52 protein-coding genes and 2 pseudogenes (2 of these 54 running past the window's edge) are annotated in these 55723 nt (G+C 67.0%); 19 read left to right on the top strand and 35 right to left on the bottom strand.

What is annotated here, in order from left to right; all coding sequences use genetic code 11:
• A protein-coding gene (locus tag ACZK3J_RS02415) for a chymotrypsin family serine protease (protein ID WP_478476380.1) crosses the window boundary here: on the top strand, window positions 1–1078 show its 3' portion. The gene continues 164 nt to the left of window position 1, outside the view; only the last 1078 of its 1242 coding nucleotides appear in the window; its start codon lies beyond the left edge, outside the window; its stop codon occupies window positions 1076–1078.
• 179 nt (window positions 1079–1257) lie between these two features.
• Here ACZK3J_RS02415 and dinB read toward each other — a convergent pair whose 3' ends face one another.
• Window positions 1258–2355, bottom strand: coding sequence for a DNA polymerase IV (gene dinB / locus ACZK3J_RS02410; RefSeq protein WP_478476379.1), 1098 nt, complete (start codon window positions 2353–2355; stop codon window positions 1258–1260).
• Between the two features lie 191 nt (window positions 2356–2546).
• Here dinB and fabA point away from each other — a divergent pair, with 191 nt between their 5' ends.
• The gene (fabA, locus tag ACZK3J_RS02405) at window positions 2547–3062 is read left to right on the top strand and encodes a 3-hydroxyacyl-[acyl-carrier-protein] dehydratase FabA (protein ID WP_005407930.1); all 516 of its coding nucleotides are present in this window, start codon (window positions 2547–2549) and stop codon (window positions 3060–3062) included.
• Window positions 3062–4270, top strand: a complete 1209-nt coding sequence (gene fabB, locus ACZK3J_RS02400; RefSeq protein WP_100437792.1) for a beta-ketoacyl-ACP synthase I — start codon at window positions 3062–3064, stop codon at window positions 4268–4270. Before fabA ends, fabB begins: the two co-directional genes overlap by 1 nt.
• Before the next feature lie 59 nt (window positions 4271–4329).
• On the opposite strand, the gene ACZK3J_RS02395 is transcribed toward fabB, so the two are convergent.
• The 4 genes from ACZK3J_RS02395 to ACZK3J_RS02380 all read right to left on the bottom strand — a co-directional run bounded on the left by ACZK3J_RS02395 (window position 4330) and on the right by ACZK3J_RS02380 (window position 8048).
• The gene (locus ACZK3J_RS02395) at window positions 4330–5235 is read right to left on the bottom strand and encodes an IS110 family transposase (protein WP_478476072.1); all 906 of its coding nucleotides are present in this window, start codon (window positions 5233–5235) and stop codon (window positions 4330–4332) included.
• A 370-nt stretch (window positions 5236–5605) separates the two neighbouring features.
• A complete protein-coding gene (locus ACZK3J_RS02390) occupies window positions 5606–6289 on the bottom strand; it encodes an HAD family hydrolase (protein ID WP_049398344.1) in 684 nt (227 codons plus the stop codon).
• Window positions 6286–6987, bottom strand: coding sequence for a pseudouridine synthase (locus ACZK3J_RS02385; protein WP_478476378.1), 702 nt, complete (start codon window positions 6985–6987; stop codon window positions 6286–6288). The genes ACZK3J_RS02390 and ACZK3J_RS02385 overlap by 4 nt, the downstream gene beginning before the upstream one ends.
• A complete protein-coding gene (locus tag ACZK3J_RS02380) occupies window positions 6984–8048 on the bottom strand; it encodes a class I SAM-dependent methyltransferase (protein ID WP_478476377.1) in 1065 nt (354 codons plus the stop codon). Before ACZK3J_RS02380 ends, ACZK3J_RS02385 begins: the two co-directional genes overlap by 4 nt.
• Window positions 8049–8204: 156 nt before the next feature.
• On the opposite strand from ACZK3J_RS02380, the gene ACZK3J_RS02375 reads away from it, so the two are divergent.
• A complete protein-coding gene (locus ACZK3J_RS02375) occupies window positions 8205–8468 on the top strand; it encodes a hypothetical protein (protein ID WP_005407925.1) in 264 nt (87 codons plus the stop codon).
• A gap of 160 nt (window positions 8469–8628) precedes the next feature.
• Here ACZK3J_RS02375 and ACZK3J_RS02370 read toward each other — a convergent pair whose 3' ends face one another.
• Both ACZK3J_RS02370 and ACZK3J_RS02365 read right to left on the bottom strand, forming a co-directional pair.
• The gene (locus ACZK3J_RS02370; RefSeq protein WP_032128738.1) at window positions 8629–8919 is read right to left on the bottom strand and encodes a DUF3247 family protein; all 291 of its coding nucleotides are present in this window, start codon (window positions 8917–8919) and stop codon (window positions 8629–8631) included.
• Between the two features lie 43 nt (window positions 8920–8962).
• Complete coding sequence (locus ACZK3J_RS02365) at window positions 8963–10951, bottom strand: hybrid sensor histidine kinase/response regulator (RefSeq protein ID WP_478476376.1); 1989 nt, start codon at window positions 10949–10951, stop codon at window positions 8963–8965.
• A 244-nt stretch (window positions 10952–11195) separates the two neighbouring features.
• On the opposite strand from ACZK3J_RS02365, the gene ACZK3J_RS02360 reads away from it, so the two are divergent.
• Window positions 11196–11759, top strand: coding sequence for a DUF3016 domain-containing protein (locus ACZK3J_RS02360; protein ID WP_478476375.1), 564 nt, complete (start codon window positions 11196–11198; stop codon window positions 11757–11759).
• 369 nt (window positions 11760–12128) lie between these two features.
• On the opposite strand, the gene alr is transcribed toward ACZK3J_RS02360, so the two are convergent.
• Window positions 12129–13199 (bottom strand): alanine racemase, encoded by a 1071-nt coding sequence (gene alr / locus ACZK3J_RS02355; protein ID WP_478476374.1) that lies wholly within the window; start codon window positions 13197–13199, stop codon window positions 12129–12131.
• Window positions 13178–14482 carry a D-amino acid dehydrogenase gene (locus tag ACZK3J_RS02350; protein ID WP_032128742.1) on the bottom strand — a complete coding sequence of 435 codons (1305 nt, stop codon included), beginning with the start codon at window positions 14480–14482 and terminating at the stop codon, window positions 13178–13180. Before ACZK3J_RS02350 ends, alr begins: the two co-directional genes overlap by 22 nt.
• A gap of 149 nt (window positions 14483–14631) precedes the next feature.
• Here ACZK3J_RS02350 and ACZK3J_RS02345 point away from each other — a divergent pair, with 149 nt between their 5' ends.
• Window positions 14632–15111, top strand: coding sequence for a winged helix-turn-helix transcriptional regulator (locus ACZK3J_RS02345; RefSeq protein WP_005407919.1), 480 nt, complete (start codon window positions 14632–14634; stop codon window positions 15109–15111).
• 56 nt (window positions 15112–15167) lie between these two features.
• Here ACZK3J_RS02345 and ACZK3J_RS02340 read toward each other — a convergent pair whose 3' ends face one another.
• The gene (locus ACZK3J_RS02340; protein ID WP_049424811.1) at window positions 15168–15353 is read right to left on the bottom strand and encodes a hypothetical protein; all 186 of its coding nucleotides are present in this window, start codon (window positions 15351–15353) and stop codon (window positions 15168–15170) included.
• A 144-nt stretch (window positions 15354–15497) separates the two neighbouring features.
• Window positions 15498–15875 carry a hypothetical protein gene (locus tag ACZK3J_RS02335; protein WP_049398340.1) on the bottom strand — a complete coding sequence of 126 codons (378 nt, stop codon included), beginning with the start codon at window positions 15873–15875 and terminating at the stop codon, window positions 15498–15500.
• A 140-nt stretch (window positions 15876–16015) separates the two neighbouring features.
• Between ACZK3J_RS02335 and msrB the strand changes: the two genes are divergently transcribed.
• From msrB to ACZK3J_RS02310, 5 genes are all read left to right on the top strand, one after another.
• Window positions 16016–16483 carry a peptide-methionine (R)-S-oxide reductase MsrB gene (gene msrB, locus ACZK3J_RS02330; RefSeq protein ID WP_005415117.1) on the top strand — a complete coding sequence of 156 codons (468 nt, stop codon included), beginning with the start codon at window positions 16016–16018 and terminating at the stop codon, window positions 16481–16483.
• 91 nt (window positions 16484–16574) lie between these two features.
• Window positions 16575–17429: a flagellar motor stator protein MotA gene (gene motA / locus ACZK3J_RS02325; RefSeq protein WP_032128746.1), complete on the top strand. Its 855-nt coding sequence runs from the start codon at window positions 16575–16577 to the stop codon at window positions 17427–17429.
• A gap of 3 nt (window positions 17430–17432) precedes the next feature.
• Window positions 17433–18371, top strand: a complete 939-nt coding sequence (gene motB / locus ACZK3J_RS02320) for a flagellar motor protein MotB (RefSeq protein WP_049398339.1) — start codon at window positions 17433–17435, stop codon at window positions 18369–18371.
• Between the two features lie 128 nt (window positions 18372–18499).
• Window positions 18500–18997 (top strand): hypothetical protein, encoded by a 498-nt coding sequence (locus tag ACZK3J_RS02315; protein WP_100437786.1) that lies wholly within the window; start codon window positions 18500–18502, stop codon window positions 18995–18997.
• A 13-nt stretch (window positions 18998–19010) separates the two neighbouring features.
• Window positions 19011–19286: a DUF4031 domain-containing protein gene (locus ACZK3J_RS02310; RefSeq protein WP_049398338.1), complete on the top strand. Its 276-nt coding sequence runs from the start codon at window positions 19011–19013 to the stop codon at window positions 19284–19286.
• Window positions 19287–19434: 148 nt separating this feature from the next.
• Here ACZK3J_RS02310 and ACZK3J_RS02305 read toward each other — a convergent pair whose 3' ends face one another.
• Window positions 19435–19977 carry a DUF6630 family protein gene (locus ACZK3J_RS02305; RefSeq protein WP_094000536.1) on the bottom strand — a complete coding sequence of 181 codons (543 nt, stop codon included), beginning with the start codon at window positions 19975–19977 and terminating at the stop codon, window positions 19435–19437.
• A 90-nt stretch (window positions 19978–20067) separates the two neighbouring features.
• Here ACZK3J_RS02305 and ACZK3J_RS02300 point away from each other — a divergent pair, with 90 nt between their 5' ends.
• Window positions 20068–20316 (top strand): DUF3297 family protein, encoded by a 249-nt coding sequence (locus ACZK3J_RS02300; RefSeq protein WP_049456360.1) that lies wholly within the window; start codon window positions 20068–20070, stop codon window positions 20314–20316.
• A gap of 81 nt (window positions 20317–20397) precedes the next feature.
• Here ACZK3J_RS02300 and ACZK3J_RS02295 read toward each other — a convergent pair whose 3' ends face one another.
• The 3 genes from ACZK3J_RS02295 to ACZK3J_RS02285 all read right to left on the bottom strand — a co-directional run bounded on the left by ACZK3J_RS02295 (window position 20398) and on the right by ACZK3J_RS02285 (window position 23395).
• The gene (locus tag ACZK3J_RS02295; RefSeq protein WP_032128751.1) at window positions 20398–22047 is read right to left on the bottom strand and encodes a Na+/H+ antiporter; all 1650 of its coding nucleotides are present in this window, start codon (window positions 22045–22047) and stop codon (window positions 20398–20400) included.
• 117 nt (window positions 22048–22164) lie between these two features.
• Window positions 22165–22953, bottom strand: coding sequence for a dioxygenase family protein (locus ACZK3J_RS02290; protein ID WP_049398336.1), 789 nt, complete (start codon window positions 22951–22953; stop codon window positions 22165–22167).
• A 31-nt stretch (window positions 22954–22984) separates the two neighbouring features.
• A complete protein-coding gene (locus ACZK3J_RS02285; RefSeq protein WP_132809054.1) occupies window positions 22985–23395 on the bottom strand; it encodes a DoxX family protein in 411 nt (136 codons plus the stop codon).
• A gap of 96 nt (window positions 23396–23491) precedes the next feature.
• On the opposite strand from ACZK3J_RS02285, the gene ACZK3J_RS02280 reads away from it, so the two are divergent.
• A complete protein-coding gene (locus ACZK3J_RS02280) occupies window positions 23492–24373 on the top strand; it encodes a LysR family transcriptional regulator (RefSeq protein WP_478476373.1) in 882 nt (293 codons plus the stop codon).
• 95 nt (window positions 24374–24468) lie between these two features.
• Here the strand turns inward: ACZK3J_RS02280 and ACZK3J_RS02275 are convergent.
• Window positions 24469–27532: pseudogene (locus ACZK3J_RS02275) on the bottom strand (bifunctional diguanylate cyclase/phosphodiesterase).
• Window positions 27533–27708: 176 nt separating this feature from the next.
• On the opposite strand from ACZK3J_RS02275, the gene ACZK3J_RS02270 reads away from it, so the two are divergent.
• Window positions 27709–29820, top strand: a complete 2112-nt coding sequence (locus ACZK3J_RS02270) for a M13 family metallopeptidase (protein WP_032128756.1) — start codon at window positions 27709–27711, stop codon at window positions 29818–29820.
• A gap of 243 nt (window positions 29821–30063) precedes the next feature.
• Here the strand turns inward: ACZK3J_RS02270 and ACZK3J_RS02265 are convergent, their stop codons facing one another.
• Both ACZK3J_RS02265 and ACZK3J_RS02260 read right to left on the bottom strand, forming a co-directional pair.
• Window positions 30064–31236 (bottom strand): MFS transporter, encoded by a 1173-nt coding sequence (locus tag ACZK3J_RS02265; protein WP_134952064.1) that lies wholly within the window; start codon window positions 31234–31236, stop codon window positions 30064–30066.
• Window positions 31233–32447, bottom strand: coding sequence for an MFS transporter (locus tag ACZK3J_RS02260; RefSeq protein ID WP_478476372.1), 1215 nt, complete (start codon window positions 32445–32447; stop codon window positions 31233–31235). The genes ACZK3J_RS02265 and ACZK3J_RS02260 overlap by 4 nt, the downstream gene beginning before the upstream one ends.
• Before the next feature lie 133 nt (window positions 32448–32580).
• Between ACZK3J_RS02260 and ACZK3J_RS02255 the strand changes: the two genes are divergently transcribed.
• Entirely contained in the window at window positions 32581–33168 is a 588-nt protein-coding gene (locus tag ACZK3J_RS02255) for a TetR/AcrR family transcriptional regulator (protein WP_134952257.1), read from the top strand.
• A gap of 228 nt (window positions 33169–33396) precedes the next feature.
• Here the strand turns inward: ACZK3J_RS02255 and ACZK3J_RS02250 are convergent, their stop codons facing one another.
• A complete protein-coding gene (locus ACZK3J_RS02250; RefSeq protein ID WP_049398330.1) occupies window positions 33397–34326 on the bottom strand; it encodes an oxygenase MpaB family protein in 930 nt (309 codons plus the stop codon).
• A gap of 309 nt (window positions 34327–34635) precedes the next feature.
• Here ACZK3J_RS02250 and ACZK3J_RS02245 point away from each other — a divergent pair, with 309 nt between their 5' ends.
• Window positions 34636–35250 carry a hypothetical protein gene (locus ACZK3J_RS02245; protein WP_478476371.1) on the top strand — a complete coding sequence of 205 codons (615 nt, stop codon included), beginning with the start codon at window positions 34636–34638 and terminating at the stop codon, window positions 35248–35250.
• A gap of 39 nt (window positions 35251–35289) precedes the next feature.
• Here ACZK3J_RS02245 and ACZK3J_RS02240 read toward each other — a convergent pair whose 3' ends face one another.
• The 13 genes and pseudogenes from ACZK3J_RS02240 to ACZK3J_RS02180 form a co-directional block, all read right to left on the bottom strand.
• A complete protein-coding gene (locus ACZK3J_RS02240) occupies window positions 35290–35634 on the bottom strand; it encodes a hypothetical protein (RefSeq protein ID WP_478476370.1) in 345 nt (114 codons plus the stop codon).
• Between the two features lie 18 nt (window positions 35635–35652).
• Window positions 35653–36423: a LytR/AlgR family response regulator transcription factor gene (locus tag ACZK3J_RS02235; protein ID WP_478476369.1), complete on the bottom strand. Its 771-nt coding sequence runs from the start codon at window positions 36421–36423 to the stop codon at window positions 35653–35655.
• Entirely contained in the window at window positions 36413–37672 is a 1260-nt protein-coding gene (locus ACZK3J_RS02230; RefSeq protein WP_049398329.1) for a sensor histidine kinase, read from the bottom strand. The genes ACZK3J_RS02235 and ACZK3J_RS02230 overlap by 11 nt, the downstream gene beginning before the upstream one ends.
• Window positions 37673–37884: 212 nt before the next feature.
• A complete protein-coding gene (locus ACZK3J_RS02225; protein WP_125892416.1) occupies window positions 37885–39534 on the bottom strand; it encodes a M28 family metallopeptidase in 1650 nt (549 codons plus the stop codon).
• Window positions 39535–40017: 483 nt separating this feature from the next.
• Window positions 40018–41664: a CsgG/HfaB family protein gene (locus tag ACZK3J_RS02220; protein WP_032128766.1), complete on the bottom strand. Its 1647-nt coding sequence runs from the start codon at window positions 41662–41664 to the stop codon at window positions 40018–40020.
• 16 nt (window positions 41665–41680) lie between these two features.
• Window positions 41681–42358, bottom strand: a complete 678-nt coding sequence (locus tag ACZK3J_RS02215; RefSeq protein ID WP_049398327.1) for a hypothetical protein — start codon at window positions 42356–42358, stop codon at window positions 41681–41683.
• Window positions 42359–42458: 100 nt separating this feature from the next.
• Window positions 42459–43559 carry a hypothetical protein gene (locus tag ACZK3J_RS02210; protein ID WP_019337987.1) on the bottom strand — a complete coding sequence of 367 codons (1101 nt, stop codon included), beginning with the start codon at window positions 43557–43559 and terminating at the stop codon, window positions 42459–42461.
• A complete protein-coding gene (locus ACZK3J_RS02205) occupies window positions 43550–44746 on the bottom strand; it encodes a hypothetical protein (RefSeq protein ID WP_478476368.1) in 1197 nt (398 codons plus the stop codon). The genes ACZK3J_RS02210 and ACZK3J_RS02205 overlap by 10 nt, the downstream gene beginning before the upstream one ends.
• 107 nt (window positions 44747–44853) lie before the next feature.
• On the bottom strand, window positions 44854–46116 hold the full coding sequence (locus ACZK3J_RS02200) for an RNA polymerase sigma factor (protein ID WP_478476367.1): 1263 nt from the start codon (window positions 46114–46116) through the stop codon (window positions 44854–44856).
• Window positions 46117–46161: 45 nt separating this feature from the next.
• Window positions 46162–46517 (bottom strand): annotated as a pseudogene (locus tag ACZK3J_RS02195) (DUF1428 domain-containing protein).
• Window positions 46518–46541: 24 nt separating this feature from the next.
• Entirely contained in the window at window positions 46542–46952 is a 411-nt protein-coding gene (locus ACZK3J_RS02190) for a VOC family protein (RefSeq protein ID WP_049418164.1), read from the bottom strand.
• A gap of 34 nt (window positions 46953–46986) precedes the next feature.
• The gene (locus ACZK3J_RS02185; protein WP_423167092.1) at window positions 46987–47409 is read right to left on the bottom strand and encodes a VOC family protein; all 423 of its coding nucleotides are present in this window, start codon (window positions 47407–47409) and stop codon (window positions 46987–46989) included.
• A gap of 67 nt (window positions 47410–47476) precedes the next feature.
• The gene (locus ACZK3J_RS02180) at window positions 47477–47890 is read right to left on the bottom strand and encodes a YciI family protein (protein ID WP_478476366.1); all 414 of its coding nucleotides are present in this window, start codon (window positions 47888–47890) and stop codon (window positions 47477–47479) included.
• A 711-nt stretch (window positions 47891–48601) separates the two neighbouring features.
• Here ACZK3J_RS02180 and ACZK3J_RS02175 point away from each other — a divergent pair.
• Entirely contained in the window at window positions 48602–49009 is a 408-nt protein-coding gene (locus ACZK3J_RS02175) for a YciI family protein (protein ID WP_004153945.1), read from the top strand.
• Here the strand turns inward: ACZK3J_RS02175 and ACZK3J_RS02170 are convergent.
• Window positions 48987–51068: a gluconolaconase gene (locus ACZK3J_RS02170; protein ID WP_478476365.1), complete on the bottom strand. Its 2082-nt coding sequence runs from the start codon at window positions 51066–51068 to the stop codon at window positions 48987–48989. The genes ACZK3J_RS02175 and ACZK3J_RS02170 overlap by 23 nt on opposite strands.
• Window positions 51069–51233: 165 nt before the next feature.
• Here ACZK3J_RS02170 and ACZK3J_RS02165 point away from each other — a divergent pair, with 165 nt between their 5' ends.
• Window positions 51234–52754 carry a tetratricopeptide repeat protein gene (locus tag ACZK3J_RS02165; RefSeq protein WP_478476364.1) on the top strand — a complete coding sequence of 507 codons (1521 nt, stop codon included), beginning with the start codon at window positions 51234–51236 and terminating at the stop codon, window positions 52752–52754.
• A gap of 48 nt (window positions 52755–52802) precedes the next feature.
• Here the strand turns inward: ACZK3J_RS02165 and ACZK3J_RS02160 are convergent, their stop codons facing one another.
• Both ACZK3J_RS02160 and cycA read right to left on the bottom strand, forming a co-directional pair.
• Window positions 52803–53579: a lytic transglycosylase domain-containing protein gene (locus ACZK3J_RS02160; protein WP_012479002.1), complete on the bottom strand. Its 777-nt coding sequence runs from the start codon at window positions 53577–53579 to the stop codon at window positions 52803–52805.
• A 218-nt stretch (window positions 53580–53797) separates the two neighbouring features.
• Window positions 53798–55171, bottom strand: coding sequence for a D-serine/D-alanine/glycine transporter (gene cycA / locus ACZK3J_RS02155; RefSeq protein ID WP_049399140.1), 1374 nt, complete (start codon window positions 55169–55171; stop codon window positions 53798–53800).
• A 228-nt stretch (window positions 55172–55399) separates the two neighbouring features.
• Here cycA and ACZK3J_RS02150 point away from each other — a divergent pair, with 228 nt between their 5' ends.
• Window positions 55400–55723, top strand: partial view of an EAL domain-containing protein gene (locus tag ACZK3J_RS02150; protein ID WP_478476363.1) — the 5' end (the start) only. Its footprint extends 1293 nt past the window's final position; the window shows 324 of its 1617 coding nt (coding positions 1–324); it begins with the start codon at window positions 55400–55402; its stop codon lies off the right edge, out of view.

Genomic DNA, 55723 nt, shown 5'->3' with positions numbered 1-55723 from the left:
TCGAATTGCGGCAGGGGAAGAGCTTGCGCGCATTCTGGAAGGAATGCCTGATCGCTTCGCTGGCAAGAGCTTCAGTGAGAACCCGATGATCGTGACGGTCCGCTTGACCGGGACTGAGCCAGTGCCATTCCGAACTGTGAGCACTGTCTATGGCACCATCACCTACCGCTTCACGGTCGGGGCAACTCACTCTCTGACGCAATTGAAGCAGATAGTTAAGTCAGGAAAGGTGGCAGAACTTTTCCCGGAGCATCAGGGAATCATGATCGACGGACAGCGCGGTGTGATTGTTGTGGAGCTGCCCAGCACAGATTTCGAAAAAATCTATGTCGACGAGGAAAAGAATGCGCGACGCATTCTATCCGCACCCATTGAACTAAAGAAGTCCTCAGGGCGTTCCAAGTTGCTGTCAGCGCCACAGACTCGTGCGGGTGGGAGAGCTGTTTCCAACAACTCTTACTGCACATTTGGATTTCGGGCCTATGATTCTGATGAAAAGCCCGGGTTGATTACTGCCGCACATTGCCTGCCAACCCTGCGGTACGAACCGATCCCGGGATCTGGCGACACTGCCACAGTCGTACTTGATGGAGATCCTGACCGACGACGCTTTGATGCAGGTCACGACGTGCAATGGCATCCCGTCCCCGCCTCGAGCGGTTTTGAAGCGTCTTGGATGGCCTTCACCAAATTGAATGGATTTAACACGATTGGCTACTTGGGAAAGGTCAGACCGGATCTACTGCGGGAAACTCTGGAAGGACTCCTGGTGCTCTGCCATGCGGGAACACGGACAGGCTACAGCTGCGGCACGCTCACCTCCGTGAACACAGAATCAAATACCTGCAATTCCCAAAGCTGCACGAGCGATTGGATTAGGGTGGAGGATCTAGCCGGCCCTTACGATTTGCTATGTGATGCAGGTGACAGCGGCGGACCTCTGGTTTCGGTAGATCTCGATGCTGTGGCGATAGTGACGTCTGCAAAGACCAATGGCAGCGAAATCGGAGATTGCGACTATCTGATAGGGATGTCTCTTGCGAAGGTTCACTCCGCCATAGGTGTGACTGTTCGTTGATCGCGAGAGAACCGTCACGCGCAGACCTGTACCAGCCATCATGGCTGAGCTGGGCTTGTCCTATTAAATGCCCTGGCAATCTTGTTCCGCAGGGCTTTCGAGAGATCTGCAACTGATTGAGCTGGGAGATTTGTACGGGCCCGTTTGACCGGCCAGAATCAAGGCCCTTCTTAGCCCTATCAATGATTGCCTGCGGACTCGTTCGATCCGTGCTCGAACAGTTCCCCCTGCACCACCGCCTCCTTTTCGCGGAAGCCGCCGAGCCCGACGCCGACCAGGCGGAAACGCGTCTCCGCCGGCAGGTCGACGCGGGCGCGCAGGGCCAGGGCGATGTCGCGCAGTTCTTCCATCGATTCCGGCGGGCGCTCCGGGGTGAAGCTGCGGGTGAGGATGCGGAACTGCGCGGTCTTCAGCTTCAGCACCACGGTGTGGCCGACGCGTTCGGTCTTGCGGGTGGCGTTCCAGGTCTTCTCCGCCAGCTGCACGATCGCCTCCCCCAGGTCTTCCAGCGGCAGATCCTCGGCGAAGGTGTCTTCGGAGGAAATCGACTGCACCTGCTGGTCCGGCTCCACCGGCCGCTCGTCGATGCCGCGTGCGCGGTTGTACAGGCTGCGGCCGAAACTTCCGAACGCCTCTTCCAGGTCGATCAGAGCCCACTGCCGCAGGTCGCCGCAGGTGACGATGCCGCGCGCGGCCAGCTTGCCTTCCATCACCTTGCCGACGCCGGGCACGCGGTTCACTGGCAATGGCAGCAGGAAGGCGTCCACCCGCTGCGGTGGAATCACGAACTGGCCGTCGGGCTTGCGCCAGTCCGAAGCGATCTTGGCCAGGAACTTGTTCGGCGCGATCCCGGCTGAAGCGGTCAGGTTCGTCTCCTCGCGGATCTCCGCACGGATGGTACGGGCGATGTCGGTGGCCAGTTCGATGCCACTCTTCGGCTCGGTCACGTCCAGATAGGCCTCGTCCAGCGACAGCGGCTCGACCAGGTCGGTATGGCGCAGGAAGATCGCGCGTACCTGTTGTGACACCGCCTTGTAACGCGCGAAGTCCGGCGGCACGAAGATCGCGTCCGGGCACAGGCGCTCGGCACGCACGGCAGGCATCGCCGAACGCACGCCGAACACGCGTGCCTCGTACGAGGCCGCGCACACCACCGAGCGCGCGCCGCGCCATGCCACAACCACCGGTTTGCCGCGCAGTGACGGATCGTCGCGCTGCTCCACCGACGCGTAGAACGCGTCCATGTCGACGTGGATGATCTTGCGCAGTCGGGTCATGTCAGGCGAAAAGGGCGGGGGCGTGCCGAACGGGCCACACGCCGAAGTATGGTCGTTGCACATCAACAGGATGCGCGTATTCCATTGAAAACACTACGGTTGCGTACGGTTGAAATGTTTGATCGGCGCAGTTTCCACGGGCATCCTCGAGCGCTTGTTTCCCTGTTTCCCCGCTTCCAGGATTGTGCTTCATGACCCGTCTCCACGCGTTCAACCGCGAACAGCTGCTGGCCAGCGCACGCGGTGAACTGTTCGGCACCGCCGCCGGCCGTTTGCCCAACGATCCGATGCTGATGTTCGACCGCATCACCGACATCCGCGAGGACGGCGGACCGCATGGCAAGGGCATGGTACGCGCCGAACTGGATATCCGCCCGGACCTGTGGTTCTTCGGCTGCCACTTCATCGGCGACCCGGTGATGCCCGGCTGCCTCGGCCTGGATGCCATGTGGCAGCTGACCGGCTTCTTCCTGACCTGGCTGGGCGCCCCCGGCAAGGGCCGCGCACTGGGCTGCGGCGAGGTGAAGTTCACCGGCCAGGTACTGCCGGAGGCCAAGCTGGTGCGCTACGAGATCGACATCAGCCGTGTCATCAACCGCAAGCTGGTGATGGCCCAGTCGGACGCCCGCATGTACGTGGATGACCGCGAAATCTACAGCGCGCGCGACCTGCGCGTCGGCCTGTTCACTGAAACCGGGAGCTTCTGATGCGTCGCGTCGTCATCACCGGCATGGGCATCACGTCCTGCCTCGGCAATGATCTGGATACCGTTTCGGCTGCGCTGCGCGAAGGGCGCTCGGGCATCACCGCCCTGGCCGACCACGCCGAAGCGGGCCTGCGCAGCCAGGTAGGCGGTCGCGTCGACCTCGACCTGGAGGCGCTGATCGACCGCAAGCAGAAGCGCTTCATGAGCGATGCGGCGGCCTTCGCCTACCTGTCCATGCGCGATGCGATCGCCGATGCCGGGCTCAGCCCCGAGCAGGTCAGCAACCTGCGCACCGGCCTGATCGCCGGTTCCGGCGGCGGCTCCAGCGAATGGCAGATCGGCGCAGTCGACCTGCTGCGCGAACGTGGTGTGCGCAAGGTCGGCCCGTACATGGTGCCGCGCACGATGTGCTCGACGGTCTCGGCCTGCCTGGCCACCGCCTACCAGATCAAGGGTGTCAGCTACTCGCTGTCGGCCGCCTGCGCGACCTCGGCGCACTGCATCGGCGCCGCCGCGGACATGATCCGCCATGGCGCGCAGGACATCATGTTCGCCGGTGGCGGTGAAGATCTGCACTGGTCGATGAGCGTGATGTTCGATGCGATGGGCGCGCTGTCGACCAGCTTCAACGAGACCCCGGCCAGCGCCTCGCGTCCATACGACAAGGACCGCGACGGCTTCGTCATCGCCGGTGGCGGCGGCATGCTGGTGCTGGAGGACTACGACCACGCCATTGCGCGCGGCGCGCACATCCATGCCGAGCTGATCGGTTACGGCGTGACGTCCGATGGCGCCGACATGGTCGCGCCGTCCGGTGAAGGCGCGGTGCGCTGCATGAAGATGGCGCTGCAGGGCGTCGATCGTCCGCTGGACTACCTCAACACCCACGGCACTTCCACGCCGCTGGGCGACGTCACCGAGCTCAATGCGATCCGCGAAGTGTTCGGCGATGCGGTGCCGCCGCTGTCCTCGACCAAGGCGCTGTCCGGCCATTCGCTCGGTGCGGCCAGCGTGCATGAGGCGATCTACTGCCTGCTGATGATGCGCGATGGCTTCGTTGCCGGTTCGGCCAACATCGGCGAACTGGACCCGAAGGTGGAAAGCTTCCCGATCCTGCGCGAGAGCCGCGAGCAGAAGCTGGATACCGTGATGTCCAACAGCTTTGGCTTCGGTGGCACCAACGCTGCGCTGGTGTTCGGCCGGGTGTGATGGGGCAGGTGTGCCGACCAACGGTCGGCACCCGTAGAGTCGAGATCCTATGTTCGTGGTCAAGCCTGCTGGAAGCAGGCTTGACCCACCTTCAGCATCGCCGGATCGAAGTCCCGGCCGCTTTTGAAGACACCCCAGGCGATCCTGGCCAGCTTTCTGGCCAGGATGTTGAAGACGGCGGTGCTGGGGTGACCGCGTTTTGACAGCTCGTCGTAGAGCGGTTGCCCCCGACGACACCGCTTGAGCCCCATGGCGGCCATGTAGAGCATCTGGCGCAGCACTGGCGCGCCCTGTTTGGACAGCCGACGCCGTCCCGTTCTTCCGCCAGACTCGTTAGGCCGGGGATCCAGGCCGGTGCAGGCGATCCACACGTTGGCGTTGGCCAACGGCCAGCGCGTCATGTAGTAAATCAGGTGAGCGGCGACGGCAGGGCCGACACCAGGGATGGTCAACAGGCGCTTGTAGAGCGTGCCATGCTCTCCATCGCGACCCAAGCGCTGCAGTTCGCTTTCCAGCTCGGACAGCGTCCCAGCCAGAGCGCAGAACAGATCTGACAGCTCCCCGGGGGCACTTTTGCTTACCCCGAAGGATTGCTCCAGGCGCGCGCGTGTCTTTACCAGCGTCTGCCGCTTGCGCAGCAAATCGTGCATCTGCTGCTGCTCGTCGGTACGCGGTACGTATTCACGCAGGCGATCGTTCTCCTTCTTCACGTACCGGGCGATCGCTTCGGCGTCCATGGCGTCCGTCTTGCCACGCGAGCCCGTCGCCCGGCCGTAGTGCTTGATCAGACGTGGATTGATCACATAGACAACGTGGCCTGCCTGGCCAGCCATCCGAGCCAACAACTCGTAGTACCGCCCCGTCGCCTCCATGCCAATCCGGCATCGCTGGGGCAAGGTGTTGAGCCACTGGGCTATGCCGGCCCGGGTGTTGGCGATCCTGTCGCCGGCCTTGCGGTCGGCCACTGCCGGTACGAACTCCTTGGAGTCCACGTCCACGCCAATATCGAGAGAATCAGACATTTGTACGGCTCCCAGCTATCTTTAAGGGGCTGGGGTGGTACCGCACCGACGTTAGCTTGCCTACATCGACGATCCCCTTTGGGGGCCGTACGATCCTTTATCGACGTTCGTGTGCGGGATGGGGATCGCTCGACTCGTCTGTCGGCTAGTATCCGCAGATGCATGCTTGACGGTCCCTCCACCCTGGCTCCTACATACCGCGTAGGAGCCGGGAGGAACATACAAGCTTGCTCGACTGCATTGAAAAGCGTGCCAACCAAGGTTGGCACCTACCGGGGCATTGGGTGTGCCGACCCACGGTCGGCGCCCACCGTTACCTCGGCAGCAGCGGCAGCAGCAGCGCGTGCGCGTCCACCAGCGAGCCGACGATGCGGTGGCCCAGTGCGCGCAGCTCTTCATCCGGATGCACCAGGTCCGGCACCTGGATCACGGTCATGCCTGCCGCCAGCGCTGCACGCGTGCCGGCCGGTGAGTCTTCCAGCGCCAGGCAGCGCTCGGGCACCTGGCCCAGCCGCTGCGCGGCCAGCAGGTAGATATCCGGCGCCGGCTTCGGCCGCGCCACATCACCACTGGTGATCACGGCATCGAAATACGGCAGCAGGCCGGCAGCGGCCAGCTTGCGGTTGGCCCGCGGCTGCCGCGTGGTGGTTGCCACCGCGCGCGGTACCGCGTGCGCTTTCAGCAGCTCCAGCAGCTCCAGAATGCCCGGACGCAGCGGCAGGCCGGTCTGTGTGCGTGCTTCGTACAGCTCATGGCAGCGTGCGGCCACCGCTTCGATCACGCTGTCCTCGATACCCTGCGCACGCAGCAGCGCGTGCGTGTCACGGTCACCGAGGCCGACCATGCGCAGGAACACGGTCTCGTCCAAGCCCAGCCCGAATTCGTCGGCCGCCTCGCTCCAGCAGGCCAGCGAGACCCGCTCGCTGTCGATCATCAGGCCGTCCATGTCAAAGATGACGGCGTCGGGCAGGAACGGCAGCGCAGCGATGGTGGTCATGGAGCGAACAGCGTATCCAGATCGGTGGAGGTGAGCTGCCGCCATTGCCCCTCGTCCAGTCCCCGCAGGTCCAGCCCGCCGACACGGCTGCGGTGCAGGGCCTGCACGTGGTTGCCGGTGGCGGCAAACATGCGGCGTACCTGATGGTAACGACCTTCGTGCAGCACCAGGCGCGCGTGACGCGCATCCAGCACTTCCAGTTCAGCCGGCAGCAGGGGCGTCTTCTCGGACTCCAGCATCAGCGTGCCGCTGGCGAACAACGCCACTTCGTCGCCGCGCAGGTCGTCGCTCAGTTCCACTTCGTAGACCTTGGGCAGCTTCGACTTCGGCGAGATGATCCGGTGCAGCAGGCCGCCATCGTCGGTCAGCAGCAGCAGGCCGCTGGTCTCGCGGTCAAGGCGGCCCACGGTGGACAGCACCGGATCGCGGTCGCGGAAGCGCGGCGGCAGCAGGTCGTAGATCAGCCGACCGGTGTCCTTGGTCGAACAGGTGTAGCCGGCCGGCTTGTGCAGCGCGATCGACAGCCCCACCGGCGGGTCCAGCGGCTCGCCATCGACCCGGATCGCCTCGTGCGGCACCTGGTCGTCGGCATACAGCACCTCGCCGTCGGCGTCGGTGACGCGGCCTTCGCGGAACATCCACTGCACCTGCTTGCGGCTGCCATAGCCCAGGTTGGCGATAAGCTTGACCAGCTTCACTTGCCCTTCCCCTTCACCGCTTCCACCAGCTTGAAGCCATCACGCTCGGCGATCACGCGCACCGCGCCAAAGCTTTCGTTGAGCGTGTACTCGTACGGCAGGTGGCGGTTGGCCACCACGTACAGGCGTCCGCCCGGGCGCAGCGCCTGCGCGGCCACGGCGATGAAGCGCTGGCCGATATCCGGGCGATCGGCGCGCGAGGGCGTGTGGAACGGCGGGTTGCTGATGATGACGTCGTAGCCCGGCTCGATGCCGGCGGTGACGTCCTGCCACAGGAAGCGCAGCGGCAGCGCGCGCGGCGGCGGCGCCAGGTTCAGTTCGGCCAGGGCCAGCGCACGCTGCTCGGCTTCGTACAGATCCAGCGCGGTGATCTTCGGGCAGCGCTCCAGCAGCTCGCGCGACAGGTAGCCATAGCCCGCGCCGAGGTCGGCGGCACGCCCGGCCAGGTCGGCCGGCAGGTGCTCGGCCAACAGCGCCGACGCCGGGTCGATGCGATCCCAGGCGAACACGCCTGGGCGGCTGAGGAAACGGCCGCCGACGATCGGCCGCACCGCATCCAGTGCCGACCAGCGCTTGGCCAGGTCGGCGTCATGCTGACCCTGCATCGGGGAGGTCCAGTACACGCGGCAGTGGTTCTTGGTCAGGCTGCCGCCGAGGCCGGTCAGTTGCTTGAGGTCGCCCTCGCCCGAACGTGCGCCTTCGTTGTTGGACTGGCAGGCGACGATGCGGCCGCCGTCGGCGACCAGTGCCAGCGCGCGCGCGAACAGGGCACGGGCCTCCTCGCGCTGGCGCGGCGGCAGCACCAGCACCAGCGGGTAGCGGCCCTTGCCGGCCACATCATCCAGCTGGCCGCTGACGGTCCAGCCGGCGGCCTGCTGCAGTGGCTGCGCGAACGGGGCAAAGCTCTGCTCGCAATGCACTTCGCGGTTGCCGGCCACTTCGCGCAGCGGCCAGCCGTCGCGGGCACGCAGGAAGGCCACCGGGCCCTCCGGCCAGCGCAGGGCGCCTTGGGAGAACGGCAGGAACAGGGTCTGCAGGGGGGCGTCGTCGCTGGAGGCCATCGGCGCGGGTACTTCAAGCGTGAGGGCCGTCCATTGTACCGGCTTGGCCGGGCCGGCCCCGGCGGCCGCTTTGCGAAACCCGAACGGGGCCTTGATCTGCCAGCAACATTGAAACGTTCAGGGTAGAGGTTCCCCCGGAAACCCAGGAGAACCTGCATGCGAGCCTTGTTCGTCGGTGGCGTGGTCGACAACAGTGAAATGGACCTGGAAGGCAGCCATCCGCCCGTGCATTACCCCGAGGACACCGGCGGTGGCCACTCGCGCTACCGGCTGCACCAGGTCGGCCATGGTGCCGACGGAAGCGTGGCCTATGCGGTGTACGGCGCACCGGACCTGGCCGACGACGAGGTGGCGAGGGTGGCGGAAGAACGCGCCTATGCGCGCCGGTTCGAGGCGACGCCTACGTTGTTCGAGCATTGATCCCAACAGCCACGTATGGCGTGGCTCTACTGCAACCTCTGGAAAATCCACGCTGTGCGTGGACGACATGAGGCCTGGCCGATGACGAGGTCACGCACATCCATGCGTGGCCCTTTCCAGTAGATCCACGCCATGCGTGGATGGGGTTGGCAGGTTGCCGTCAGACCCTGGGCGGCAACCTGCGGATGCTGGCGATCTCGTCCAGCCACACGTGGTGCTGCTGCACCGGCGTATCGTAGTCATCCAGGCGCAGCTGGCCGTTGCTGCCTTCGTCGCCGGCCTCGTTGCGGTATTGCTGCACCGTCGGTTTCACGGCGACGGTGCCGAGCAGTCGGCGACCATCCTGCAGGGTCAGTTCCACCTGCGTTTCGCCTTCCAGCTGCGGCAGCAGGGCTTCCAGGCGCGCGATCTGCGCCGGATCGGTATGGATGCGGGGAGCTGTACGGGACATCGGCGACCTCCTGCGTGCAGGGTCGCCGATCGGCCGTGAATGCTCAGTGCAGCGCGCTGTCCGCGCGTGGCACCTGCACTTTGCGTACCGCAGCCACCAGCTGTGCCACCGAGTACGGCTTGGCCACGTGTTCCTGGAAGCCCGACGCCAACGCTCGGCGCCGGTCATCGGCACGTGCCAGCGCGGTCACGGCAACCGCCGGCAGGGTCATCGCATCCACGCCCATGTCCTCGCGCAGCGTGCGCACCAGGCCATAGCCATCCATGCCCGGCATGCCGATGTCGGTCAGCATCACGTGGTACTGCAGGTGCCCGGTATCGGCCAGCAGCGCCAGCGCTTCACCGGCCGATCTGGCTGCCGACACGCTTGCGCCCTGCTCTTCCAGCATGCGCCGCAGGTACTCCAGCACTTCCGGCTGGTCTTCCACCGCCAGCACGTGCATGCCACGCAGCGGATACGGCTCGACGATCACCGGCTCCAGGATCGGTCCGCTGATCACTTCGCGCAGCGGCCGCCGTTCGGCATCGGGAATGTGCTGCGGCAGGCGCACGGTGAAGGTGGCGCCGTGGCCATGGCCCTCGCTGGCAGCGGTGACGGTACCGCCATGCAGTTCAACCAGCTGCTGCACGATAGCCAGGCCCAGGCCGAGGCCGCCATGGCGTCGGGTGGTGGTGCCATCGGCCTGGCGGAAGCGGCTGAACAGATGATTGAGGAATTCGGGCGCGATGCCGTCGCCGGTGTCGCGCACGGTGATCACCCAGTGGTTGCCGTCGGCCTGCAGCTGCAGATCGATGCGGCCTTCGGCCGGGGTGAACTTGATCGCATTCGACAGCAGGTTCCACAACACCTGCTGCAGGCGGGTGGCATCGCCCAGCACCAGGCTGGGCTGCTCCGGCAGCTGCAGGCTCACGTCCAGCGCCTTGCCTTCGGCGACCAGCTCCTGCGCGCCGATGGCTTCGCCCAGCAGGTCGCGCAGGTCCAGTATCTCCACCTCCAGCTGCACCTTGCCCAGCAGCATGCTGCTGAGGTCGAGCATGTCCGAGATCAGCCGCTTCTGCGCACCGGCGCTGTTGGCGATCACGTTCAGGCCCTTGTACAGCGGGCTGGTGTTGTCCACGCGCTGCAGCAGCAGCTCGCTCCAACCGAGGATGGTGGTCAGTGGCGTACGCAGTTCATGCGACAGCGTGGCCAGGAACTCGTCCTTCAGCCGTGCCATGTTCTCGGCTGCGCTGCGCGCGGCACGCTCGGACTGCAGCAGCTCCTCGCGGGCCAGTTCGATCTCGCGGCGTTCGGTCACGTCCGGGCTGCTGCCGGCCAGGCCGATGAAGCGGCCCATCCGCGAGAAGCGCGGACGCGCGTTCATCTCCAGCCAACGCCAGTCGCCATCGGCGCGTCGGGCCCGCACCAGCGCATGCATCGACCGCTGTGCCTTCAGCGCTTCCTGCAGTTCGTACTCGAACACTGACGCATCGTCCGGGTGCACCAGGCCACGCCAGACGTCTTCCGGCACGCGCGTCTCGTCGCCGCCGAAGAACTCACTGAAAGCGCTGTTGACGAAACGGGCATGGCCGCGCTCGTCGAGCACCCACACCGGCATCGGCAGACCGTCGGCCAGCGCACTGAAGCGGGCTTCGCTTTCGCCCAGCTCCACTTCCATCTGCTTGCGCGCGGTGATGTCGAAGAACAGGATGCCGACCTTGTCCTCGCCAGGACGGCCCACGCGCACCGCATCGACCGAGAACGAGCGGCCCAGTGCACGCGCTTCCATCTCGAACTGTGCCGGCCGGCCACTGCGGGCAACCTCCCCGTAGATACGGAACCAGTCCTCCTCGTGGCCCGGTTCCAGCGCCGTCATGCGCTGGCCACGCGCATCCTTCAGGCCGGTGTGGCGCTCGAACGCATCGTTGACCTCGATGAAACGGTAGTCCACGGCGCGATCACCCTCGAACAGCACCTGGATCACGCAGAAACCGGCGTTGATGCGCTCAAGCACGCCATGATGCAGGTCGGGTTCGGGCGCTGGCACCATCATCGGTGGGCGCTCCACAAGGGGCGGCAGTGTGGACAAGGGCGTCTGTGCAGGCCGGATTGGAGGCACAGCATCTTCCAAAGCGCGTATTCACAGCGTCAAGCGCCGTCAGTCATGGTTGACGACGATGAATTGGCGGCAACCACTCTTGCGCATGACGCAATCTGCCATTGCGGCGGCCCGGCCGCAGGATCACACTCGATCTGTGATCAACATCGTTCCCATCGCGGGGACGCAGGAGACCGTCATGAAACGCTCACTCGCGATTGCCCTGCTGGCAGGCGCCCTGGTGGCGGGCGGCGCCGCCGCTGCACCGCGCATCGTGACCGATGCGGACGCGCCACGTGCGTTGCAGGCCGATGGCCCGGTCAGCGTGAAATGGGAGGACCCGGCCAAATTCACCGAGATCCGCCAGAGCACCAACCGCTTCGAGGCCGAGCGTGGCGACTGGGTACAGCAACTGGCACGCTACCTGCAGACCACCGCCGCCAAGCCGCTGCAGCCTGGGCAGACCCTCGATGTGACCCTGGTCGACATCAAGCGCGCCGGTGACTACGAGCCGTGGCATGGCCCGCGTGGCCGCGACATCCGGATCATGCGTGACATCTACCCGCCGCGGATCAGCCTGCAGTACACGTTGAAGGACGCCAGCGGCCGTATCGTCAGCGAGGGCGATGCGCGCCTCAGCGATACCGGCTACCTGCACAACCAGGGGCTGAAGAGCGACAGTGATCCGCTGCGCTACGAGAAGCGCCTGATCGATGACTGGGTGAAGCGGCAGCTGGCCAGCCAGGCCACCGCCGCACGATGATCCCGGGCGGCGCGACTCACCGGTAGGTGTCGACCTTGGTCGACACGCATTCAAAGCGCTGACCAAGGTCGGCCGCTACCAGTGCCGAGCGCGCCGACCAGTGCCTACCGGTAGGTGTCGACCTTGGTCGACACGCATTCAGAGCGCCGACCAAGGTCGGCCGCTACCAGAGCCGTGTGCGCCGACCGGTCCCTACCGGTAGGTGTCGACCTTGGTCGACACGCATTCAGAGCGCCGACCAAGGTCGGCCGCTACCAGAGCCGTGCGCGCCGACCGGTCCCTACCGGTAGGTGTCGACCTTGGTCGACACGCATTCAAAGCGCCGACCAAGGTCGGCCGCTACCAGAGCCGTGCACGGCCAGTGCTCGCTCAGTCCTGATAGACCTTCGCCACGCGCTTGACCGCGCAGGGCAGCTGGTACGCACTCACGCCGCAGCGCGGCGCCAGTTCCGAAAGCGTCGGCGCAGAACCCCACAGTTCCACCACGCTGCCGATGCCGGCCTGCGCGTGCGCGGTCAGGTCCACGGTCAGCATGTCCATCGACACGCGCCCGATCAGGGCACCGGGCTGACCATCGATCAGCACCGGGGTTCCATTCGGAGCGAACTGCGGATAACCGTCGGCATAGCCGAGCGCGACCACACCCACGCGGGTGCGCGCCTTGGCCACGAAGCGTGCGCCATAACCCACCGGCTCACCGGCCTCGATCCAGCGTTCGGCGATCACCTTCGACTGCATCGTCATCACCGGGCGCAGGCGCTCGGTCAGTACGGTGTTGTCAGGCAGCGGATTGGCGCCGTACAGCATCAGGCCCGGGCGCACCCAGTCGCTGCGTACATCCGGCCAGCCCAGCAGCGCCGGCGAGTTGCACACACTGGTCTCGCCATCGAGGCCGTCGATGGCCCGCGCGAACGTCGCCGCCTGCTCGTGGGTGCGTTCGCTGTCCAGCTCGTCGGCACGCGCCAGGTGGGTCATCAGCACGATGCGTTCGACCTGCGGCAGCGCCGACAGGCGTGCATGCGCGGCGCGGAAGCTGTCCACCTCCAGGCCGAGGCGATGCATGCCGCTGTCCAGCTTCAGCCACACCGTCAACGGACGCGGACTGTCGAAGGCAGCGACGGCTTCCAGTTGCCACGGCGAACCGACGGCGAACCAGAAATCATGCTCGGCCACCAGCGCCATGTCGCTGGGCTCGAAGATGCCTTCCAGCAGCAGGATCGGCGCACAGATGCCGGCCTGGCGCAGTTCCAGCGCCTCTTCGATGGTAGCCACGCCGAAACCATCGGCCTCGCCTTCCAGTGCCTGCGCACAGCGCACTGCGCCGTGGCCATAGGCATCGGCCTTGATGATCGCCAGGGCCTTGCCACCGCCCAGTTCACGGGCGAGCCGGTAGTTGCTGCGCAGGGCGCCCAGATCGATCAGCGCGCGGGCAGGACGCATGTGCGGTTCTCTTGTTGCGGCGCGTGACCGTACTGGCCGTAGCGGAAAATATCCAGGCCTTCGGTGCTGATCTGCGGCTGGCGCGCGCTCATCAGGTCGGCCAGGTAGCGGCCCGAGCCGCAGGCCATGGTCCAGCCCAGCGTGCCGTGCCCAGTGTTGAGGTACAGGTTGCGGAACGGCGTGGCGCCGATCACCGGCGTACCGTCCGGCGTGGCCGGGCGCAGGCCGGTCCAGAACTGCGCGCGCGACAGGTCACCGCCCTTCGGGTAGAGATCGCTGACCACCAGCTCCAGGGTTTCGCGACGGCGCTGCGACAGCGACAGGTCGAAGCCGGCCACTTCGGCCATGCCACCGACGCGGATGCGGTCGTCAAAACGGGTGACCGCCACCTTGTAGCTCTCATCGAGGATGGTCGAGGTCGGCGCCATCGCCGGGTCAGTGATCGGCAAGGTCAGCGAGTAACCCTTCAGCGGATACACCGGCAGGCGCATGCCCAGCGATGCGACCAGCGCCGGCGAATAGCTGCCGAGTGCGACCACGAAGCGGTCGGCGGTTTCCAGCTTGCCATCGATGCGTACGCCGGTGATGCGATCGCCATCGAACTCCAGGCCGGTGATGTCCTGGTCGAAACGGAACTCGACACCGGCATCCACGCACATCTGCGCCAGGCGGCGGGTGAACAGCTGGCAGTCGCCGGTCTGGTCACGCGGCAGGCGCAGCGCGCCGACCAGGCCATCGACATGGGCCAGGGCCGGTTCGGCCTGGATGATGCCGGCGCGGTCCAGTACCTCGTACGGCACGCCGTACTGGGCCAGGATCTCGATGTCCTGCGCTGAGGCATCCAGCTGCTGCTGGGTGCGGAACAGCTGGGTGGTGCCCAGGTCGCGGCCTTCGAACTCGATGCCGATCTGCGCGCGCAGCTCGTTCAGGCAGTCGCGGCTGTACTCGGACATGCGCACCATGCGCGCCTTGTTGATCGCGTAGCGCTCGTGGGTGCAGTTGCGCAGCATCTGCCACAGCCAGCGGTACTGGGCCAGGTCCATGCCCGGCTTGATCGCCAGCGGCGCATGCTTCTCGAACAGCCAACCGATGGCCTTCTTCGGCACGCCCGGGGCGGCCCATGGCGAGGTGTAGCCGAACGACAGCTGGCCGGCATTGGCGAAGCTGGTTTCCAGCGCCGGGCCGGGTTGGCGGTCGATGACCGTGACTTCAAACCCGGCCTGTCGCAGGTACCAGGCACTGGTGGTGCCGATCACGCCGCTGCCGAGAACTAGGACTCGCATGGGACTTCTCCAACCCGATCATTCCCTGCACTGGAGCGTGCCGGGACCATAATTGGGGAAGTATAGACAGCCATTCCCAGTTGATTTGCCTGATTTGCAATCAACCGGCAGGATGTTCTCCTGCAATTCATCCCCCAAGGTTGACGGCCATGGCCACCCGTACCCGCGAACTGGACAAGATCGACCGCAAGATCCTGCGCATCCTGCAGGCCGAGGGCCGTATCTCCTTCACCGAACTGGGCGAGCGGGTCGGCCTGTCCACCACCCCGTGCACCGAGCGCGTGCGCCGGCTCGAGCGCGAAGGGGTGATCACCGGTTACCACGCCCACCTCGACCCGGCGGCGGTGAAAGCCAGCCTGCTGGTGTTCGTGGAGATCAGCCTGGCCTACAAGTCCGGCGACATCTTCGAGGAGTTCCGGCGCGCGGCCCTGAAGCTGCCCAACGTGCTGGAGTGCCACCTGGTCTCGGGCGACTTCGATTACCTGCTGAAGGCACGGATCAGCGAAATGGCCTCCTACCGCAAGCTGCTCGGCAGCACGTTGCTGACGCTGCCGCATGTACGTGAGTCGAAGAGCTACATCGTGATGGAAGAAGTGAAGGAAACGCTGAGCCTGCCGATTCCGGATTGAGTCCGGAACGGTAGTGGGGCCAGATCCCGTGCAGCGGGCTCTGACCCCCGGGTCCGTCAGCGCTGCTGCGGATGCTTCTGCGAGCGCTGTTCCTGCTGCTTGCCGCCCTTGTGCGGCTGCTGCGGGTCCATCTGTTGCTGTTGCTGCTGTTGCTGTTGCTGCGGGTTGCGGCCCTGCGGTTCCTTGCCGGGATGACGGTTCTGCTGGTTTTTCATGATCGCGATCCAGTGGACGAAGGACATGCGGCGGCGCAATGCCGGCGCACGGTCACGTTGGTCCCGGAACGGTTAATCGCAGGCGAAAAAGCAGTGATCTGCAGGACGTTGTTTTCGTGCGTTCAGGCCGGACAGCGTGCGGTAGCCGCCAACCTCGTTTGGCACCCGTGATCAGCGCTTGATCTGCTGGCCATCGCCGGCCGGCACGCTGTCGTAATAGCGGCCGGTACGCGAATCGAACACGCGGTTCGGACCGGCCGGGCGTACCCCGGGGACGATGCGGCCATTGCGGTCGTACACCTTGTCGGCCGGCTTCGGCGCCGGGGTGGGCGCGATCTGGGCGGGACCGGTGGACCTGATCGGCTGCGCCGGCTGCGGCGACGGCAGGACCTGCGGCTGCGGGCGAGCGGCCTGCGGCGGCGGCATCACCGGCTGCGGTGCCACGGTGGTGGCACTGCGGGTGGCGGTCGGGCTCGACGACGTCGGTACCTGGGCCTGCGCGACCAGGGGCAACAGGGCCATCAACAGCAGGGAAAGGGTCGGTTTCATGTCACGCTCCGGCGTGGATCACATTCACCTTGCGCCTGCACCTGTGTGCCGGCCATGAACGGCCATCACACTTGCAAGCGCGCGCCGGCACCCCCACGTTTTCCGCCATCCCCAGGCCATCAACCTCACGGAGCGCCGCCATGACTGCCTTCGACCTGACGCCCCCCACCGCCACCCAGACCGAGGCGCTGATCGCCGGCCTCAGCAGCGAGGAGCGCCGCGTGCTGCTGCAGCACGGTACCGAGGCGCCGTTCTGCGGCGTGTTCCTCGACAACAAGCGCGAGGGTGTCTACTGCTGCCGGCTGTGCGCACTGCCGCTGTTCCGCTCCAGCACCAAGTTCGATTCCGGCACCGGTTGGCCGAGCTTCTTCGCCCCGTTCGACCCGGCACACGTGCGCGAAATCCGCGATACCAGCCACGGCATGGTCCGCACCGAGATCACCTGCGCGCGCTGCGGCAGCCACCTGGGTCACGTTTTCCCGGACGGCCCGCCGCCCACCTACGAGCGCCACTGCCTGAACTCCGTCTCACTTTCGTTCACCGGCAATGGCGAGCCCTGGCCCGACCCGTTGCAGCGTGGCGGCGCCGAAAGCGGCGTGGCGGGCTGAAACACCCCGCTGACGGATTTCACAGAATTCCCTCTTCAGAAAACCGGGCGACGGGCCGACAAGGAAATATCCCCTCTCCTTGCGTCGCCCCATGCTCATCATCGTTGGATTCCTGGTCGTCATCGTCAGCGTGATCGGGGGCTATCTCGGTGCCCACGGCCGCCTGGGTGCCCTCTGGCAGCCCTACGAGCTGGTCATCATCGGTGGCGCCGCGCTCGGCGCCTTCCTGGTCGGCACCCCGGCCAAGACGGTCAAGCAGACCCTGCAGGCCATGGTCGGCGTGTTCAAGGGCCCGCGCTACAAGCAGCAGGACTACATCGATGTGCTCAGCCTGCTCTACGAACTGCTCAACAAGGCCCGCCGCGAAGGCTTCATGGCGCTGGAAGACCACGTCGAGCGCCCGGCCGAAAGCGCGCTGTTCGGCAACTACCCCAAGGTGCAGGCCGACCACCACCTGATCGACTTCATCACCGACTGCCTGCGCCTGATGATCGGCAGCAACATCGAGCCACACGAGCTGGAGCCGCTGCTGGAACTGGAGCTGGAAAAGCACCACGCCGAGGCCATGGCACCGTCGCAGGTGCTGACCAAGGTCGCCGACGGACTGCCCGGTTTCGGCATCGTCGCGGCGGTTCTCGGCATCGTCATCACCATGGGTTCGATCGGCGGGGATATCGTCGAGGTCGGCGGCCATGTGGCCGGCGCGCTGGTCGGCACCTTCCTGGGCATCCTGCTCGGCTACGGTTTCGTCGGCCCGATGGCAGCCGCCATGGAAGCGCGCGCCGAGCAGGACAGCCGCATCTACGAATCGGTGAAGACCGCGCTGCTGGCCTGCCTGCGTGGCTACAACCCGAAGATCGCGCTGGAATTCGCCCGCAAGACGCTGCCGTCGAACGTGCGCCCGGCCTTCTCCGATTTCGAGCAGCACCTGAAGACGGTCAAGTAAGCCATGGCCGAGACCAAGCCCACCGTCATCGTCCGCCGGGTCAAGAAGGCCGGCCACGCCGCCCATCATGGCGGTTCGTGGAAGGTGGCCTATGCCGACTTCGTGACCGCGATGATGGCCTTCTTCCTGGTGCTGTGGCTGATGGCCACCACCAACAAGAACGACCGTGCGGCCATTTCCGAGTACTTCCGCAACCCCAGCCCGCTGAGCGGGCAGAACGCCACGCCGGCGCCCGGCATGGCCGGCCCGGGTGGCGCCAGCACCTCGATGATCAAGCTCGGTGGTGCCACCGACATCTCGCGGGGCAGCAGCAACGATCCCTTCCAGAACCAGAAGGAGGCGGTGCCGCAGCCGGTGGACCAGCAGCAGCGCGACAAGCAGCAGCTGGAAGCGCTGATGAAGGAACTGCAGGAGGCGATCAGCAAGAGCCAGGCGCTGGAGCCGTTCAAGGACCAGCTGCTGCTGGATCTGACCCCGGAAGGCCTGCGCATCCAGATCGTGGACAAGCAGAACCGGCCGATGTTCGACCTCGGCAGCGCCACGCTGAAGCCGTACACGCAGCAGATCCTGCACGAGTTGGCAAACTACCTGAACCACGTGCCGAACCGGATCAGCCTGACCGGCCACACCGACATCACCGCCTATTCGGCCGCGCGCGGCTACGGCAACTGGGAACTGAGCGCCGATCGTGCCAACGCCGCACGGCGCGCACTGGTGGACGGCGGCCTGGAGGACAGCAAGATCACCCGCGTGGTCGGCCTGTCTTCGTCGGTGCTGTTCGACAAGGCCGACCCGCAGAACCCGATCAACCGACGCATCAGCATCGTGGTGATGACCCAGGCCGCCGAAGCGGCCGCCCTGGCCGGTGCCGGCCCGCAGGTGGGGCTGTCGGCCCCCGCCGCCGACCCGGACGTGCAGGCCGCGCAGGGTCCGGCAAAGTAAACGGTAGGTGCGGACCTTGGTCCGCACATCCGGGAAAAGCGTGCGGACCAAGGTCCGCACCCACCAGGGGCATGACCCGGCGCACCCGCTACAATGGCGGTCTTTCCGTTTCCAGGTGACTCCACCCCATGTCCCAGAACTCCAAGGCCAAGCGCGACAAGCGCAAGAAGCAGCAGGCCAAGCGCCCGTTCCTCCGCCTGAACGCCCAGCAGCAGGTGCAGAACCATGCCGTGCTGACCAACGAAGACGGCCAGGTGGTCGCGGCCATCGGCCTGCAGGGCCGTGAGTGGCTGCTGGCCATCGGCGGCCAGACCATGGGCAATGCCGAGAACCCGGTGCCGATGCTGGCCATGCTCAAGCACCTGGCCAACGTGCAGGAGAAGGAAGGCCGCAAGGTCAACCTGGAGTACTCCGAACTGCTGCAGAAGCTGCTGGACACCCTGGCCGCCGAATCCGAGCAGACCGCCGACGAGTACCTGGACAAGCTGGTCGCCGAGTTCGAAGGCGTCGACGCTGCTGAGGGCGAGGAAGGCGAAGCCGCCGAGGGCGAGGTGGCCGAAGAAGCCGCTGCCGAGGCCGCTCCGGCCGCTCCGGCCGCTGACAGCGACAGCAAGCCGCAGGCCTGAACCGGCCGCGGCGGTGACGGTCTACGTCGATGACGCGGTGCATCCCTGGCGCGGACAGCGCTGGGCGCACCTGATGGCCGACACCCTGGCCGAGCTGCACGCGATGGCGGCGCAGCTCGGCATTCCCCCGCGGGCCTTCCAGAACAAGGCCAGCGGCGCCCACTACGACGTCACCGCCGAGCTGCGTACGCAGGCGATCGCGCTCGGCGCGCAGGCGATCTCAAGGCACACCGACCGCGCGCTGGTCAAAGCGGTGATCGCCAACGCCAGGGCGCAGTACCGGCCGTAGGCAGGCCTTGCTGGCTACCGCTTGCTGTGGTGGGTGGGGCTACCGCTTGCTGTGGTAGGTGCGGACCTTGGTCCGCACATCAGGCATAAGGCATGCCGACCAAGGCTGGCATCCACCCACGGGCGGGCTCCGCACCCACCTACCCGCCTCAGAACGGGTCGCTGCCCAGCCGGATTTCCACGTTCAGCAGCGAGCACAGCGCCAGCATCGCGTCGTCGTCGCGGGTCAGCGCCATCACGCCGGTGAAGCCGTCGCTGCCGGCATCCACGCTCCACAGCGTGTAGTTGTGCTCGCGCAGGCGGTCGAAGGCGGTGGACATCAGCTGCACGCCGTCCAGGTCTTCGGCGAAGTCCTCGTCGTCCAGGTCGCCGCCCCAGTCCAGCTGCAGGTTGAAGCGCGCCGACAGCTCGTTCACCGCCGACTGCAGCGATTCCAGGTCATCTCGTTCCACCTCGAAACCGGACTGCCAGGCGATGGCCGTGAACAGCGCCGGCAGCCAGTCGCTGTCCGCTTCCAGCGGCTGCCCGTCCTCGGCCAGGTGCTCGCGCCAGCGGTTGAACTGCTGCAGGGCAAGCTCTTCGTCGCCCGGGTTGATCAGCACCAGCAGGTTCCAGACCCGCGCCTCGAAGCCCTCCTCGTCGAAGTCGTGGATGTCTTCCTCGAAGTCGAAATAGTCGCTGTTGTCGGGCATGGCGGAACTTCCTCTGGGGCAGGCCGGCATTCTACGGTTTATCCTGTGCCGCTGAAGCCGGCCTTGGTGGCCGTCACTGTGAATGAAGCGATGAGCGATACCCCTCCCGACCACCTGGCGATCAACCCGGCCAGCCCCTTCCATGATGCGCAGGCGCTGGAGCGCGGCGTTGGCGTGCGTTTCAACGACGTCGAGCGCGACAACGTTGAGGAATACTCGGTCAGCGAAGGCTGGATCCGCGTGCAGGCCGGCAAGGCCCGCGACCGCCGCGGCAACCCGATGACCATCAAGGTCAAGGGCAAGGTCGAGGTGTATTTCCTGGAAACGAAGCCGGAATAAGCGCGGCTCCCGGATCCTGGGGTCAGATCCCTTTCCCGCGGAAAGGGATCTGACCCCGATCGATGGCGCCCGACCGCAGGGTCACTCGCGCTTGCGCGATTCCAGCAGGTCCAGGTTGCGGATCAGGCGCCGCGAGATCTCATCGGAGATCACCCCGCGCCGGGTCAGCCGGAACAGCTCCTCGCGCTCGGCATTGAGGCCGGCGCTGCGCAGCTGGCGGTAGCCCAGTTCCATGCGCCGCACCTTCTCCGGGTCCACGTCGGGCCCGTCGCTGTCCTTCTCCAGGTGGCGCTGGTACAGCAGGCTGACCCGCGAGGCGGCATCGTTGTACAGCTGCACGTTCTCGGTGTTCTGGTTCATCACCATCTGCTGGCGCATGCGCTCGACCCCAGCCAGCGCCGCCTTCGACGACAGCCGGCGCGCCAGGTCCTCTTCCTTGCGCTCACCCGAATCGGACGGCAGCTGCAGGCCTTTCAACAGCCGCGGCAGTGCGATGCTGGCGCCCAGCAGCGAGAACAGGATCACCGACGCGGCCAGGAAGATCACCAGGTCACGCGCCGGGAATGCACTGCCGTCGGGCAGGAACAGCGGCAGGGTCAACACGCCGGCCAGGGTAATCGCACCGCGCACGCCGGCCACCGAGGTCGCCACCACGATGCGCCAGTTCGGCGCCTCGCCCCGCTCCAGGCCGCGACGACGCGCGCGCAGCAGGTTCCAGCGCAGCGACAGCCACACCCACAGCAGGCGCAGCACGACCAGTGCCAGATTGATCACCACCACATACACCAGCAGCCACCACGCACTCTGGTGGCCGGTCTCGTTCATGGTGGTGGTGGCGCGTTCGACGATGCCCGGCAGCTGCTCGCCCAGCAGCACGAACATGATGCCGTTGAAGCTGAACTGCAGCATGTTCCAGACCCCGGCGCGCTGCACGCGCATGCTGCCGGAGACGCGGCCGGTCAGCTCGACATAGCTCATCGCGATACCGGCGGCGACCGCGGCGAGGATGCCCGAGGCATGGATCTCTTCGGCCAGCAGGTAGGCCGCGAATGGAATCAGCAGGTTGACCAGCATCGCCGCGCCCGGCTCTTCGCCGAAGCGACGCCACAGCCAGCGCTGGAAGGTGGACACACCCAGCGTCACTGCCACGCCCACAGCAAGGCCGGCCACCGCCACCCACACGAAGGTCAGCGAGGCGGTGGCCAGCGAGAAGGTGCCGGTCATCACCGCTGCCACCGCGAAGCGGAAGCAGACCAGACCCGAGGCATCGTTGAGCAGCGACTCGCCCTCAAGGATGTGCATCAGGCGCTTGGGAATCGGTGCCTTGGAGGCGATGGCCCCGACCGCCACCGGGTCGGTCGGCGACACGATGGCCGCCAGCGCGAAGCACACCGCCAGCGGCATCACTGGAATCAGCCAGTGGATGAGGAAGCCGGCACCGATGACGGTGAACACCACCAGGCCGAACGCCAGCTCGAGGATCGCGCCCTTGTCGCGGAACAGGCCCTGCTTGGGAATACGCCAGCCATCCAGGAACAGCAGCGGCGGCAGGAACAGCAGGAAGAACACCTCCGGCTCCAGCGCGTGGCCGCGGTTGAACACGCCGGCGATGACCGCACCCAGGCCGATCTGCACCAGCGGCAGCGGCAACGAGAACGGCAGGACACGAACCAGGTAGCCGCTGGCGACAACGGCCACCAGCATCGCCAGGACGACTTCAATGGTATGCATGCTTCTTCCAGGAAGCGGCGCGCGGGGAGGCTCGCAAGCCAGCGCCGGAAACCCGGAAAAAACTACCACATGCAGCCATGACCGCGACGGCCGGGGCCGCCGCGCGTCAGCCCCGGCTCATGCCCCGTCGAAGCGGTACAGATCCATGGCGAGGAATCCGGCATCGATACCGGCGTCGATGCGGCGTGCACCGAAGCCGCCCTCGCCGGCCGCGCCCATCGCGAAGAACAGCGGCAGCAGGTGCTCGTCGGTCGGGTGCGCACGTTCGGCGAACGGCGCCTGCCGGCGGTAATCGAGCAGGGCCTGGCGGTCGTCGGCGGCCAGGCGCTGCTCCACCCACTCGATGAAGGGCCGCACGTACGGCGCTTCCTTGCCGTCCTGGTAGTCCCCCCAGTCGTGCAGGTTGTGGGTGATGCTACCCGAGCCGACCAGCAGCACGCCCTGATCGCGCAGCGGCGCCAGCGCACGGCCCAGCGCGAACTGGTGCTCGGGGCCGAGCAGTGGCTGGATCGACAGCGGCACCACCGGGATGTCGGCCTGCGGGCGCAACAATCGCAGCGGCACCCATGCACCGTGGTCGAGGCCACGCTGCGGGTCGAGTGCCACCGGCAGGCCAGCGGCCGCGATGCGGCCGGCCACCTCTTCGGCCAGCGCCGGATCGCCCGGCGCCGGGTACTGCAGTTCAAACAGCGCGCGCGGGAAGCCACCGAAGTCGTGGATGGTCGGCGGCTGCGGATGCGCGCCGACCAGCGGCTGCCGGCCCAGCCAGTGCGCCGAGGCCATCACGATGGCGCGTGGCGTCGGCAGATCGCGCGCCAGCTCGGCCAGGCGCACGCCAACCTGGCCCGGATGCAGGGCGGTCATCGGCGAACCATGCGAGATGTACAGCGAAGGCAGGCGGGACATGGAATTCTCCAGTTGCAGGGTCAGGCGGCGATCAGCGCGAACGCAGGGTCCACTTGCCATCGCCGACCAGGAACAGCACTACCAGCGCCAGTGCCCAGAACGCCGGGTATTCCCAGCCGCCGCCGGCATTGGCGAAACCGAAGCCGTTGGCGCCGTGCACGGTGATGATGGTGCCCAGCAGCAGCGGCACACCGACCAGGCCCACCCAGCGTGCGTAGATGCCCAGCAGGAGCGCGACGGTGATCACCAGCTCGACGCCGATGGTGAGGTAGCCGAGCACGCCGGGCAGGCCCAGCGACTCGAAGAACGCCGCCGTGCCGGCCGGGGTGAACACCAGCAGCTTGGTCAGCGCATGGACCAGGAACAGCACGCCCAGGGCCAGGCGCAGCAGGGTGGCGCCGTACGGGGCCAGCGGCGAAACAGGAGCGGTCGTGGTGTGCATGGGGAAACACCTTGAAGGGAGTGGGCACAGGTTATTGCGCCTTCGTGGACCAATAAATACGATGGATTGACCGTATTTATTTCAAAAGGCGCAACAATGGACACCCTCGAGGCGATGCGCGTGTTCGTGGCGGTGGTCGAGCGCAACGGCTTCAGTGCCGCCGCCCAGGCCCTGGATATGTCCACTGCCGGCGTCACCCGCCAGGTCGCCGCGCTGGAAAAGCGCCTGTCCACCCGCCTGCTCCACCGCACCACGCGCCGGGTCAGCCCGACCAGTGCCGGTGCCGCCTACTACGCCCAGTGCGTGCGCCTGCTGGCCGAGTTCGACGCGCTGGAGGCCAGCATCGGCGCGCAGGCGCTGGAGCCCTCCGGCACGCTGCGCATCAACGCACCGGTCAGTTGGGGCATCGCCCGCCTCGGCCCGCTGCTGGCCAGCTACCGCGAACGCTTCCCGCAGGTGGAACTGGACCTGGCCCTGTCCGACCGGCTGGTGGACATGGTCGAGGAAGGTTACGACGTCGCCATCCGCATCACCCGCGAGCCGGGGCCGACGTTGATCGCGCGACGTCTGGGCGAATCGCGGGTGAGCCTGTGCGCCGCGCCGGCCTACCTGGCCGCACGCGGCACCCCACAGAGGCCGCAGGACCTGCAGGCACACGCGTGCCTGAGCTACAGCTACTGGGCCGCCGGCAACAACTGGCCGCTGCAGGGGCCCGGCGGCGAAGTGAAGGTGGCGGTGAGCAGCCTGCTGCACGCCAACAACGGCGACGTGCTGCGCGAAGCAGCAATCGCCGGCATGGGCGTGATCCTGCAGCCCGATTTCCTGCTGGAAGACGCACTGGCCGATGGCCGCCTGGTGCGCGTTCTGCCCGAGTGGGAGGCCTCGCCGATCGGCATCTTCGCGGTCTATACCAGCCGCAGCCACCTGGCACCGAAGGTACGCAGTTTCATCGACCATCTGGTGGATGCCGGGGTGTAGCCGAATCTGGCGTTTGCCGGTAGTGCCGGCCGCTGGCCGGCAATCAGACACATCCCGGTCCTGGGCGAATGCCGGCCAGCGGCCGACACTACCACTTAGGCGGCAACCTCATCCAGCGCCTCGATGATCCGTTCCAGCGGCGCCGGCCGCCCCAGCAGGTAACCCTGCACCTGGTCGCAGCCGTGCGCAGCCAGCCAGTCCAGCTGTCCGGGCGTCTCCACGCCTTCGGCGATGATGGTCAGGCCCATGCTGTGGCCCAGCGACAGCAGCGCGCGGCAGATCGAGGCATTGCGCGGATTGGTTTCCACGTCGGCGACGAAGCTGCGGTCGATCTTCAGGATGTCCAGCGGCAGGTGCTGCAGGTAGGACATGCTGGAATAACCGGTACCGAAATCATCCAGCGACACACTGATGCCCTGCTCGTGCAGGCGTTGCATGGTCTGCATCGCCTGCGCCGGCTTGCGCATCAGGCTGCTCTCGGTCAGCTCCACGTGCAGCGCGCCGCGGGCCAGGCCGAACTCCTGCTGCGCGCGGGTGAACTCGGCCACCAGATCGCTGTTGAAGAACTGCACCGCCGATACATTGACCGCGATCGGCAGCTCGCCCCAACCGGCCTCGACCAGCCGGCGCTGCGCCTTCGCCGCCGCACGGATCACCCAGCGGCCCAGCGCCAGGATCAGCCCGGTGTCCTCACACAGCTGGATGAACTCGTTGGGCGGGATGAAGCTGCCATCGGCCTGCGGCCAGCGCAGCAGGAGCCTCCAGCGCGGCCGGACTGCCATCGCTGGCGTGCCGGATCGGCTGGAAATACAGCTGGAACTCGTTGTCGATGGCGGCGTGGATGCGTCCGGCCAGGCGCAGGCGGTCGGCCAACCGCGTGGTCACCGCCGCGTCGAACCAGACCACCACATTGCCTTCGGCGCGCGCGGCATGCGCGGCCTGTGCGGCCATGCCGATCACCTGCTCGGCGCTGTGGCCGTCGCCGGCAATGTGCACGGCCACGCCGATGCGCGGCTCGAACTGGTGCAGCGAATCCTTGCCGCGCATCGGCGCCGACACGATCTGCAGCAGGTCGTCCAGCACGCGCTGGGCATCGTGCTCGGCACCGATGGCGAACACGAAGTCCTCCGCCGGCTGGAATGCCAGCGTGCCGCAGCGCGCGCCCAGGCCACCGAGCCGGGTCGCCATCGACTGCAGCACCGCATCGCCGATCTCGCGGCCCAGCGTATCGGCCACCAGCTGCAGGCCGCGCAGCTGCACGAAGGCGATGGTGTAGCCCTCCTGCTGCTCGTCCAGCTGTTCGGTCAACGCACGCACGTTGAGCAGACCGGTGGCCGGGTTGTGCCGCGCCTGGTAGGCCAGGTCGCGCTCGTAGGCCAGCCGCTCGCTCACATCCTCGGCCAGCACCAGGCAGGCGGGCTGGCCATCGAAATCGAGCCTGGACAGGTGTGCGCGCACTTCGAACACACTGCCGTCCTTGCGCCGGTGCAGGCGCACGGTGGCATCCTGCAGCTCGCCGACACGGGCCTTGGCGATCGCACCCTTCACCTCGTCCCAGCCTTCGCGCGGGCGGATGTCGAGGATGCTCATCGCCAGGAATTCCTCGCGGCTGTAGCCGTACTGGCGCACGGCGGCATCGTTGACCTCGATGAAGCGCAGCGTATCCGGATCGAACACCCAGAACGGTGCTGGATTGCGGTCGAACAACAGGCGGAAGCGGCGTTCCACTTCGCTCATCTGCTCGCGGGCCTGGTAGCGTTCGCTCAGGTCGGTCAGCGCACCGATCATGCGGCGCTCGCTGTCGGCCACCTCCACCCGCTGCCCGCGTGCGCCCACCCAGCGCACTGCGCCTCCGGGCAGTACCAGGCGGAACACCTGGTCGAGCACCGCGCCACCGGCGAAGGCCTGGTCGAAGGCCTGCTGCAGGCGCGCTGCATCATCACGATGCACGCGCGCGAAGAAATCGGCCACCGGCAGCGCATCGGTCTGCACGCCGAAGATCTCACGCGCCAGCGGTGACCAGCGCAACAGTGCGGCATCCTCGTCCACGTACCAGATGCAGACGCGCCCGACCTGGTGGGCCAGGCGCAGTTCGGCATGTCCGGTCTTCAGTTCCTCCGCCATCGACTGCTGGCGGCGGGTGCTGCGGCGCACCGCGTACAGCAGGACCAGCAGCACCCCGACGTAGGCCAGCACGATTGCTACTGACGCCTGCAGGTAGGGCCACCATGGCGCCAGCACGTCCTGATCGGCCAAGCCGACCTGCACCGCCAGCGGGCTGCGCTCCAGCGTGCTGATGGTGATGATGCGCTGCACACCATCGACCGCGCCCGGCAGGCTGCCCAGCTCGACCACGGCCTGCTTGCCGAGCAGGTCGCGATGCGGGAGATCGTAGCGTCGGCCGACCGTGCCGTGCGGGTCCGGTACGCGGGCCAGCATGTAGCCTTCCGCATCGCTGATCGAAACCAGCCCGTTCGGGCCAACATCGAGGCCGCCGATGATGCGCTGCAGTTCGCCGCAGCGCAGCCGCGCCAGCAACCAGCGGTCACCGGCCATCGGCAGCGCCAGCGGCACCACCCAGCCACCGTCGCTGGCGCGCAGCGGCGGGCCGATGTACAGCGAACTGCCCAGGCCGCGGCGCTGCGGATCGGTCCACAGCGGCAGGTTCAGGTCACCTTTGCCGGCCGTCAGGGCGCGGCCATAGCTGTCCAGCACCACGATGCTGTGCAGCTCGGCATGCCGGCGCAGCACGCCGCCGATGGAGGCATCAAGCAGCGCCGGCGCCTGCGCGGGCACGCTGCGGAACACTTCAACGGCATCGGCGGCGATGCCGGACATCGCCCGCTCCAGGTTGCGCAGCTCCAGCGCCAGCAGGCGCTCGCTGCCCACCGCCAGTGCACGGCTCTGGCGCTGTGCGGCCTCCAGCCGGCGGTGATGGTCGTTGGCCAGCATGGTGGTCAACCCGGCCACCAGCAGAATGCCCAGCAACACCCCGCCCCAGGTAATGGCGCGCAGCGGCCGGGCCAACGCCCGTTTCAGCGCGGGCATCGGTTGGTCTTCCTTGTGCAGTCGGCTGGCTTCATGCGCGAACGAATCCTCCACATCCCCGACCTCAACGGCCGGCGGACGCCATTCTTGACGCCTGACCCGCCCCCGCATGGCCACCTCCCCGTGTCCGCGCAGGGCTCCTGAGGCCAGCATGCACCACACCGGTGACGGCGTGAAGATCGCTTCCGCGCGTTCAGCCAGATCCCGCACAGGGCGGGCGGCACTACGGGAGGGCCAGCCGGGGCGGAGCGGATTAGACTTGGGGTTTTCCGCTGCAAGAGAAGTCCATGTCCAAGCTGCGCCGTCCCACCCTGGCACTGGCCATCGTTGCCAGCCTGTCCCTGGCCGCCTGCGACCGCCCGGCCGATCCGGCTGCCGGCACCGCCGCGCCTGCCGATGCCGCACCTGCGGCCGCCAAGCCGATGCTGGGCAGCTTCGGCTTCGATGCCAGCGGCATGGACCGCAGCATCAACGCCGGCGATGATTTCTTCGGCTTCGCCAACGGCACCTGGGTGAAGAACACCGAGATCCCGGCCGATCGTTCGCGTTTCGGCAGCTTCAACGTCATCGCCGAGAAGACCCTGGCCGACACCCGCGCCATTCTCGAAGGCGCCGCCGGCAACACCCAGGCCAGCGGTGATGACAAGCTGATCGGCGACTACTACGCCGCCTACATGGACGAAGCCGGCATCGAGCAGCACGGCATCGCGCCGGTGCAGCCGCAGCTGAAGGCCATCGATGCGATCGCCGACAAGGCCGGGCTGGCCCGTGCCCTGGGCGGCGACGTGCGTGCCGACGTCGACCTGCTCAATGCGACCAACTTCTACACCGACCGCCTGTTCGGCCTGTGGGTGTCGGTGGACCTGCTGCAGCCGGACCGCAACGCGCCCTACCTGGTGCAGGGCGGCCTGGGCATGCCCGACCGTGACTTCTACCTGGGCGGCGGCCGCATGGCCGAGCTGCGCAAGCAGTACCAGGCCTACATCGCACAGATGCTGCAGCTGGCCGGTGTCGCCGATCCGGCAGGCAAGGCGCAGCGCATCCTCGCGCTGGAGACGAAGATCGCGCAGGCGCACGCCACCCAGGAAGAAACCAATGATGTGACCAAGGGTGCCAATCCCTGGACCCAGGCCGACTTCAATGCCAAGGCGCCGGGCATGGACTGGAACGCCTTCCTCGACGCGGCCGCGCTGGGCAAGCAGCAGGACTTCATCGTCTGGCAGCCCAAGGCCGTGGCCGGCCTGTCCAAGCTGGTCGCCACCGAGCCGCTGGATGTCTGGAAGGATTACCTGGCCTTCCACGCGCTGGACCGCGCCGCTGCCTACCTGCCGAAGAAATTCGCCGATGCCCGCTTCGCCTTCCACGGCACCACGCTGAGCGGCACGCCGCAGCAGAGCGACCGCTGGAAGCGTGCAGTGGACGACGCCAACCATGCCATCGGCGAAGCGATCGGCAAGCGTTACGTCGAGAAGCACTTCGACGCCAAGACCAAGGAACGCGCGGACGAGATGGCGAAGAACATCATCGCCGCCTTCGCCAAGCGCATCGACGCGCTCGCGTGGATGTCGCCGCAGACCAAGGCCAGCGCCAAGGCCAAGGTGGCCGGCCTGACCGTGGGCATGGGTTACCCCGAAAAGTGGCGTGATTACACCGGCCTGGAGATCCGCCGTGATGACGCGCTGGGCAATGCGCAGCGCGCCGAACTGTTCGAGTACCAGCGCAACATCGCCAAGCTGGGCAAGGCGGTCGACCACAGCGAGTGGGCGATGCTGCCGCAGACCATCAACGCGATGAACGTGCCGCTGGAGAACCGCCTGGTGTTCCCGGCCGCGATCCTGCAGCCGCCGTTCTTCGACGGTGCTGCCGACGACGCGGTGAACTACGGCGCCATCGGCGCAGTGATCGGCCACGAGATCAGCCACGGCTTCGACAACGCCGGTGCGCTCTTCGACGAGACCGGCAAGCTGCACAACTGGTGGACCGCTGAAGACCTGAAGCAGTTCAACGCGGCTGGTGATGCGCTGGCCGCACAGTTCAGCAGCTACGAGCCGTTCCCGGGCGTGCATGTGAACGGCAAGCTGACCCTGGGCGAGAACATCGCCGACGTGGCTGGCCTGGGTACCGCCTACGATGCCTACCAGCTGTCGCTGCAGGGCAAGCCGGGCCAGACCCTGGAAGGCTTCACCCCCGACCAGCGCTTCTTCCTCGGCTTCGCCCAGGCGTGGCGCAGCAAGAGCCGCGAGCAGGCGCTGCGCAACTCGCTGCTGACCGATGTGCATGCACCGGGCCAGTTCCGCGCACTCACCGTGCGCAACATCGACGCCTGGTACCCGGCGTTCGAAGTGAAGGAAGGCCAGAAGCTGTACCTGGCCCCGGACAAGCGGGTCAAGGTGTGGTGATGTAACCGGAACGGGCGCCGCAAGGCGCCCGTTTCATTTCCCAGTAGCTGCCAACCCTGGTCGGCACATGCCCCGCTCTGGTGGGTGCCGACCTTGGTTGGCACATGCCTCGCTCTGGTGGGTGCCAACCTTGGTTGGCACATGCCCCGCTCTGGTGGGTGCAAACCTTGGTCGGCAAATGCCCCGCTCTGGTGGGTGCCAACCTTGGTTGGCACGGGGCAGGAATCCACGCATGGCGTGGATCTACCTGCGGGTGGTGGCAACCATCAGCAGAGCGCTCGCAGCCAACACCGCAGCAGCCCAAAGCGTGGCGTATGGCCCGACACCATCCAGCAGCCGTCCCCCGCCCCACGCCCCGAGCGCGATACCGATGTTGAACACGCCTACATACAGGGCGGTGGCGATCTCCACGGCCTGCGGCACCGCTTTCATCATCCAGCTCATCAGGCCCACCGATACGCCGCCATAGGCCAGGCCCCATAGCAGCAGCACCGCAATGCCACCGCTCGGCGTGCCCCCCAGCCACAGCAACAGCAGCGGCGTCAGCAGCAGGCCCGATGCGATCGCCAGCAACGTACCGCGCGGATGGCGTGCTGCCAGCGGCCCGGCGATGAAGTTGCCGGCGATGCCGGCCAAGCCGTAGGCAAACAGCAGTGCACCGATCCAGGACGCCTCCACGCCCGAGACGGACGTCAGCAGCGGCCGCACGTAGGTGAAGGCGATGAAGTGCCCGGACACCAGCAGCACGGTCAGCCACAGGCCATGCCGCAGGTCACGCTGGCCAAGCTGCTGCACGAACTGCCGCAGCCGCACCGATGTACTTACAGGTAACGCAGGAACCACCCGCAGATGCAGCAGCATCACCGCCGCACTGAACAACGCCATCGCCGCAAAGGCGCTGCGCCAACCCAATGCATCCCCGATCAGCGCGCCCAACGGAACACCCAGCACCGACGCTGCGGCCACGCCGCCGAAGATGATCGAGGTAGCCAGGCCGATGCGGTCAGCCGGCACCAGGCGCGCGGCCAGACCGCCGGCGATGGCCCAGATGCCGCCCATGCAGAACCCCACCAGCACCCGTGCGGCCAACAGCCAGCCGATGCCCGGTGCCAGCGCCGACGCGAGGTTGGCGACCAGCAGAAGCGCAAGCAGCGCGCACAGGATGCGACGGCGATCGATGCCACCGGCTGCGATCACCACCAGCGGTGCGAACACTGCCGCCAGCAGGGCCGGCAGCGAGATCATCAGGCCGGCGGTGCCGGTGGACGCGCCGAGATCTTCGGCGATCGGGGTCAGCAGGCCGACCGGCAGCATTTCGGTGGTGACCACCGAGAACGTGGCGAGGCCGACGGCGGAAACCGCCCACCACGGATGACGAGGCACAGGCGCGGCGTGCGCAGGCGATGAAGCGCTCACGGGACGATTCCTTCAGGGGATGTGGTCGAGGCAGACGGGCGCAGTGCACGGTGCGCGAGCACGGCGAACAGCAGCACGCCACCGCCTGCCACCAGCGCAACAACAAAGCCGCTGCGCACGCCCCCCGCATCGACACTCCGCCCAGACAGCGCCGCGCCCAGCGCCACGCCGATGTTCAATCCGGCCAGCAACCAGGTCATGCCTTCGGTCAGGCGCGATTCGGGCACGTACTGTTCGACCAGCGACATCGCCACGATCATCGTCGGCGCGAAAAACACCCCGGCCAGCAACACGGCAACGGCCAGGGCAGGCAGGCTGCCGACCCACAGCAGCGGTAGCGTGGCCAATGCAGTGGCCGCTGCTCCGGTCAGCAACAGGCGCGGCAACGGGATCTGCAGCTTCAGCGCACCAAACAGCAGGCCCGCCGCGCAGCTGCCCAGCGCATAGGCCGACAGCACCCAACTGGCAGCCAGTGACTGCCCGCGCTGTTCGGCGAAGGCCACGCTGGTGATGTCGACGGTACCGACAATCACACCCATCGCCAGCATCAGCAACGCCAGCATGCGGATCTCCGCTTGCCGCAGCAGCGAGCGCGAGGGTGTTGCGCCTTCGCAGTGCTGCAGCGGTGGTTCGGTACCGCGTTGCAGAACCAGTGCGGTCACCCCGAGCACCAGCAGCAGGGCGGCGGCCAGCACGCCGGCCTGCGGCCATACCGCCACCGACAACCCGACGGACAACGGTGGCCCGGCGATGAAGGTCACCTCGTCGAACACGGTCTCCAGCGAATACGCGGTCTGCAGCTGCGGGCGCCCGCGATGGATCGCGGTCCAGCGCGCGCGCACCATCGCCGACATGCTGGGCATGCAGCCGGCCAGCATCGCCGCAATGAACAGCGTCCAGTCCGGCGCGGCCAGCAGCGTGCACGCAAGCAGCAACAGCAACCCGGCCGCACTGGCCGCGGTGGCCCACGGCAGCACCCTGCCCTGCCCGCGCCGGTCGACCCAGCGCGATACCTGCGGCGACAGCAGCGCGTAGGTCAGCACGAAGGTGGCCGACACCGCACCGGCCAGTGCATAGCTGCCGCGCAGCTGGGACAGCAGGGTGATGATGCCGATACCGGTCATCGGTAGAGGAAGGCGTGCCAGCAGCCCGGCCAGAGCGAGGCCGGCGGTGCCGGGGGCAGCGAACAGGTCGCGATAGGGGGTGGCCATCAGGTTCTCCAGGGCAGTGACTTGCCTGGCGCACCGGGCGCCACGACAATACATACAGAGCGTATGAATAAGAGGCTACATTCATACGAACCGTATGTAAATAATCATGCACTGTGTATGTAAGGAGCTCCGGATGGTTCGTCGCACCCGCGCCGAGATGGAAGAAACCCGCGCCACCCTGCTGGCCACCGCCCGCCGGGTGTTCAGCGCGCATGGCTATGCCGCCACCTCGATGGACGACCTGACCGCCCAGGCCGGGCTGACCCGCGGCGCGCTGTACCACCACTTCGGCGACAAGAAGGGTCTGCTGGCGGCTGTCGTCGCCCAGCTCGATGCCGAGACCGACCTGCGCCTGCAGGCGATCAGCGATGGCGCGGATGATGCCTGGGACGGCTTCGTGCAGCGTTGCCGCGCCTATCTGGAGATGGCACTGGAGCCGGAGATCCAGCGCATCGTGCTGCGCGATGCGCGCGCAGTACTGGGTGGCGCCTCACCGGAATCGCAGCGCCACTGCGTGCACTCGATGCAGCACCTGATCGAACATCTGGTGGCGCAGGGCGTGGTGGCAGCGGTGGATGCGCAGGCGCTGGCGTCGCTGATCTACGGCAGCCTGGCCGAGGCCGCGTTCTGGATCGCCGAGGGCGAGGATGGCGACGCGCGCCTGCGGCAGGCGACGGCGGCGCTGGAGATGCTGTTGCGTGGGTTGAAGTCGGCCGGGTAACGCCCATCCACGCATGGCGTGGATCTACTGCGGAATCCGCTCTGGTAGAGGCCAACCTTGGTTGGCGCTTCTGCGGCACCGCGCGAAATGCGTGCCGACCAAGGTCGGCAGCTACCAGAACCATGGTGTCAGTAGATCCACCTACTGCGGAATCCGCTCTGGTAGATGCCAACCTTGGTTGGCGCTTCTGCGGCACCGCGCGAAATGCGTGCCAACCAAGGTGGGCACCTACCGGAGCAGTTCGGGCCACTCGCGCAACACCGCCACCGGCACGCCCATGCGCGTGCAGGCGCGGCTGGCCAGGCCATCGGGCAGCGCGCGGCGGAACAGCGGCGCCATGCCCTGCATCAGCTTCGCCGACGCTGCAGCTTGTGCGCGCTGGCGCGCATTGCGTTCCAGCATGCCTTCGGCCCAGTCCGGCAGCAGCGCCGCACCGGCGCCGAGGAACACTTCGCGCGACAGACCCGGCACCGGTACCGGCAGGCGCACGCCGGACAACACCTCCAGCACTTCGCGCGAGCGTTCGTCGACGCGCAGTTCCGGCTGCCGCGCGCAGAAGTACGCGGCCACTTCCGCTTCACTGCGCGGCACATCCACCGCACCCAGTGCCTCGGCCACGCAGCGGTACTCGTCGTAGTAGCGATCGGCGATGTGCGCCGGCACCTCGCGCCCGTAGCGGCGGAAGCCTTGCAGGAAGCCAAACGCCTCGGTCACGTGCACCCACGTCAGCAGCTGCGGATCGTCCGCCGCATAGGGCTCCCCCTGCGCGGTCTGGCCGCGGATCTGCACATGGATGCGGCGTACCTTGGCCACCAGCGCCTCCACCTCGCCGCTGGGCGCATAGCTGGTGCCGGCAACGAAGGCGGTGGTGCGGCGCAGGCGTCCCACCAGGTCCTGGCGGAAATTGGAGTGGTCGTAGACGCCGGCCAGCGCCCGCGGGTGCAAGGTCTGCAGCATCAGCGCACACAGGCCTCCGGCCAGCATCGAGGGGAACTCGGCGTGCAGCCGCCAGGTGACGCTGTCCGGGCCGAACCAGCCCGGGTCTCCCAGCGGGTGGTCGTAATCGATGCCGCTCTGGCCACGCGGGAAGGCCTCCAGTACCCAGCGCCGGATAGGCGCGGTGACGGGGCGGGAAAGTCGCTGCAGCAGAGCCGGCATCACAGGTCCAGGAAAGGCGGAAGAGCGGCCGCAGGTTGCGCGGTCGGCCCCGATTCTGGGCGATCACGACGCCGACGGCGAGCCTCCGCGCTCAGCCACGGTTTCATGTGCAGCCGCAGCACGTTTCACCCTGCGACATCCTGTCGCAGGCTGCGACCATGATGTTGCGATGCAGCAACATTCACCCATTCAGACAAAACCCTTACGCCGCTAGGCATTGCGCCCATTGCACGGCTCGCTGGAAGTGCTAGAACTGAACCCGCCACACCGTCCAACGCTGATCGACGCACGTTCCACAAGGAGCCAGCCATGATTGCTTTGTTCAAGGGTTTGGGACTACTGCTTCGCGACAACGAGCTCTACAGCAGCCCGTTCGACAAACAGGTCGCGCACTGGCGCAATCTGAGCGAGCAGCAGATCCGCGATGAAGTGGCTGTGCTGGCCCAGGCCAAGTGCCAATGGCTGATCGCCTCGATCGTCGGCTGGCAGGCGGCCTCGCTGCTGATCCTCGGGCTGATCACCAACTACCTGTGGCGCGACGATTACCACATCACCTTCACCCGCGTGGTCGTGGTGTTCGGCTCATGGATCTCGATCCTGTTCGTGATCTGGTTCATGGCCAACATGTTCGACCGCACCGCCGGTTTCGAGCGTTGGATGAAGGCCTTCAACAGCCGCGCCCGCATCAGCTCCAAGGCCGACAGCGTCGAGAACGTGGCCGAGGCACTGGACCTGGCCGAGCACTACCCGGAAGTGCTGGACTACAAGCAGGCCGTCACCGCCAAGCGCGAGCTGCGCCATGAGGACATCCGCATCATGACCGAGATCGGGCGCATGAAGCAGCACTCAGAACTGGTCGGCCGCCTGAACCATGTGGGTGAGAACGAGCACCACCACGACCTGACACTGCAACCTGCCTACTGACCCTTCAGGGAAGCAGGGGGACCCACAATGCCACCGTGATCACTCACGGTGGCATTGTTCTATCGGGTCCTGGCTGACGCATTGGTGGAAGCCCCTGGGCAGGTCACGCATCGCCTCGGTCTTTCCCACCGCCACCGCGAACCGACGCAACGGCGGCGCGGCACACGCGGCCCCGCTGCTGCATGCAGGGTCCAGCACCACGTAGTGGCAGTGGCCACTGCTGCTGGCGATGCACTGGAACCGTGCCTCGCCATCGACCACGGTGCGTTTGCTGTACAGCGTGTCCACGCCGTTGGCATTGGTACGGGTGATCGAGGTTTCGCTGGACTTCTCGCAGCCGGCCAATGACAGCGCAGCAACGCAGGCAAACAGGAACAGGCGCATGGTGCCTCCAGGGTGCGGCTACATGCCGCGGAACAGGCTCATGAAGGGTTGGCTGACCACCAGCGTCTCCGTACGCCCACGCAGGCGCAGCACCCCGCGCCCGGTATCGTCGCGGCTGACCGCTGCCACCGCCTTCATGTTGACGATGGTCGAGCGATGGATCTGGCGGAAGTGCTGCGGATCGAGCACCTCCAGCAGCTCGCGCAACGGTGTGCGCAGCAGGCTCTCACCGGCCGCGGTCATCACGGTGGTGTACTTGTTGTCAGCACGGAAATAGGCCACGTCTTCCAGCATGATCAGCTGCGTCTCGCGGCCGTTGCTGGCGGTGATCCAGGCCAAGGGCGGGCGCTCTGCCGCCTTCTGCGTCGGCCCCAGGCGCTGAAGCAGGCGTTCGAGTACGGCATCGTCCTGGCGCGTTGATGGCAGCCGCCACAGGATGCGTTCGCGCGTGGCCAGCAGGCGCTCATCGCTGACCGGCTTCAGCAGGTAGTCCATCGCACCCTGCTCGAACGCGTCGATGGCGTACTGGTCGTAGGCGGTAACGAACACCACCTGGGTGCGCGGGCTCAGTTCGGACAGCGAACGGGCCACTTCAATGCCACTGATGCCGGGCATGCGGATATCGAGGAAGGCGATGTCCGGCTGTTTCTCGGCCAGCTGTTCCAGCGCACTGGCGCCATCCTCGCACTCGGCCACCAGCTTCAGGTCCGGCCACAACCGGCCCAGCTGCTCGACCAGCGACTGCCGCAGCAGTTCCTCGTCTTCGGCAATGAGCGCCTCAAGCGGCATGGCTGCGCTCCTTGCTCGACTGCGGCAGGGTCATGGTCGCGGCCACGCCGCTGGGGAAGTTGGCGACGATCGCCACGCCGGCCTGTTCGCCGCAGGTCAGGCGCAGGCGCTCGCGCAGGTTCTTCAGGCCGATGCCGGTACCGCTGGTGCCCTGGCCGAAGCCGAGGCCATCGTCGGCCACCGTCACCGTTACATGGTCATCGAAGCCACGCGCCAGGATCCAGATCGTGCCACCGCCGGGCTTCGGTTCCAGGCCATGCTTGATCGCGTTCTCCACCAGCGTCTGCAGCGCCATCGCCGGCAGCTGCACGCCGTGCAGTTCGTTCGGTACCTGCACCTCCACCCCCAGCCGTGCGCCCATGCGGATACGCAGGATCTCCAGGTAGGCACGGGTGCGCTCCAGCTCCACGCCCAGCGTGGACAGCGATTCGTCCACCTGTGGCAACGAGCTGCGCAGGTACTGGATCAGGTGGCCCAGCATCTGGTCGGCACGTGCCGGGTCGGTGCGGGTCAGCACCTGCGCGTTGGCCAGCGTGTTGTAGAGGAAGTGCGGTTCCACCTGCGCGTGCAGCAGGTTCAACCGGGCCACCGACAGCTCCTTTTCCACCTGGGTCTGCTCAGCCGCGGCCTGCTCGTCGCGACGCTGGTCGGCAACACGGCGGCTGATCGCGCGGGTGACCGCTTCGGCGTTCTCGAAGTTGCTGCCCTCATCCAGTGCCAGCAGGTCGGCCCACCAGCCGGCATCCGGCTCAAACAACAGGGTGACGGTACTGGTGCCCTGCCCCGGCGTGACCGTCGCCAGCACGCTGTTGCGCTTGATCGCCAGCCGTGCCGGCAGGTTCCAGCGCGATGGCTGGCGGCCGTTCCAGGCATCCACGCGGCGCACGTAGGCCCGCACCTGCAGGCTGCCGGCCGAACTTTCCACGTCTTCAACGCGCGGCAGTTCAGCGATGGCCGCTTCCACCACCGAGAATGCCTGGCCGGCATCCATCGGCAGTTCCACCTGGCGGCGCTGGCGGCCGGAGAGCGTGGTCGAATCCAGCCGGCCGGCGACCAGCCAGACGCGGCGTACATGGGTAATCGCGCTGCCCAGCGCGGAAATCATCAGGAACATCACCAGCAGCCCGAACACCCAGCCGGGGCCGTCGTTCATGCCGCTGAAAATGCCGCTCCAGACCATGCCGGCGACGAACAGCGCCGCAGCCCAGGCCAGCAGGTGACGAAGCAGGAGAGAGAGGCTGGCGAACACGGCGGCGCCTTGGAGGAAGGGGGTGAGCCGAGCATAGGGCGGCCCGCCGGGCAAACAAGCGGGTTGCGACGAAGGGCCGGAAAGCGGGGATGGAAGCCATTCTGGTAGAGCCGGCCGCTGGCCGGCTCCCCATGACCTCCACAAGCATCACAAGGTTGCCGGCCAGCGGCCGGCACTACCCGGGAGGCGCCGGGCGAACCCGGCGCATTCCCTTACTTGCGCTGGTCGGCGCTGGCGTCACGCACGGCGCGGAACGATTCGTCCTTGCTCCAGTTCGGCCAGCTGCGCGAGTTGGCCAGCTGGTTGCCCAGCGTGTACAGCACTTCCAGGTCGCGGGCGGCACCGGCGAACACCCAGTCCGGCTGCCACTCGTCGCCCTGCTGGTGGTAGCGCTTGGCGGTGTAGTCCTCGGAGGCCTTCTTGCCTGCGGCCACGCCACCGTCCACCCAGTCCTGGCCGGCCGACCAGGACAGCGCCGGCACGCCACGCTTGGCGAACGGGAAGTGATCGGAGCGGAAGAACAGGCCCGCTTCCGGCTTCGGGTCCGGCGTGTAGCGGATATCCCAGCCCTTGGCCACGTCCTTCAGCTGGTCCAGCAGCTCGAAGCGCGCGGCACCGTAGATGCCGAAATCACGCGACGGCCCGAACGGCGCCATGCCATCCATGTTGATCACCGCCACGGTCTTTTCCAGCGGATACAGCGGATGGGTGGCGTAGTACTCCGAACCCAGCAGGCCCTTTTCCTCGGCGGTGACCGCCAGGAACAGCAGCGAACGCTGCGGGCGCTTGGCCTTGGCGAAGCCACGGGCCAGTTCGATCAGCGATGCGGTGCCACTGGCGTTGTCCAGAGCGCCATTGAAGATCCGGTCGCCACGTGCGTCGGGCTCGCCCACGCCGATGTGGTCCCAGTGCGCGCTGTAGACGATGGTCTCGTCCGGGTGGCTGCTGCCTTCCAGGCGTGCGGCCACGTTGTGCGAGGTGATCACTTCGGTCTTCACCGCGTACTTCGCGTCCAGGCTGGCGCCGGTCAGCGGCACCGGGGTGAAGTCGCGCTGCTGCGCCTTCTTCTTCAGCGCCTCGAAGTCCTGCCCGGCCGAGCGGAACAGCTCCACGGCCAGGTCGCGCTGGATCCAGCCTTCCAGCAGCGGGTGGCTGTCGGCCGGGTTGTCGCGCACCACATCGAACATGGTGTTGGTGTTGGAACCGGCCACGGTGGCCCAGCCGTACGACGCCGGTGCGGTCTCGTGCACGATCAGCACGCCCAGCGCCCCCTGGCGGGCGCCTTCTTCGTACTTGTAGGTCCAACGGCCGTAGTAGGTCATGCCCTTGCCGTCGAAATCACCCTGGCCGGTCTCGAAGTCCGGGTCGTTGATCAGCACGACGGCGATCTTGCCCTTCAGGTCCACGCCCTTGAAGTCGTCCCAGTTGCGTTCCGGTGCCTTCACGCCGTAGCCGAGGAACACCAGCGGGGCCTTGCTGATGTCGACGTTGCTGGCGCCGTTCATGGCAGCGCGCACGGCGATCTGCTTGCCCTGTTCCAGCGCAACGGTCTTGCCGCCCTGGTGCAGCGCCAGCTGCGGTGCGCCGACGATGTCGCCCTTGCGCAGCGGCACGGCCTGGGTCCACAGGCGCTTGCCGTCCTTGAGGTCGCCGCCCGGCTGCAGGCCGGCGTCGGCGAACTGCTTGCTGAGGAAGGCGATGGTCTTCTCTTCGCCGGCGGTGGCCGGGGAGCGGCCTTCGTAGGCGTCGGAGGCCAGTTCCTTGACGTCGGCGGAGATCCGCGCGCCATCGAATTTCGGGGTGGCCGCCATCAGTGCGCTCGACACCGACAGGGCCAGCACGCCCAGTACCACTCGTTTCATTGCTCTCTCCAGCAGGGAAATCCTTCTGGAGTGTAAGGGGTTCGGCAGGGCTGCGCCCTGCACCCGCAGAAACAACGGCAACGGCCGAAGCAACAGCAAAAGCTGGGTTCCTGAGGGTAGGCGGGGTAGGTCCGGTTGCGGGGGACGCCGTGAATCCGTCCCTGGAGGCTTGGGCGCGCCATCCATGGCGCTTACACCCCCGCAACCGGACCCACCCCGCCTTCGACAGTTTCCCGCTGCTGTTGGTAGGTGTCGACCTTGGTCGACACACCGCTGTTGGTAGGTGTCGACCTTGGTCGACACACCGCTGTTGGTAGGTGTCGACCTTGGTCGACACACCGCTGTTGGTAGGTGTCGACCTTGGTCGGCACGCCGCTGTTGGTAGGTGTCGACCTTGGTCGACACGGACGGAAACAAGAAGGGGTCAGTTCCCTTTCCCAGCGGGAAAGGGCTCTGACCCCATCTGTGTGCTGCCTTGGCGTGTTACCAGTTCGGGTCTTCGGCCGGGGCGGCAGCGGGCTTGGGCTTCGGCTTGGCCGCCGGGCGCGCGGCGGCGGCCGGTGCAGCCGAGGCCGTTGCGCCGGCAGCGGCAGCGGCCGGCTTGCTGCCCAGCTTCTGGCGCAGTTCAATCTGGCCCGGACGGAAGCCGCCGCGCATGGCGTCAACGCCGTCTTCGATGGTGCCGTAGGAGGTCTGTGCGGCCACGCGGTCGATGCGGATGGTGCAGCACGGGTGTTCGCTGCGGCCCAGCGAGCGACCGGTCTGCGGGTCCTTCAGTTCTTCGCCCAGGCGCACGGCCTGCCAGCGCTGGCCAGCCTGCACGGTGTCACCGCCCTGGCTCAGCACCACCTGGTCGCCGTCCACCGAAACCACCGACACCGGGAACAGCGTGGTGACGATGGTGGTACCGATCTGGCCGGACAGCGATTCCATCATCGCCGCGGCCATGTTGCGGCCGTTGACCACGCGCGGCAGGGTGCTGGGGCCGGTCGAGGCCAGCTGGTGGTCGAAGCTGTCGGACATCACCACCTGGCCGGTGGTGGCGTTGATCAGGCGCAGGGTGATGCGGCCGCCACCGGAGTACGAGGTCACCTGGCGGTCGGACATGCGCAGGTTGCGCACGCTGCGCGGGTACTCGAAGCGTTCGATGGTCGGGATCAGGATCAGATCGGTCGCCAGCTGCTGGCCGACCCGTGCGGTGTCCTGCAGGCGCACGTTGCCGCTGTTGATGTGGTCGATCTCGGCCTGCAGTTCGTCGCCGAACTCGCGGTCCAGCACGATGAAGCGCTGGGTCTGGGTCAGCGTGTCGGACAGGCGTGCGCGGATCGCGTCGGCCACTTCGTCCGCGTCCACGCGGCCGTCGCCCACGGCATAGCTGCCGGCCTTGGTGCGCGGCAGTGCAACCACGATCTTCGGCTTGCCCTGCTCGTCCGGCGCGCGGTACTGGGCGATCTGTGCGCGCACGCGCACCTTCCAGTAGCTGCGCATGCTGCGATGGGTCACGTCGGAATCGAACGAACTGGCGCCACGCTTGGCATCGACGTTGACCTTCTCGTCGTAGCTTTCCCTGACGCTGGCCGAGGCCGAACCGCTCTTGGCCGAGGCTTCGCCGGAGGCACTGGCCGACGCCGAGCCCTTGAAGCTCCAGCCTTCGTCGCTGGCGCGCACGCGGGCGATGGTTTCCTCGTCCAGCTGCCGCACTTCATCCTGCGACAGGATTTCATAGCCCAGCACCGCGCCCTGCGAGCCGGCGATCATCTGCTGGGTGAACGCGTCGGCGCGGATATCGCCGACGTGTTCGTCATCCACATCCACATGCAGGCCTGCACGCAGGCTCTGCATCTGGCTGGCCACGCGTACGCCGTTGACCTGCGCCACCGCCGACTGCAATGCCGCCAGCACCGCCAGTTCCGGGGTGCTGCCGATGCCGTCGGCTTCGCGCGCGACCTGGGTGGTGCCGCCGAAATCCGGCGTGCCACGCAGGGGCGCTGCTTCCACTGGCGCATTGCTGGCCAGTGCACTGGTTGCCTTGTCCTTGGCGGGCGCGGCGGCCGGGGTGTCCTGCTTGCCACAGGCTGCAAGCAGCGTGGCAGCCAGGCCCAGGCCGATCAAACGGTAGGTCATACGCATGGAGATTCGCCTCGGATCAGAGCGTGTCGAGCATCGAATCGGCGTTGGACGGCACCTTCACCTTGCTCTTCTTGGCGAAGGTCACGGCCGACTTGGTCGAACCGTACAGGCCCTGGATGAAGCCCGGCGATTCCTTGGCCACCCATGCACCGGCGGCCAGCTTGCGGCCGACGGTGGCCAGCTGGGTCGCGCCCAGGTTCTTCATGCCGGCGGTGAAGTTGCTGGCTTCGCCGCCCAGCTTCTGTGCTTCGGCCGCCGAGGACAGCAGCGAGACCAGGCCTTCGGCGTAGTGCTGCTTGGATTCAGCGTTCAGTTCCGGCTGTGCGGCCTGGCGCTCGTTGATCGCCGCCTGCGCAGCTTCACTGACCGACACCGACTTCTTCATCGCATCGACGCTGACCGAACCCGACGACAGCGCCTGGCGCTCTGCTTCCAGCAGCTGCACCTGCTCGGCCAGGCCGAAGGCGCGGGCAAACGAGGTCTGGGCCTGCAGCGAGTGCGACTGCGAGCTGACGAAACGACGCACCAGCGCTTCCTGCGCGGCTTCGTCCGGAGCGGCGGCGCTGGAGGCGCTGCTGCTGGAGGTGCCGGTAGCGGCGCCAGCCAGGTCCTTCAGCTTGCCCAGGCCAGCGTGGGCCGGCATCGACAGGGTGGCGGCAGCGATGGCCACGACAAGAGCGGTATTGCGGATCATGTGAGTGTCCTTTTGGGAGAGACGGCCGCGAAGCGGCACGTGGGAAATCGGTAACCCCAGGGCGATGCCGAGCGAGCTCGGCACCCACCGGGGTGGCGGATCAACGAACCGCCTTGACGTTCAGTTCGTTGATCATCTGCTGGGCAGCCTTTTCAGCCGCCAGCTGCAGCGCGTTGGTACGGGCGACGGTTTCGTTCGGGCCGGTACCGGAGAACTGCACCGGGCCCACCGACGACACGGTGCGCGGGAAGCGACCGGTCACGTCCAGCACCTTGCCGGTGACCGTGACGAACACGCGGGTGTTGCCGCTGGCCGGGTCACGGTCGCGCATGCCGACGTCGAGGGTGCCGACGGCGATGTACGGGATGTTGGCCGCACGGATGCCGTTGGCGGTATCACGCAGGGTGGCCGGGGCCAGGTCGTTGCCGGTGCTGAAGTCCTTGCGGATACGCTCGATGCTGAGCAGGCCGCGCGATTCGCCTTCCACGTATTCGGCTTCAACCACTTCGTAGCCGGCGGCGCTGAAGGCGCCGGTCATCGCGGTGTTCACTTCGGCGGCGTTGGCCACCTTCCAGCTGATGTTGTCGCTGCGCTGGGTGGTGCTGCCACCGCTGGTGACCGACATCGAACCATTCTGGTTGATGCTGCCGTTGGTGCTGACCGAGTTGCCGCGGAAGCTGTCGCCTTCACGGGTGTTCTCGCTGTAGCTGCTGCTGGCGTCGACGCGGCGGTATTCCTTGTCCTGGAACGACTGCACGGTGTCCTGCGAGCGCGCCATGAACAGGAAGGTCAGCAGCGAGCGCTGCGCGGCGGTGGCACCGGCCACGGCCGAGCCGGCATCCAGCTTGGTCTGCAGCAGTGTGGTGTTGATCTCGGCGCGGACGGTGACGGTGTAGGTCTTGGCCTTCTTGTCTTCGGTGTCCGACAGCTGCACGGCGCTGAGCACGTAGCGGTCGATCTCGCCGATGAACTCGGCGCGACGTGCTTCGAACAGGCGCAGCTTGGCCGCACCGGTTTCGGCGATGTACGCCTCCAGTGCATTGACCTTGGCCTTGTTCAGGGCCTGGGCGCGGGTGTCGGCACTCAGGCGCAGGCCGTAGCTGGCCGAACCGGTACCGCGTGAACTGGCGGTCTGTGCAGCGACCGGGGAGGCCACCACCAGGGCGATGAGGATGAGCAGGATGGTACGCATCAACGACATGACTTGATCAACTCCTGGAGGGCTTGGGTCTGCTGCTGCAACGGGCGGCCGCCCGGCTTCTGTTCGTCCAGCCAGCCGCGCGAATCGGCGCGCTTGGCGGCGGCGCCGGCGAAGGCGTCGAAGCCGGCCAGCAGGGTTTCGTAGCTGGCCGACCACTGGTCGACCTGCCACTGCGTGACCGGCACCACCTTGGTGGCACCCTTGCGCAGCGGCTGTTCGAAATAGACCTTGCCGGAGAACGGCTCGGTCACCTTGGCGGTGAAGAACGCGCCGAACAGCATCGTCTTCATCGCCGGGGTTTCTTCGATCACGCCGTTCTTCAGCGCATCCACCTGCAGGTTGATGACGTAGTCCGGCTCGGGAATCTTCAGCTGGTAGACCTTGCCGTCGGCAAAGCGCGCCGCCATCGCACCACCGATCGCCTGGCCCGAGGCCGGCGGCAGCAGGCCGACGCCGGTATTGGACGACAGCGTCTTGGACAGCTCATGGGCCAGCGTGGCGCGCAGCGGGGCTTCCCACTTCGGGTCGGGCAGCTTGGCGCGGACCGCGTCGGACAGGGTTACGCCAGCGACCTGCAGGCGACGCACGGCGGCATCGGGCAGCCTGGCCTGGGCGAGGCTGGCAGCCAGCACCTGCGACAGGCTGGTATCGGCGCTGCCATACAGGAGATCGGCGACGATCGCGTCGATATCGTCGTTGTCCGGCCGGTAATCCTGCACGTCGATGCGCTGCAGGGTAAGCGGATAGGACGCGATCACCTGGCGCTCGCGGAAATCGAAGAACAGCGCCTGCAGCGCCACTTCCACCAGCACCTTGTACTGGTCGCCGATCGGTTCGACCGAGACCAGCTCGCGGTCCAGCGCTGCGGCCAGCACGGTGGCGCTGGTGGTGCCGTCGAGCATCGCCACCGGCTGGTCGATCAGTTCCAGATTGGCCGGCGGGCGACGCTTGAGCCCCTGCCCCAGGGTCTGGTTGAGCGGGATCAAGCCACGCTTTTCCAGCACGGCGTGCGCATGCGGCGTGGTCGCCTGCACGGCAGCGGCATCAGCGGTATAGGCAAAACCTGCCCAATAGGCCTGCTGTGATTTGTCTGCCGCCTGCACGGCCATCGGCCATACGGCCAGGCACAGGGCACAGGCAAGCAGGCGCGCAAAAGCGCGCGATGCGCTCTTCGTCCTTGAATACATCCAACCGCTCCTCGGTCAATACGCATGGAAAGTGGACGCTGACGCGTCCGCTGGGCGCGAAACATAACGGCTCGCGGGCCCGCCGACAAGTGCTGCCTTCGTCGAGGTCACTCCGTGGGAGGCAGGCCGGCCCGTTGCCGCAGCAGGCCCCGCTCTGCCTGGTTCTGGCTGAGTCTGGCAGCTTCCGCAAAAGCGTGACGTGCGTCCAGGTCGCGCCCCAGCGCCTGTAGTAGCTCGCCGCGCACCACCTGCAGCGGCGCGTACTCGCGCAGTCGCGCGTCCACCAGCAACGGCTGCAGCTGCGCCCACGCCGCGAAGGCACCGTCGCTGCGCAGTATCGCCACCACGCGGTTCAATGCGACAACTGGCGAGGGCTGCACCTGCAGCAGCTGCGTATAGAGCGCTGCGATGCGCGGCCAGTCGGTATCCTCGGGGCGGCGCGCCGCTGCATGGCACGCTGCGATACGCGCCTGCAGTACATAGGGATCATCAGCGCCACCGGCGGCCAGCGCGCGCGCCAGCACCTGCTGCCCGCGTTCAATCTGCAGCCAGTCCCAGCGCGCGCGGTTCTGCTGGTCCAGCAGTACCGGCACGCCCTGCGCATCGGTCCGTGCCGCGGAACGCGAGGCCTGCAGCTCCATCAGCGCCAGCAGGCCCAGCACCGGCGGCACCGGCAGCCGGTGCGCCAGGATGCGCGCGAGCCGCAATGCCTCCTCGCACAGCGCCGGACGCATCCAGTCATCACCGGCACTGGCCGCATAGCCTTCGTTGAACACCAGGTAGATCGCCTCCAGCACCGAAGTCAGCCGCTCGGGCATCGCGTCAGCACGCGGGACCTCGTAGGGCACCTGCTTCTGCGCCAAGGTGCGCTTGGCGCGAACGATGCGCTGGGCGATGGTCGGCTCGGGCTGCAGGAAGGCGCGCGCGATCTCGACAGTGGTCAGGCCACCCAGCAGGCGCAGGGTCAGTGCCACCCGTGCGTCGGCCGGCAGCACCGGATGGCAGGCCACGAACATCAGCCGCAGCAGGTCGTCACCCAGATCATCTTCCAGCGCCTGGCTGTCGTCCGGTGCTGGCAAGGGTGCCGGATGCAGCTCCTCGCCCCACTGCGCATGCTGCTGCGCCACCCGCTGGTGCTGGCGCAGCACATCAATGGCACGGTTGCGCGCAGTGGTCATCAGCCAGGCTCCGGGGTTGTCCGGGATGCCCTGCTCCGGCCAGCGCTCCAGCGCGGCCAGCCAGGTGTCCTGGGCCAGCTCCTCGGCGCGGCCGACATCGCCCCCGAGCAGCCGCGCCAGGCGCGCGATCAACACCGGCGACTCCATCCGCCAGAGGGTTTCCAGACGCTGCGTCAGTGCGGGCTCGAGCATGCGCCGATCACAGCACGCGCACCGGGCCCGCACAAGCGCCGCAGCTCACGCTTCAACGATCGGCTTGAAGCCGCCCCAGAACATGCGCTTGGTATCAAACGGCATGTCCTTCGGGCCCAGCGACGCCAGCCGTGGGTCCGCCATCACTTTCGCGTTGATACGGTCGCGCGCCGCGCGCGAACGGAACACCACGAAGGCGACGATCACCGTTTCGCCGGGCTTTGCCTTGACCGCCGCGGGAACGAGGTGCTCTTGCCCGGATCCACATCGTCAGCCACGCATTCCATGTACTGCAGCGCGCCATGGTCCTTCCACACCGCACCGGCCTTGCGGGCAAGGCGGCGGTAGGCCGCCACCTTGTCCTGTGGGCACGGCAGCACGTAAGCATCCACGTAAGCCATGAGGGTTCTCCCTTGCGGCGGCCGTCAGCCCGGCTCGCCGTCCATGTGTGCGATTTCCCAGAGATGGCCATCCAGGTCCTGGAAGCCACGCTGGTACATGAAGCCGTAGTCGCGCGCCGGCTGCGGTTCGCTGGCACCTGCAGCCAGTGCCTTGTCCACCAACTCGTCAACTGCCTTGCGACTGGGGGCCGAGAGCGCATTGATCACTTCCGTGTGAGTGTGTGCATCGGCAATCGGCTTGTTGGTGAACTGCTGGAAAAAAGGTTGGGTCAGCAGCATCACGTAGATGCTCTCGCTGATGACCATGCCAGCCGCATCGTCATTGGTGTAGGTGGGATTGAAGCTGTAGCCCAACGCGGTGAAGAACGCCTTCGACTTCTCCAGGTCCTGCACGGGCAGGTTGACGAAGATCATCTGCGGTTGTGATGCGCTCATCGGTGAAGCTCCTTGTGGATGACAAAAAGGGGGATCAGGGCTGCTTCATGCAGTTGACCATCCACGGCTTGCCGTAGCAGTCGATCAGCATGCCCCAGCGGTGGGCCCAGAACGTTTCGGCAATCGGCATCTGCACCTGGCCACCCTCGGCCAGTGCAGCGAACACGCGTTCGGCTTCTTCGATGCTGTCGACGTCGACATTGATGGTGGTCGAGCCCCCCTCGCCACCGCCGGGGCCATCGGCGGCCATCAGGATGGCGTTGCCGATCTCCAGCTGGCTGTGCGCGACGTGGTCGAGGGTTTCCGGCGGCATCTCGTTGCAGCCCGGCGAGCCATCGGAGGGTGGCATGTCGCGGTACTTCATTTCCGACGTGACCTGGCCACCGAGTGCCTTGGCGTAGAACGCCATCGCATCGTGGGCCTGGCCGCTGAAGCCGAGGAAGGGAATCAGTTTCATGGCACTACTCCGTTGAGGGTTTCAGGGCGGCATCGCCGGGCCATGCCCGGCGGGGAAATGGATCGGATCAACCTTCCAGCTGTGCACGCAGACGCTGTTCCTGCTGCTGTAAGTCGGGGGTGAAGGCTTCACCGAAGTCTTCGGCTGAAATCAGCGGACGCAGCTCCAGCGTGCCGCCACTGTTGAACGGCGCACGGCTGGCCCATTCAACGGCCTCGTCCAGCGACCGCACCTCCCACAGCCAGAAGCCGGCGATCTGTTCGCTGGCAGGACCGAACGGACCGGCCTCGACCCTGGGTGTGCCGCTGCCGAAGTGAATGCGTCTGCCGCGCTGGGTGGCGTGCAGGCCTTCACCGGCCAGCATGATGCCGGCGGCCACGAGTTGCTCGTTGAAGGCGCCCATTTCGGACAGTTCCTGTTCGCTGGGCATGCGGCCGGCTTCGGAGTCGGCGTTGGCCTTCACGATCACCATCACTTTCATTGCGGTCTCCCGTGGGGACGCGTGGTGCGTGCCCTTCACTGGGTACAACGAACCAGGGGGTTGGGAATCGACACGTCCTCTGAAAATTATTTCTTCCGTGGAAAGCGCGCCTTCGGCGGGGGTCGGCGAACGGCGGAGCCCCTCCGTGGTGGGGTGGGTTGGTCGCTGAAAGCTCGGTTCATGGATTTGGCCGGGTGGGGAGGCAGGGCAGGGGGCGCTGCAAGTACGTCCATGTAAGCTCGGTCGCCGCATCCATGCGGCTCACGCCCCTGCCCTGCCTCCCCACCCGGCCTTGGACAGTTTCCTGCCTCCGGCACGCACCACGGGAAGATCAAGAAAAAAGGCAAAAGCAAAAGCAAAAACAACGGCGATTGGCTGGCGGGCTCGGCTTTGCGAGCGAAGCGACCCGCTTTTGCTCTTGTTTGTGATTTTCCGTGGTGGACGCCGCAGGAAACTGTCCAGGGCCGGGTGGGTAGGCGGGGCGGGGGTGTCCGCGGCATGGATGCCGCGGCCAAGCCCCCATGGACGGGTTTACGGCGTCCCCCGACCCGCCTACCCACCCGGCCAAGCCCAAGAATCACGCTGTAGCGCCACCACGGAGGGGCTCCGCCGTTCGCCGATCCCCGCCGAAGGCGCCGCCTCCCGCGCTGCAACATGCCCACGCGCAATCCTGCGCGATCATGGACACTCCGCCCCCGCCAGGACCGTGCCATGCAGCAGTATCTTCTTCTGATCTACATCGAGCCTGCCCTGCTGCAGGCCCTGCCCACCGAAGAATTCAACGCGCTGATGCGCGACTGCCTCGCCCACGCCGACAAACTGCAGGCGGAAGGCACGCTGCTGGCCGCGCAGAAGCTGCAACCAGTCGACACCGCGCAGACCCTGCGCGTGCGCGATGGCCACAGCCGTGTATTGGATGGCCCGTTCGCCGAAACCCGCGAACTGCTGGCCGGCTTCAACCTGATCGTCGCCCGCGACCGCGACGAAGCCATGCGCATCGCCCGCGATTTCCCGTGGGCACGCTTCGGCAGCATCGAGGTGCGGCCGCTGGAAGACATGGACGCCGAGCGCGAACGCTGCGGCGCCCCGGCTGCGGCTATGGCAGCAGCCGTACCCTGATCTCGCGCGGACCCACGCCTTCGTTGCCGCTGTAGTCGCGCACGCTGGCGCGGACGGTGTACTCGCCCGGTGGCAATGCCGCCGGCTGCCAGCGCCCGGTTTCCATCAGGCCATCACGCACGGTGTTGGTGGCGAGGTAGCGGAAGCGGGTCACCGCACTGCCATGCACGGTGATGCCGCTGTCCGGTGCGTAGGCCACGCGCACCGCTTCGGTCTGCGGCGGCATGCGGTTGAACACGATGTTCCAGCGCGGCTGCTCATAGCCCTGCAGCGGCTGCCCGGCAGCATCGAGGATCTGGTAGCCCACCTGGTACATGCCCAGCCGGCGCCGCGGCAGGTTGTTATCAACTTGGTCCCAGGCCTCGACCACGATCTGCACGCCACGTCCCTGCCGCGCCAGCATCACCACGCCGTCGTTGCCGGCCGCCAGCGGTTGGTCGTTGTCGTCCAGCAGCGCCACATCGGTGATGCGCGGTGCGAAGTGGTCGGCGTAGTTGTAGAAGCCCAGCGCCACGGCGTTGGTTTCGAAGCCGCCGGTGCCCACCGCCAGGTGCACGTGCGCCTGGTTGTTGATGCTGCCCAGGCGATCGCCGACGTGGATGCGCGTGCCGCGACGCACGCGCATCCGCTCCAGCTTGCCCTGCTCGTCGTACAGCGCCTGCCAGCGCGCATCGAACGGCTGGTCGCGCGGGGTGCGGCCGACCCGCATGTGGATGTACTTGAGACGGTCCACGGCCAGGCCCTCGGCCTGCCCACCCAGGCTCCACGCCGCTACCGGGCTGCTGATCTTGCCATCGGCGATCGCCAGCACGGTCTGGCCGACATCGCCGCGCACATCGAAACCGCCGTGCAGGTGGTGGCGGCTCTCGCCCTTGAAGTTGCCGCGCACCTCGCCCAGCGTGCCGACCACTTCATGCCAGCCATCCTGGGGTGCCAATGGCCAGCGCCCACCGGTGTCCGGCAATGCTGCATCGGCAGCGGGCCCGACCAGCGCCGGTGCCGGCAGGTCACCCACCGGCAGCGGGCGCAGGCGGTGCAGGCGATAGCTGGCGGAATCGGCGACCAGCACGCTGCCATCGGCATCCATCGCCAACCCACTGGGGCGGGCCAGGCGTGGCAGGCGGCCGTTGCCCACCAGCGCGATCTGGTGGCCCTGCGGTGTTACCTGCACGATGCGGCCATCAAGGTCACCCACGTACAGCACGCCGTCGTGCGTGGTGGCCAGCGACAGCGGCCCATTGATCACGCCGCCATCGCCCAGCAGCGTGCTGACCATGCCGTCGGCACCGACCCGACGCACCGCGTTGTTGAACAGGTCGGCCACCAGCAGCGCGCCGTGCGCATCGAAGGCCAGTGCCACCGGTGTATCGAAGCGTGCATCACCCGCCAGGCCATCGGCCAGCCCCGGGCGCTCGCCGCCAGCCAGGGTACGCACGTTGCCGTCGGTACCGATCACCCTGATGCGGTCGTTGAAGGTGTCGGCCACATAGACCTGGCCCTGCGCGTCCACCGCGATGCCCATCGGTGCATCGAAGCGCGCCTGCGCGGCAGGGCCATCGGCGTAGCCCTGTTCGCCACCGGCCAGCGTGGTCACCTGGCCATCGGTGCCGATACGGCGGATCGCGTGGTTGCCGGTGTCGGCCACATACAGGTTGCCCTGCGCGTCGGCGGCGATGCCCGAGGGCGTATTGAAACTGGCCTGCAGTGCCGGGCCATCGATACGCCCCTCGCCCTGCCCGGCCACCGTTTCAACGCGGCCATCGGGAAGGCGGCGACGGATCCGGTTGTTGTCACCGGCATCGGTGAAATAGACGCTGCCATCGGCACTGCGCAGCAACGCGTACGGATCGGCGAAACGCGCCTGCGCGGACGCGCCATCGCGGTCACCCGAGTGGCCATCGCCGGCCAGCGGCTCGATCTGCGCGGTCCACGCCAGCGGCGTTGGAACCGGGCCTGCCGGTTCAGCCGGCGTATGCAGCGGCGTCTCCCACCAGGTCGCGGCCAGTGCCACTACGGTCGCCAACGCTACGCCTGCCGCCATCCATTGCCACCGTGCCATCGTGCTGCGCTGCCTGCCTGCTGTCTGAAGAGGCACTGACAATAGACGCTGAACGCAGGATCCGCCACGGCCAAACGTACTGCCGGATACCAGAGTTCCATGCGTCGCGCTTGTTCTCCCTGGCTACAGCGGGTTCAATGCTCTTCCCACGGATGGAGATCCTCCATGCCCCGCATCTTCCCCCTCGCCGCCCTGCTGGTGGCCGCACTGGCCAGCACGCCGGCCTCCGCCTCGATCTCGGTGGCACCACAGAAGCCGTCCGTCACCGCCGATGCGATGCACCAGGCCTATGCCACGCGATGGGATGAAGCCATCCAGCAGTCGCGCAGTGGCAACACGCTGGGCGCGCTGATCGCGATGGAACGGCTGATGGAAGATCCGATGCTGGATGACTTCGATGCCGAACACCGCGGCCGCGCCGCGCAGGTAGCCGGCTGGACCGCAATGGTGCAGAAGAAGCCGGACCAGGCCCGCCGCTACCTGCAGCGCGCACAGGAAGCATTGCCGGACGACGCGCAGATCCTGCTGACCCTGGTCTCGGTGGAACTGTCCGAGAACCAACCGGCACCTGCCACGAAGCACCTGGTGCAGGCGCTGAAGCATGCCGACGCGCCGTTGCCGGTGGACCACCACGCGATCAACTACCTGCAGTTCCGCCTGCGGGACCAGCCGCAGCAGCGTATGGAACTGCTGCAGGCACTGTTCGACAACGGCTGGAAGAGCGGCGGTCTGGAACCCACCGGACTGTGGCTGGCACTGGCCACACTGCAGGCCGACAACGGCCGTGGCGAGGCCATCCCCGCGACCCTGGCCCGCATCTCCGCGCCCGCCGAAATCATCCGGCTGCGCAGTGACAAGCGCTTCGATCCCTATGTCGACCGCGCCAACCCGCGCTTTGATCCCGTGCAGGCTGCACAGAAGCACCTCGACGAACTGCGGGTTTCCGGCCTGCTCGACCGGGCGCTGGACGCGCGCATGGCCGAGTTCAGCAGCACGCTGCTGATGCTGGACCGCAACGAGGAAGTGCTGGCGCTGACCGATGGCATGGCCGGTGCGGCGGCCGAAGGTGAGTCGCCCTCGGCGGCGGAAGCCGAATGGGTGGCATGGCTGCTCAACAGCCGGCTTACGGCGCTGCGCCGGTTGGGCCGTACCGACGATGCGCTGGCCACAGCCAGGCTGGCCGCACGCATCGGTGCGCTGGGCCCGGATGGTGCCGAGCACCAGTTCAACGTCGGTTTCGTGCTCAGTTCGCTGGGCCGCATGCAGGACGCTGCTGCCGCAGTGAATGACATGCCAGGCCTGGCCGGTTACGGCAAGGCGGCCCAGGCACTGCTGCAGTTCGCTGCCGCCCGCGAACGCGGCGATGCCCAGGCAGTGGAAGCCGCCCGCTCGGTGATCCTTGCCCAGCGCGACGACGCACGCCTGTTCCATCGCGAGATGCTGCTGGACGAAGGCAACCTGGACGGCGCAGCCGCAGTGCTGATCGAACAGCTGCGCTCCCCCACCGACCGTGGCGAGGCGCTGGCCTCCCTGCAGGACATGCGCACCTACCCCTCGCTGCCCGGTGACGTGAAGATCGATGCGGCCTGGCGTGCGCTGAAGCAGCGCGCCGACGTGCAGGCCGAGGTGGCACGCGTCGGCCGCATTGAGCGCTACGACCTGGTCAGCGCTTCCACTTCGCGCTGAGCCGATTTTCTGTGGCGCCGAGCGTGGGCTCGGCACTACACCTTCCGCCTAGCGGGCTGGCACCTCGGTACGGATGCCCATCGCTTCGCGGTAGCGTGCATACAGGGCCATCACCTTGTCCACATAGGCCAGGGTTTCGGCGTAGGGCGGCACGCCCTTGTAGCGGGTGACTGCACCGATGCCCGCGTTGTAGGCGGCCGCCGCCAACGGGCGATCGCCGTTGTAGCGGCGCAGCAGCGCGCGCATGTAGCGGGCGCCGCCCTCGATCGACTGCTGCGGCGAAAACGGATCGCGCACGCCATATTCCTGTGCGGTCTCCGGCATCAACTGCATCACGCCCTGCGCGCCCTTGGTCGAGACCGCCAGCGCATCGAAGTTGCTTTCGGCATGGGCAATCGCGCGCAGCCATGCGTCATCGACACCGGTGGCCTTGGCCGCGGCCTTGAACTGCTTGGCGTGCTGCGCCAACTGCGGCTTGCCGACCTTGCCCAGGCCTTCGTGGGCAGGTTCGCCCGGCGGCGTGGCCACTGTGAACTTCAGGAACACCCGCGAGCCGGGCAGGTTGCGGGTGGAGTAGACCAGCGCGCCATCCTGCTCGCGCTCGTACAGCACGCCGCTGAACACGCCCATGTTGCCCCACAGGTTCGGGGTCTGGATGGCGTTGTCGTCGATTTCCTTCGCGGTGCAGCGTGAACCGGGTTCCGGCGCGGTGGCCAGGCTGACGGTGTTGCCCTGCACGCAGCGGTAGACGGTGCGCGCGGCGGCCAGCCCGGGCCACAGGCTGGGCAGCAGCAACAGCGCAAGCAGGAGAGGGTGACGGGGCATGGCGGCCGGATCATCCGGCCGCGCCCGCTAATGCTGGGTGAATGGGGGTCGGCAGGGCTGCGCCCTGCACCCGTGGTAGTGCCGGCCGCTGGCCGGCAACCTCAACAGCAACGGCAACGGCCGATTTCCTGCGGGGGTCGGATCCCGTTGCTGCGCAACGGTCTCTGACCCCACTCCAGAGAGATCTCTGGATCAATCGATGGAACGCAAATGCTGGATTACTTCGCGGTCCTCCGCCGCACCCAATACCCCACGCCCAACAGCACGAACCACACCGGGCTGGCGACCAGCGCCTGGCGGGTGTCGGCCTGCAGGCTCAGCAGCACCAGCACGGCGGCGAAGAACACCAGGCAGGCCCAGCACATGGCAACGCCGCCGGGCATCTTGAAGATCGAGGCAGCGTGGCGCTCCGGGTAGCGGCGGCGATAGGCCATGTAGGCCACCAGGATCAGCGACCAGACGAAGATGAACAGCACCGTGGCCAGCGTCGTCACCAGGGTGAAGGCGGTCACCAGGTTCGGAATCAGGTAGATCAGCAGCGTGCCGCCCAGCAGGCACAGGCACGAGAACAGCAGGCCACGGGCGGGCACTGCGGCGCGTGACAACTTCGACAACCCGCGCGGTGCGTGGCCCTCTTCGGCCAGACCGTACAGCATGCGGCTGGTAGAGAAGATGCCGCTGTTGGCCGAGGACGTGGCCGAGGTCAGCACCACGAAGTTGATCAGGCTGGCCGCGGCGGGAATGCCGGCCAGCACGAACAGCTGCACGAACGGGCTCTTGTCCGGCACCACCTGGCGCCACGGGGTGACGGCCATGATCGCGATCAGCGCCAGCACGTAGAAGATGATGATGCGCACCGGGATCGAGTTGATCGCCTTGGGCAGGTTGCGCTCGGGGTCTGCGGTTTCAGCGGCGGTGGTACCCACCAGCTCGATGCCGACGAAAGCGAACACCGCGATCTGGAAACCGGCGAAGAAGCCGACAAGGCCCATCGGGAACATGCCGCCGTCATTCCACAGGTTCGACAACGACGCGGTGTGGCCACTGGGCGAGGTGAAGCCCCACGCCACCAGCCCGGCGCCGGTGATGATCAGTGCACAGATCGCCACGATCTTGATCAGCGCGAACCAGAATTCCATCTCGCCGAACAGCTTCACCGTCACCAGGTTCAGTGCCAGCAACAGCAGCACGCAGGCCAGTGCCGGTATCCAGGCATCCAGCCCAGGGAACCAGAACTGCGCATAGGCGGCGATGGCGATCACATCGGCGATGGCGGTGACGATCCAGCAGAACCAGTACGTCCATCCACAGAAGAAGCCGGCCCAGGGACCAAGCAGGTCGGTGGAAAAGTCGATGAAGGATTTGTACTGCAGGTTGGACAGCAGCAGCTCGCCCATCGCGCGCATCACGAAGAACAGCATCGCGCCGATGATCAGGTAGACGAAGACGATGGACGGGCCGGCCAGGCTGATGGTCTTGCCCGAGCCCATGAACAGGCCGGTGCCGATGGCACCGCCGATGGCGATCAACTGCAGGTGGCGGTTGGACAGGCTGCGGCGCAGGTGCTCGGGGGGCGTTGCGGGCTCGGTCATGGGCGTGCACTGGGGCGGGCGAAGCGTTCGACGTTAGTCCTCCCCGGCCCGGAGCGCCAGCGCTGGACGGCCCGATTGCGTCAATCATGGTCGCTTTCATCACATTGTGACCGAATACCGGATTCGTCCCATTCCGCCCGGCCCGGCGTCATGCTCAGATAGCCGCACCTGCCCAAGGATCGGCCCGACCATGTGCCCTGCCCTGCCCGCCCCGCTGGAGCTCCGGCCTTGAGTCGGCTGCGCGTGATCATTGGTGGCACCGCGCTGGCGCTGCTGGCCGCGGCCGTGCCGATCGCGGTGATGGCCTATGCCACCTGGGACCGTGCAGTCAGCGTCGAGCAGCAGCGGCTGCGCGACATCGCCGGTCGCGCGCTGCGCCGCGCCGACCAGTCCTACCAGGAAGCGCTGGCGGCACTGCAGTCGGCCGAGGTCGGCGCCCACGACGCCTGCGGGCCCGAGCATATCCGGCGCATGCAGACGCTGGTGATGACCTCGCCGTCGGTCGACCAGATGGGCTACTTCGAGGGTGGCAAGCTGCGCTGTACGTCGTGG

This window comes from Stenotrophomonas sp. 86428_Sma (assembly GCF_056481585.1).
This window is presented reverse-complemented; position numbering and strand designations above follow the sequence as displayed.

Bases quoted from the DNA above. Each gene is read 5' to 3' on its own strand.
- dinB (WP_478476379.1), bottom strand. From the start codon at position 2,355: ATGACCCGACTGCGCAAGATCATCCACGTCGACATGGACGCGTTCTAC.
- fabA (WP_005407930.1), top strand. From the start codon at position 2,547: ATGACCCGTCTCCACGCGTTCAACCGCGAACAGCTGCTGGCCAGCGCA.
- fabB (WP_100437792.1), top strand. From the start codon at position 3,062: ATGCGTCGCGTCGTCATCACCGGCATGGGCATCACGTCCTGCCTCGGC.
- ACZK3J_RS02390 (WP_049398344.1), bottom strand. From the start codon at position 6,289: ATGACCACCATCGCTGCGCTGCCGTTCCTGCCCGACGCCGTCATCTTT.
- ACZK3J_RS02380 (WP_478476377.1), bottom strand. From the start codon at position 8,048: ATGGCCTCCAGCGACGACGCCCCCCTGCAGACCCTGTTCCTGCCGTTC.
- ACZK3J_RS02375 (WP_005407925.1), top strand. From the start codon at position 8,205: ATGCGAGCCTTGTTCGTCGGTGGCGTGGTCGACAACAGTGAAATGGAC.
- ACZK3J_RS02370 (WP_032128738.1), bottom strand. From the start codon at position 8,919: ATGTCCCGTACAGCTCCCCGCATCCATACCGATCCGGCGCAGATCGCG.
- ACZK3J_RS02365 (WP_478476376.1), bottom strand. From the start codon at position 10,951: ATGATGGTGCCAGCGCCCGAACCCGACCTGCATCATGGCGTGCTTGAG.
- ACZK3J_RS02360 (WP_478476375.1), top strand. From the start codon at position 11,196: ATGAAACGCTCACTCGCGATTGCCCTGCTGGCAGGCGCCCTGGTGGCG.
- alr (WP_478476374.1), bottom strand. From the start codon at position 13,199: ATGCGTCCTGCCCGCGCGCTGATCGATCTGGGCGCCCTGCGCAGCAAC.
- ACZK3J_RS02350 (WP_032128742.1), bottom strand. From the start codon at position 14,482: ATGCGAGTCCTAGTTCTCGGCAGCGGCGTGATCGGCACCACCAGTGCC.
- ACZK3J_RS02345 (WP_005407919.1), top strand. From the start codon at position 14,632: ATGGCCACCCGTACCCGCGAACTGGACAAGATCGACCGCAAGATCCTG.
- ACZK3J_RS02340 (WP_049424811.1), bottom strand. From the start codon at position 15,353: ATGTCCTTCGTCCACTGGATCGCGATCATGAAAAACCAGCAGAACCGT.
- ACZK3J_RS02335 (WP_049398340.1), bottom strand. From the start codon at position 15,875: ATGAAACCGACCCTTTCCCTGCTGTTGATGGCCCTGTTGCCCCTGGTC.
- msrB (WP_005415117.1), top strand. From the start codon at position 16,016: ATGACTGCCTTCGACCTGACGCCCCCCACCGCCACCCAGACCGAGGCG.
- motA (WP_032128746.1), top strand. From the start codon at position 16,575: ATGCTCATCATCGTTGGATTCCTGGTCGTCATCGTCAGCGTGATCGGG.
- motB (WP_049398339.1), top strand. From the start codon at position 17,433: ATGGCCGAGACCAAGCCCACCGTCATCGTCCGCCGGGTCAAGAAGGCC.
- ACZK3J_RS02315 (WP_100437786.1), top strand. From the start codon at position 18,500: ATGTCCCAGAACTCCAAGGCCAAGCGCGACAAGCGCAAGAAGCAGCAG.
- ACZK3J_RS02305 (WP_094000536.1), bottom strand. From the start codon at position 19,977: ATGCCCGACAACAGCGACTATTTCGACTTCGAGGAAGACATCCACGAC.
- ACZK3J_RS02300 (WP_049456360.1), top strand. From the start codon at position 20,068: ATGAGCGATACCCCTCCCGACCACCTGGCGATCAACCCGGCCAGCCCC.
- ACZK3J_RS02295 (WP_032128751.1), bottom strand. From the start codon at position 22,047: ATGCATACCATTGAAGTCGTCCTGGCGATGCTGGTGGCCGTTGTCGCC.
- ACZK3J_RS02290 (WP_049398336.1), bottom strand. From the start codon at position 22,953: ATGTCCCGCCTGCCTTCGCTGTACATCTCGCATGGTTCGCCGATGACC.
- ACZK3J_RS02285 (WP_132809054.1), bottom strand. From the start codon at position 23,395: ATGCACACCACGACCGCTCCTGTTTCGCCGCTGGCCCCGTACGGCGCC.
- ACZK3J_RS02280 (WP_478476373.1), top strand. From the start codon at position 23,492: ATGGACACCCTCGAGGCGATGCGCGTGTTCGTGGCGGTGGTCGAGCGC.
- ACZK3J_RS02270 (WP_032128756.1), top strand. From the start codon at position 27,709: ATGTCCAAGCTGCGCCGTCCCACCCTGGCACTGGCCATCGTTGCCAGC.
- ACZK3J_RS02260 (WP_478476372.1), bottom strand. From the start codon at position 32,447: ATGGCCACCCCCTATCGCGACCTGTTCGCTGCCCCCGGCACCGCCGGC.
- ACZK3J_RS02255 (WP_134952257.1), top strand. From the start codon at position 32,581: ATGGTTCGTCGCACCCGCGCCGAGATGGAAGAAACCCGCGCCACCCTG.
- ACZK3J_RS02250 (WP_049398330.1), bottom strand. From the start codon at position 34,326: ATGCCGGCTCTGCTGCAGCGACTTTCCCGCCCCGTCACCGCGCCTATC.
- ACZK3J_RS02245 (WP_478476371.1), top strand. From the start codon at position 34,636: ATGATTGCTTTGTTCAAGGGTTTGGGACTACTGCTTCGCGACAACGAG.
- ACZK3J_RS02240 (WP_478476370.1), bottom strand. From the start codon at position 35,634: ATGCGCCTGTTCCTGTTTGCCTGCGTTGCTGCGCTGTCATTGGCCGGC.
- ACZK3J_RS02235 (WP_478476369.1), bottom strand. From the start codon at position 36,423: ATGCCGCTTGAGGCGCTCATTGCCGAAGACGAGGAACTGCTGCGGCAG.
- ACZK3J_RS02225 (WP_125892416.1), bottom strand. From the start codon at position 39,534: ATGAAACGAGTGGTACTGGGCGTGCTGGCCCTGTCGGTGTCGAGCGCA.
- ACZK3J_RS02220 (WP_032128766.1), bottom strand. From the start codon at position 41,664: ATGCGTATGACCTACCGTTTGATCGGCCTGGGCCTGGCTGCCACGCTG.
- ACZK3J_RS02215 (WP_049398327.1), bottom strand. From the start codon at position 42,358: ATGATCCGCAATACCGCTCTTGTCGTGGCCATCGCTGCCGCCACCCTG.
- ACZK3J_RS02210 (WP_019337987.1), bottom strand. From the start codon at position 43,559: ATGTCGTTGATGCGTACCATCCTGCTCATCCTCATCGCCCTGGTGGTG.
- ACZK3J_RS02205 (WP_478476368.1), bottom strand. From the start codon at position 44,746: ATGTATTCAAGGACGAAGAGCGCATCGCGCGCTTTTGCGCGCCTGCTT.
- ACZK3J_RS02200 (WP_478476367.1), bottom strand. From the start codon at position 46,116: ATGCTCGAGCCCGCACTGACGCAGCGTCTGGAAACCCTCTGGCGGATG.
- ACZK3J_RS02190 (WP_049418164.1), bottom strand. From the start codon at position 46,952: ATGAGCGCATCACAACCGCAGATGATCTTCGTCAACCTGCCCGTGCAG.
- ACZK3J_RS02185 (WP_423167092.1), bottom strand. From the start codon at position 47,409: ATGAAACTGATTCCCTTCCTCGGCTTCAGCGGCCAGGCCCACGATGCG.
- ACZK3J_RS02180 (WP_478476366.1), bottom strand. From the start codon at position 47,890: ATGAAAGTGATGGTGATCGTGAAGGCCAACGCCGACTCCGAAGCCGGC.
- ACZK3J_RS02175 (WP_004153945.1), top strand. From the start codon at position 48,602: ATGCAGCAGTATCTTCTTCTGATCTACATCGAGCCTGCCCTGCTGCAG.
- ACZK3J_RS02170 (WP_478476365.1), bottom strand. From the start codon at position 51,068: ATGGCACGGTGGCAATGGATGGCGGCAGGCGTAGCGTTGGCGACCGTA.
- ACZK3J_RS02165 (WP_478476364.1), top strand. From the start codon at position 51,234: ATGCCCCGCATCTTCCCCCTCGCCGCCCTGCTGGTGGCCGCACTGGCC.
- ACZK3J_RS02160 (WP_012479002.1), bottom strand. From the start codon at position 53,579: ATGCCCCGTCACCCTCTCCTGCTTGCGCTGTTGCTGCTGCCCAGCCTG.
- cycA (WP_049399140.1), bottom strand. From the start codon at position 55,171: ATGACCGAGCCCGCAACGCCCCCCGAGCACCTGCGCCGCAGCCTGTCC.